The organism is Vibrio nereis NBRC 15637 (assembly GCF_001591105.1).
Taxonomy (GTDB): Bacteria; Pseudomonadota; Gammaproteobacteria; order Enterobacterales; family Vibrionaceae; genus Vibrio; species Vibrio nereis.
The window spans coordinates 57,672-115,342 of sequence record NZ_BCUD01000010.1 but is presented as its reverse complement, the minus strand read 5'-3'; the positions used below and the strand labels follow the sequence as shown (position 1 = coordinate 115,342).

Genomic DNA, 57,671 nt, shown 5'->3' with positions numbered 1-57,671 from the left:
AACTTCTGTAACAAACTATGGAACGCAAGCCGTTACGTACTGATGAACACAGAAGAGCAAGATTGTGGCTTTGGCGCAGGTGAAATTGAATATTCACTAGCAGACAAGTGGATCGAATCTCAGTTTGAACTGGCAGCGAAAGAGTTCAATAGTCACCTAGATAACTTCCGTCTGGATATGGCTGCGAACACGATTTACGAGTTCATCTGGAACCAATTCTGTGACTGGTACCTAGAGCTAACGAAACCTGTTCTTTGGAAAGGTAACGAAGCTCAGCAACGTGGTACACGTCGCACGCTAATCACAGTACTTGAGAAAACACTTCGTCTGGCTCACCCAGTGATTCCTTACATCACAGAAACTATCTGGCAAAGCATCAAGCCATTAGTTGACGGCGTTGAAGGTGACACTATTATGCTTCAAGCACTGCCTCAGTTTGATGAAGCAAACTTCCACCAAGAAGCACTGGATGACATCGAGTGGGTGAAAGCGTTCATTTCTAGCATCCGTAACCTGCGCGCTGAATACGACATCAACCCAGGTAAACCACTGGAAGTGATGCTAAAAGCCGCAAGTGAGCAAGACGCAGCGCGTCTAGAAGCCAACAAGCAAGTACTGGTTTCTCTAGCCAAGCTTGAGTCAGTACGCATTCTTGCTGCGGGTGAAGAAACACCAGCGTGTGCAACGGCACTTGTGGCTAAGTCTGAGCTGATGATCCCAATGGCAGGTCTGATCGATAAAGATGCAGAGCTTGCTCGTTTGGATGGCGAAATCAAGAAAACTCACGGCGAAATCAAACGCATCGAAGGCAAGCTGGGTAACGAAGGTTTCGTTGCAAAAGCACCTGAAGCGGTTGTGGCGAAAGAACGTGAAAAGCTAGAAGGTTACAAAGAAACTCTAGCGAAACTTGAAGAGCAAAAGACAACTATCGCCGCTCTTTAATGCAGTGATACAGTCAAAAGAAAAGGCAGCGAATTCGCTGCCTTTTTTATTGAAAGTGAGATTACCCTAAGGCTCTCTTGCTTCTTGTATGCGTTGCTCAAAGTCCGGATGTGAGCTCAACCATTCCGGTATTTCTACCATTTCTTGGTCTTGGAATAGCTCAAACATTTCAGCCATCGGCTCACTACTCCCGTATACCGTGATCATCGCATGCTTAGCGTAGCTATCGGCTTCACTTTCTGCGTCTCTTGAGTGTCCATTCGACAAAAAGAACACACCAAGACCAGCAAGGTTATCCACGATCCCGGAGCTCTCTCCCGTTATCAACGCGACACCCACAGAAAGTAAACTTGAGTGAACCAGCTTCTCCATCATATGGCGGTGGTGAATATGACCGATCTCATGCAAGATGATACTGTCGAGCTGCTGGTCATTATCAGCTAACTCAACCAGTTGATCGAGCAAGACAATTTTTCCACCCGGCAATGCAAACGCATTCGCTCCCATCTCTGATGAGCGGAATACAATCTCCAACGGATAGGGCAGCGCCTCTAAAGACTCAAGGTGAGACTCAACACGCTGACGAATTGCCTCTTGTTGCAAATCTGACAACTGGCTTTCCCCCCACTGATCATCGAAGGCATCGAGAATTTCGTCTCCCAGTGCGACAGCCACAGAATCCGGCACCACTAACGCCACTTTTTCACTCACCCAAGGTAAACCATAGTAGTAACCACCTAGGATTACCCCTAGGCAAGCCACAGCAGAAAGCAGCCATGCGAAGACATTCGATTCAATCTTATCAACCACCCCCACTTTACGATGCCGTTGTAGCCACTGAGTCATCTGTGTGGTGCGCTCAGCGATAAACACCCATCCATCGGGAAACTTAAATCGAATCGGTAAGTGGCCCACTGGAACGCTAACCTCCACATACTTCATGTCACAACTCACAATGAGATCATCAACATGCAAGCACAGACTGTCTGGCTGAGTGACATCAAGCTCGGCTTCGTAGCGCACCGAGCTTTTAGGGGGAAAAGCGGTACCTGAAATTAGCATTAACCGATACCAATGCCTAAATCAAACGCTTCAGCGATTTCATCCGTCACAGCAGACTTCATATCATTGGTTTGATCGTTCGCGTTTAGGTAGCTCATGTCGCCGATCACTGCGGTGTGATTCGCAAGGTAGCGACTGGTACGTACCATAACCCAAGGACGCGCAATACCCAGCGTCACCACTTGCAGCAAGAAGTTAGACACAACTAACCAGATGTAGCCTTTAACAGTCAAATCAGAATCTAACTGATACTCGTTGTCCTGCGACTCTTCATGGTTGATGCGAATTTGAGTGAACACATAGTTACGGATGCACACCGCGGTGTACGCCGTGAGTGCAATCGACATCACGATCATGCCGATGTAAGCAAAGGCAATAAATGTCGCTTGGCCGTCACTCGACAGCGAATTGAAGTCACCATTTTGAATCGCGTTAAAGTCTAAGCCACCAAACACCGTCACCAGCATCAGAGCCAAAATAGCCATCGCGGCAAGCAAGCCGATACCCATTGCTTTCAAGTACAACTTGATGAAGAAGCCTGTCTTAATGTCGGCACTGAATGCCCAGTCACCGTATTTGTAACCGTTGGCAAAAAACTTATGCACTCCTGCGATAACCCACGCATAAAGAAACGCCATTAACAGCAAAGAGCCAAGCGCCAAAATGATTGAAATCGTAGTAGAGACACCGAACGCCGAGAAGATTAGAGAGAAATAAATCATCATAACGATGAGTGCGCCTAAACCGCGTCCCATCAACGAGATATAGGCATCTTTAAGCGAAGAAGTGAAAGAGAAATGAACATTACGATAGCTGGTCATCACTGCATCGAAACGTGCATTACTCCAAAGTAACCAAGGAAGCGCTGCGTAGAAAATCAGCAACAAAAGTGCGCTGATCATAGGCCATAAGCTATTGGATACTGACCAAAGAAGGACGATAGCAAAAGCCACCAATCGTCCTTTTAGGATCTGCATCGGTGTCGCGTGATACTCAAAGTTATCACCTGCGATCAGCGTGTTGCCGTAAAAGTAACGCTTGGTTCTGACTTTTGCCCAAGCAGAGTAAATACCTAGCGTGATAATGGAGAGTAAAACGTTGACAATCCAAATGCCAAAGAACTCTCCCCCCTTCCCGTTAAACTGCACCGGGTTGGAGATGTGTTTCTGTTCCATATGTTATTTCCTGACGTTTAAATGAACTTGTATTTTTTAGCCGATTAATGTCTTATATTTCATTCAACCAGTCCATAAAAGCGTACAGAAAAAGCACAAGCTATGGATATGCATCACATAACCTATAGCAAGAAAAACAGGGTCACTGAATCTTCATCACTTTTTCGCAATTCACACCACCCTATTTTGTTCTCTCCCCTCGATAAATGCCGCGACATTATCCATAAGAATATTCGCTAATTTCTGAATAGAAGAGTCACTTCCCCACGCGACATGAGGTGTGAGCAGCAGATTCGGTAAATGAATATTGTCGAGCAGAGGGTTAGTGATATCTGCTGGCTCTTGAGTGAAAACATCCACCCCAGCGCCCGCAATCGAGCCGTGTTTTAACGCATCAACCAACGCCACCTCATCAACGAGCCCACCACGACCTGCGTTAATTAAAATGGCGTTAGATTTCATTGCGGCCAGCTCAGGCTTTCCGATTAAATGGTGGGTATTATCATCCAGCGGGCAGTGTAATGTGACGACATCGGCGAGCTGCAACATTTGCTCAAACGGAGTGAAGCCCTCTCGGCACTGCTGGGCTCCTTTTCTCTCGGCAAAGATCACCTGCATACCAATGGCTTTGGCTAATGTCGCCGTTGCCTGGCCCAATGCCCCTGAGCCGACAATCCCCAAGGTGGATCCCGCTACGTCACCTATCGGATGGGTGAAGAAACAAAACTGCTTATGGCGTTGCCACTCTCCCTTAGCAATGTCGTTGTGGTAAGCCATCAAGTTGCGTCTGAGTGCAAAGATCATGGCAATGACATGTTCTGGTACAGACTGAGTGGAATATCCTTGCACATTGGTGACGGCAATGCCGTGCTGTTCACAGTAGTCCACATCGATATTGTTAAACCCGGTTGCCGACACGGCGATCAATTGGAGATCGGGTAACTGAGACAGCACATCGCGATCCAATACGACTTTATTGGTAATCACAACATGTGCGTCTTTAAGACGATCCAGTATCTGATCTGGCGAGGTAAAATCGTATTCGATCCATTGGTGATCAAACGGTAAGTGCGGAAGTTCAATTTGGCTTGGAATCGTGGCACGATCCAAAAAAACAATGTTAGGCAGCGACATACTATCTCCTTGTGCTGCCTAATTAATATTATGGTCTTGGCAGCGTTTTGTAGTCTGGTAATTGTCGCACAGGATCAAAATAGTGAAAGATCCTCGCTTCCGCTTCAAGATAGAAGTCACAAGGAACAAAGATACTGCGCAAATCATGGCTGTCAGGGTGATAAAAACTCAGCTCTGCCGCATGCAGCTCTAAACGATCAGAAAAGAGAAACGCTTCACCTTGCGAGTAAAACTCATCACCCACAATCGGGTGGCCAAGGGCCTGCATATGGACCCGAAGTTGATGCGATCGACCTGTAATCGGCAGCAACCTGACCATCGTGGTTTTTTCTTCACGTTGCACGACCTGAAACAGGGTTTTCGATGGCTTACCATCTTCAAAACAAACCTTTTGTCGTGGTCGGTTGGGCCAATCAGCGATCAACGGCAACTCGACAACCCCTTCGTCTTCTTCGACTCGTCCCCACACACGCGCATAGTAAACTTTGTGGGTTAAACGATACTGAAATTGCTTCTTTAGCGCGCTTTCCGCCGGTTTGTTTTTTGCCAGCAGCATCAAACCCGACGTACACATATCTAGGCGATGAACCACTTGAATCTCTGGATACGTTTCCAGAAGCCTAGACCACATGCTGTCGTAATGCTCCGGTGCGCGGCCAGGCACAGACAAAAGCCCCGACGGCTTATTCACCGCGAGGAGATGTTCATCTTCATAAACGATATCAACCCAAGGGTCGCGCGGTGGGTTGTATTCCAACATGGGCATAAAAAATCTCGATAATAACAAGCGCAAAGAGTATATACCGAACCAGCATTTGAGGGCAGTTTTCTCTCTTTTCGCACTATTTTCCTAGCTCAAAAAGCGGAAAAATAGTTAAGTGTAAAAAATCTATGACAGCATGATTATTTATGTTATTGATTTAGTGTCTTGACAGATAATAAATACAAAAAAACACAACATTTCATAATTAGGCAGTAAACATGGAAAGTATCACTATTTCTGCGCCACAGTCTCGCTTCTCGCTGGCGCACCTTGTACGTTCATTAGGCCCAGGAATCATGATGGCAGCCGCAGCCGTCGGAGGTTCTCACCTTGTCGCATCAACAAAAGCAGGCGCAAACTATGGCTGGCAATTGGCTGCACTCATTTTGCTAGTCAACCTATTCAAATACCCATTCTTTCGCGCAGGCGTACAATACACGATGGGCACAGGCAATAGCCTAGTGGAAGGCTACTCGAAAATGGGCAAACCATATTTATGGTTGTTCTTTGCCCTTAGTTCGATTTCAGCCGTCGTCAATACCGCTGCGCTGCTGATGTTCAGTGCGAGTTTGTTGGCCTATTTTGTCCCATTCAATTTATCTATGCCCGTATTGAGCGCCATTGTCCTAACAACCTGTTTAGCCATTTTATTTGCTGGTCACTACAAAGCGCTCGACCTATTGTCCAAAACCATTATGGCGGTACTCACCATTGCCACATTGGCGGCTGTATTCATTGCGTTAGGAAGCCCAGTCCAGCCAATGGAGGGCTTTGAGTCCCCTTCCCCTTGGACACTGGCCGCCATCGGCTTTATCGTCGTCACGATGGGCTGGATGCCAGCACCGATTGAAATATCCAGCATCACTTCAATGTGGCTGAAAAGTCAGTGCGCGCAGCAAAATGTGACACCTCGCTCTGCACTGTTCGACTTCAACGTAGGCTACATCGGTACAGCATTACTGGCGATTATTTTTCTTTCCCTAGGGGCATTGGTGCTTCATGGTTCTGGCATCGAACTTTCGGGGTCAGGCGTCAAATTCACCCACCAGTTGGTTGGGCTTTATGCCTCCACGATTGGTGAATGGTCACGCTACTTAATTGCGGTTATCGCATTCTTTTGCATCTTTGGCAGTACCATTACAGTGATCGATGGCTACGCGCGCGTGTTATCTGAATCTCAGCGACTTATAAAAAAGCAGTCTGAAATGAAACCAGCGGTCACTTTAAGCTGGATGGTGGTTGTCTCAGCGATCGCGTTAGCCATCGTGCTATTCTGGGCGAAAGCGTTATTGCCTATGCTCAACTTTGCCATGATCCTCGCATTTGTGACGACACCGTTTTTTGCACTGCTTAACTACATCTTGGTCACTAGAACTCAACTGCCAGCCCCGCTTGCCGTCAGTAAACAGCTACGATGGCTTTCTATTGCCGGTTTAATTTATCTATTTGGCTTTCTTGCGGTCTTTGTCTGGTGGAAGTGGCTGCTATAACCACAAAAAAGGCCTTCGAATTCGAAGGCCTTTTTCATTCAGTCAATGTCGACAAGTCTAGTTGTGAGAAACCACAATCAAACGCAGAGAATCAAGCTGGTACTGAGCTTGGCTAATGTAGCCTGTCAGCTCTTTGATTTGTTCATCAATGGCGTCGATCTCTTCGTCACGAATGTTCGGGTTTACCGCTTTCAGAGCTTGTAAACGCTCCAGTTCCGCATTCAGGCTGGCTTGCATCTCTTTTTGCGCCTGTTCACGAATTGCAGCCACTTTCTCAACGATCAGTTCGTCGCCCACAGAGATCAACTGGTGAACCTGAGCTTGTACCGATGCCACCAGCTTAGTCGCAATGTGGCGGCCAACAGGGCTTAACTGGCGGTTAAAGCTATCGAACTCAACTTGAGTAGACAGATCATTCCCTTTGCCATCGAGCATCATGCGGATCGGTGTCGTCGGCAAGAAGCGGCTAATACCACTGCGCTTCGGTGCCTGAGCATCCACTTTATAAACCAGCTCAAGCAACATGGTGCCCACTGGCAGAGCTTTATTTTTCAGTAGCGATACAGCGGTCGTACCGACGCCCTCACTCATCAGAAGATCAATACCACCTTGGATCATTGGGTGCTCCCAACTGATAAAGTTCATATCTTCACGTGAAAGTGCGGTATCGCGATCAAACGTAATGGTGGCCCCTTCGTAAGGCAGACCAGGATAACTTGGCACCATCATGTGTTCTGACGGTGTCACTACTAGCGCATTTTCGCCTTTATCGTCTTGGTTCAAGCCAATCGTGTCGAACAAGCTGAGTGCAAAGGTTACTAGGTTAGTGTCACCATCCGTTGCCGCGATCTTATCGACAATCGCCTGAGCTTTATCGCCTCCGTTGGAGTGCATTTCTAATAGACGGTCACGGCCTTGCTCAAGCTGTGCTTTCAGCTCTTTGTTCATCGCCGCCGACTCTGCGATAACCTCTTCCAGCTCAGTAATGTCACCCGAAGCCAGCATGCCAATCAATTGATCCGAGTACTTATCATACACCGCACGACCTGTTGGGCAGGTTTCCGCAAACGCATTTAAGCCTTCATCAAACCAGCGTGCTAGGATCGCTTGTGAGGTGTCTTGCAAGTATGGAACGTGCACATCGATATCTCGATTTTGACCAATACGGTCCAAACGGCCGATACGCTGCTCAAGCAAATCAGGGTTGAATGGTAAGTCAAACATCACCAACTGGTTGGCGAACTGGAAGTTACGACCTTCTGAGCCGATTTCGCTACAAATGAGCACCTGAGCGCCGCCCTCTTCTTGGGCAAAGTACGCCGCGGCTTTATCACGCTCAATAATCGACATGCCCTCGTGGAATACCGTGGCACGGATACCTTCGCGCTCACGCAGAGCTTGCTCCAATTGCAGCGCAGTGCTCGCGCGAGAAGCGATCACCAAAATCTTTTCGCTGCGCTTGTCTTTGATTTTTTCCAGTAGCCAGTTAACGCGGCTATCAAACTGCCACCAGCTTGAATCTTCGCCTTCGAATTCTTGGAAGATTTCCTCAGGATACAGGTTCTTCATCGCTCGCGCTTCTGGCGTCATTTTACCGCCAATCATGCCAGCCACACGCATCGCGGTGGTGTACTGCTGCGGGATAGGCATTGGGATCAGATTAACGTTACGCTTTGGGAAACCTTTGATCGCCGCACGGGTGTTACGGAATAGCACTCGCCCTGTACCATGACGGTCCATGAGATTATCAATCAACTCTTGGCGCGCGGCAGCTTTCTCTTCTTCGCCGCTGTCGCTTTCAATAATGCGGAACAGAGGTTCCACATCCTGTTCGGACAGCAGTTCGGTGATTTGATTCTTCGCTTCGTTTTCCAATTTGTGACCCGAGAACAACGCACTCACAGAGTCCGCAACGGGAGCGTATTGTTCTTCTTCTTTGACGAACTCTTCGTAGTCAAAGAAACGATCCGAGTCGAGTAGACGCAGACGCGCAAAGTGGCTTTCACGGCCCAGCTGCTCTGGCGTTGCTGTTAGCAGTAAAACACCAGGCGTGCTTTCAGCCAGACCTTCAATCACTTGGTATTCACGGCTTGGCTTTTCAGGGCTCCACTCTAGGTGGTGCGCTTCATCGACCACCAGCAGATCCCACTCGCCTTCTAACGCCTGTTCAAAACGTTTACGGCTCTTACGCAAGAAATCCAGAGAACACAACACGTATTGCTGGGTATCAAACGGGTTGTCCGAATCTGCGTAAGCTTCGATGCAACGCTCTTCGTCAAAAATAGAGAAATGCAGATTAAAACGACGCATCATCTCCACCAACCACTGGTGTTGCAGGGTTTCAGGAACGACGATCAAAATGCGTTCAGCGCGACCTGCCAGCACTTGCTGGTGAATGATCATGCCCGCTTCAATGGTTTTGCCCAAGCCCACTTCATCGGCCAAAAGTACGCGAGGAGCATGGCGGCGGCCCACTTCGTGCGCAATGTACAACTGGTGCGGAATCAAACCTGCGCGCATACCACAAAGGCCTCGCATCGGGCTCTTGTGTTGCTCGTATTGATTCATCAACGCGCGGTAACGCAGCACAAAGTTGTCCATACGGTCGATTTGACCGGCAAACAACTTATCTTGCGGCTTATTGAAACGAATCTGATTGCTCAACATGATTTCACGCAGAGCCACGTCTTCTTCACCACTATCTTCACGCGTACCGATATAGGTAAACAGACCTTGGTCTTCTATCACTTGCTCAACTTTCAGTGACCAACCTTGCTGGCAATCAATCACATCACCAGTATTAAACGTCACTCGGGTTACGGGCGCATCGTTACGAGCGTACACTCGGTTTTCTTCAGAAGCTGCAAACATTAAAGTCACAGTACGAGCATCCAATGCTACAACGGTTCCTAAACCTAAATCGCTCTCCGTCTCGCTGATCCAGCGCTGGCCCAAAGCAAATGTCATGAATCGACTACCTCATCTGTTTAAGTCAAAAAATGGGTCTATTTATCTTAGCTGTTCTTGCGCGACTTGAAAGGCATCTAACGGGGAAAACTGTGTTAGAAGCCGCGCATAAAAAGGCCGCTAATGTTACTCGAAGCTGTGATATTGGTCACGTACAAAGGCCTCAAAAAACAACAATTTTTTGTCCATCTTTTGCATGACATCAAAATGTAAGAAAGAGGTGGCACATCTAAAGGGGTGAGTTGTAAATATGATTTATAATCTTAGTGACAACCGCGTTTCTCATGACTAATAAAACCATGTGAAAACGTGCGTTGTTTAGGATGAAGATCAACACGGGTTTGCAGTAATGTAGTCAAACCATTAGACCCCGAATTGGATTATCCGATTACAATGTCGCTGACTACATGCAGCAAACAAGCGCAGTTAGACCCTTCAGATTATGAAGGCGAGCAAGCCGCGTTGCGGCAAGGAGACGCTTATGGGCGACACGGATCGAAAACTATTCGTCCTCGACACCAACATCCTTCTTCATGAACCTTTAGCTATTTACTCCTTTCAAGAGCATGACGTGGTCGTCCCCATGACGGTGCTCGAAGAACTCGACAAAATCAAAGACAGCAAACGCGACGTCGCACGTGATGCCCGCGTGGCTATTCGTGCGTTAGAAGCACTATTTACAGACGCCACCCCGGATGAAATCTCTGAGGGTATTCCGATTAACCGAGACAAAGAAGCAACAGGACATATCGCCATTCTGGCTGATTTTGAGCTGCAAGAAACCGTCAAAGCCTTTGCTGACAAGGCGGGTGACAATCGCATTCTCAATGCTGTGCTTTATCTGCAAAACAAACGTGCGCCGCGAGAAGTGGTACTCGTTACCAAAGACATCAACATGCGTTTGCGTGCCAAAGGCGCTGGCGTACGCTTTGTTGAAGATTATCGCACCGACCAACTTATCGATGATGTTCAGTACCTCACCAAAGGTTTCCAGCAAATAGAAGGCGACTTTTGGAGTAACATTGAGCAAGTGGAAAGCAAAAACCTTGCGGGTAAAACCTACCACACGCTCGATAGAGAGCCATTCGAGCCCACTTACATCAACCAATATGTGCTCGATGAGGAAAGTGATTTTGCTGGCAGAGTGGAAGAGATCACGCCAGAGAAGATCACCATTAAAGATCTCAGCCGCGAGCGTATGATGCACCGCCGTGCATGGGACATCACGCCGAAAAACATTTACCAAGGGATGGCGATGGATGCCCTGCTCGACCCAGATATCGACTTAGTGATCTTAACTGGTGCTGCAGGTAGTGGTAAAACTCTTCTCGCGCTCGCATCCGCGCTGGAACAAACGATTGAACACAAGATGTTCGATAAGATCATTGTTACCCGCAACACCCCTGATATTGGTGAATCTATCGGTTTCCTACCAGGTACCGAAGAAGAGAAAATGCTGCCGTGGCTCGCCGCCGTGACCGACACACTTGAGGCACTGCATAAGAACGATCACTGCACAGAAGGCTCTCTCAAATACATCTGTGATAAAGCCAATATTCAATTTAAATCAATCAACTTCATGCGTGGCCGCTCGATCCAAAACGCGTTTGTATTGTTGGATGAGTGCCAAAACTTAACCGCTTCGCAAATCAAAACCATCATCACCCGCTGTGGTGAAGGCACCAAGATCGTTTGTTCTGGTAACCTCGCGCAAATCGACTCTCACTACCTCACCCCGGTGACGTCCGGTTTAACCTACATGGTAGAGCGATTTAAGAGCTTTGAGGGCAGTGCCAATATCCACCTCAATGGCGTCGTCAGAAGTCGCTTGGCAGAATTTGCCGAAGAGAATTTATAATCACACCTGGCGAGATAAAATTCATATCTCGCCATTTTTATAAAATAATTATTCACAAGTGCAATTCAAATATGTTTAACTATCTCCATTAAATGAATGAACATTCAAGGACTGGAGCATGGCTTTCAATTTACGTAACCGCAACTTTCTTAAGCTACTTGATTTCACCCCTAAAGAGATCCAATTCCTACTCGATCTTTCGGCTGATCTGAAAAAGGCGAAATACGCTGGTACAGAGCAGAAAACCCTGGTCGGGAAAAACATCGCTCTCATCTTTGAAAAGTCATCCACTCGTACTCGCTGTGCGTTTGAAGTGGCCGCCTTTGATCAAGGCGCTCAGGTGTCTTACATCGGCCCTTCGGGGTCGCAAATCGGCCACAAAGAATCGATGAAAGACACCTCACGTGTCCTTGGCAGAATGTACGATGGCATCGAGTACCGCGGTTTTGGTCAAGAGATCGTGGAAGAGCTCGGGGAATACGCAGGTGTGCCAGTATGGAATGGCTTAACCAACGAATTCCACCCGACACAAATTCTGGCTGACTTCCTCACCATGTTAGAGCACGGCCGAGGCAAACAGCTGCATCAGATTAAATTCGCTTACTTAGGTGATGCACGTAACAACATGGGTAACTCACTGATGGTAGGCGCGGCAAAAATGGGCATGGACATTCGCCTGGTCGCACCAAAAGCGTACTGGCCGGAAGACGAGTTGGTTGCACAGTGCCGCGAGATTGCCCAACACACTGGAGCAAAAATCACTCTGACCGAAAACGTTGATGAAGGCGTGCAAGAGTGTGACTTCCTTTACACCGACGTCTGGGTGTCAATGGGAGAAGCACCAGAAGCTTGGGATGAACGCGTGGCAATGATGACGCCTTACCAAATCAACATGGATGTAATTAAGAAAACCGGCAACCCGCAAGTGAAATTCATGCACTGCCTGCCAGCTTTCCATAATGATGAAACCACCGTTGGCAAAGAAGTCGCAGAGAAATATGGCATGAACGGCCTAGAAGTGACTGAAGAGGTCTTTGAGTCCGAGCACTCCATCGTGTTCGATGAAGCGGAAAACCGTATGCATACCATCAAAGCTGTGATGGTCGCCACACTTGGTGCATAGCACCCGCAAAAATTGCAGATCAAAGGCGCGATGTAATCGCTTGCGTTGGCAAAAGTAAGGCGTATAATGCTGCGCAATTTGTCTGGAGATAGTGAAAAATGCCGCGTAATTCGTGCTCTACAATGCGTATTACACTGGGTAAGCCAAAGCGCTTGCCGGCCTTAGTTTTTTCTATTTCTACCGATTTTAAAAGCCTCCCGTAATGGGAGGCTTTTTTATTGCCTAAAATTCGTACTCAGATGGGAAGATGACTATGACAAACACGCTTTACAACAAGCACATTATCTCGATTCCTGAGCTCTCACGTGATGAGCTGGAATTGATTGTCAAAACTGCTGGTGAACTCAAAGCCGAGCCAAACCCAGATCTGATCAAAAATAAAGTGATCGCGAGCTGTTTCTTTGAGCCTTCAACACGTACTCGTTTGTCATTTGAAACTGCGATTCAGCGCATTGGTGGTGACGTGATTGGCTTCGACAACGGTGGCAACACATCGCTGGCGAAAAAGGGCGAAACTCTGGCCGATTCCGTGCAAGTTATCTCTTCTTATGTCGATGCATTCGTGATGCGTCACCCGCAAGAAGGGGCTGCTCGTCTGGCGTCTGAATTTTCTAAAGGTGTACCAGTTATCAATGCAGGCGACGGTGCCAACCAACACCCGACACAAACGCTGCTTGACCTATTTTCTATCGCCGAAACGCAAGAGCGCCTAGACAACCTGAATGTCGCCTTTGTGGGTGATTTGAAATACGGCCGAACGGTGCACTCACTCACTCAAGCCTTGGCTAAGTTCAACAACGTTCGTTTCTTCTTTGTCGCACCGGAAGCGCTGGCCATGCCTGATTACATCTGTGAAGAGCTAGACGAATCAGGCATCGAGTACAGCCTGCATACGGACATGGAAAGTGTTATTCCTGAGCTTGACGTGCTGTACATGACACGCGTACAAAAAGAGCGTTTTGATGAGTCCGAATACGCCCACATCAAATCGGCTTACATTCTGACAGCGGCAATGCTTGAAGGTGCACGCGAAAACCTGAAAGTACTTCACCCGCTGCCACGCGTGGATGAAATCACGGTCGATGTCGACAAAACACCGCACGCTTATTACTTCCAGCAAGCCGAAAATGGCGTTTATGCTCGCGAAGCCCTATTGGCACTCGTACTGAATCAATCACTGTAATCGGGGGGAGAAAAAGATGACTAAAGAAACTCAATTGCAGGTAGAAGCAATCAAAAACGGCACTGTAATCGACCATATCCCAGCACAGATTGGCATTAAGGTGCTGAAACTGTTCTCGATGCACAAATCTCAGCAGCGTGTGACGGTCGGGTTAAACCTGCCATCTTCAGCGCTAGGCCATAAAGACCTACTGAAAATTGAAAATGTGTTCATCAGTGAAGAGCAGGCAAATAAGTTAGCGTTATACGCGCCTCACGCGACGGTGAATCAAATTGAAAATTACCAAGTGGTGAAGAAGCTGGCTCTAGAACTGCCTGAGCAAATCAATAACGTATTTGAGTGCCCGAACAGCAACTGTATTACTCATGATGAGCCAGTGGAAAGCAGCTTTAAGATTTTTGAAAAGAAAGAAGATATCCGCTTGAAATGCAAATATTGTGAAAAAGTTTTCTCCCGAGAAATCGTCACTGAACGATAGTTTATGCTAGATAAGGAGATGTTAAAGTCTAGTTAAACTAAGCTAGGCTTTTCTCTTTACTGGCGGTCTTTTTCAAGGCAAACTGACGACTCTTTACCCCTAATAATATAAATGGAACATTATAATGACTAAAGTACTTCACACAGAATCTGCTCCTGCTGCTATCGGCCCATACATCCAAGGTGTTGACCTAGGTAACATGGTGCTAACTTCAGGCCAAATCCCAGTAAACCCTGCAACTGGTGAAGTATCTGCTGATATCGCAGAGCAAGCTCGTCAATCTCTAGACAACGTAAAAGCAGTTGTTGAAGCATCTGGTCTGACAGTTGCTGACATCGTGAAACTGACTGTATTCGTAAAAGACCTAAACGACTTTGGTACAGTAAACGAAGTGTACGGTAAGTTCTTCGACGAGCACAACGTAGAACACTACCCAGCACGTTCTTGTGTTGAAGTAGCTCGCCTACCAAAAGATGTGGGTATCGAAATCGAAGCTATCGCGGTACGTAAATAATAGCGAGTCTCTAATAGTGTCAAAAGCGAGCTAAGGCTCGCTTTTTTAATACGTGACGCGATCAAAAAAGCCGACTCGAAAGTCGGCTTTTTCATTCAATCCAGATTATTTAGCGAAGTCTACGCCAATTTGGATATCGCCATTTAGCGTTTCTAGCATACCGTCTAGCGCTGATTTCTCGTACTCGCTTAGAGGGCCGTAGCTTAGAATTTCTTCCACACCGTCTTTGCCTAGTTTCACTGGCTGTGCGAAGAATGGGGCGTGCTCGCCGCTACCTTCAACGTATGCGTACTCAACTACTTCTTCACCTTGCAGTGCTTTCACTAGAGAAACACCAAAGCGACATGCTGCTTGGCCCATAGAAAGCGTTGCACTACCGCCGCCAGCTTTCGCTTCAACAACTTCAGTACCAGCATTCTGGATACGTTTAGTCAGAGCTTCTACTTCTTCAGCTGTGAACTCAACGCCTTCTACTTGAGAAAGTAGAGGAAGAATTGTTACACCAGAGTGACCACCGATAACTGGTACACGTACTTCACCTGGATCTTTATCTTTAAGATCAGCAACGAACGTTTCAGAACGGATAACGTCAAGTGTAGTCACACCGAATAGGCGACGCTTATCGTATACGCCCGCTTTCTTTAGAACTTCCGCCGCGATTGGCACAGTTGTGTTCACTGGGTTAGTGATGATACCCACTAGTGCTTTTGGACACACAACAGCAATCTTTTCAGCCAGAGATTTTACAATGCCAGCGTTTACATTGAACAAGTCAGCACGGTCCATACCCGGTTTGCGCGCAACACCTGCTGAAATAAGAACAACGTCCGCACCTTCTAGCGCAGGCGTTGGATCTTCACCAGCGTAACCCTTGATAGAAACTGGCGTTGGGATGTGGCTTAGATCAGCAGCAACACCAGGAGTTACTGGCGCGATATCGTAAAGTGCTAAATCTGAACCAGCAGGAAGGCGATTTTTCAGCAATAGAGCTAGGGCTTGACCGATGCCACCAGCGGCACCAATAACGGCTACTTTCATTGTAGTTCTCCTTGAGATGACTCTCTTATATGATCTTATAGGGTTAGTATACCTGAGCAACCTATCCCTTTGGACTACTTAACGCCGATCGGTCACCAAATTGGAGGTCACTTAGGTATAGAATTTTTGAGCACGATTACGCTATATTAATCACAAGGTGATTACAATCGGTTAACGTCATCTTTGCGACCTTGCGCAATTTGGTAAAACTAAGCTGTATCCCTTGTCACTATTATTGTTGCTTGTCTTGTATGTGCACGCACCAACTGAGACTTTCATCACTATTTGCTGCAAGTTTTCAGTGATTTGTTAGACAGAATTGATCCTAATGCGTGGTAACAAGTGAATAGCTATGCGAGAATATTCACTTGCTTTTTTATTAAACTATTGGTGAAGAGAACCATGCGCCATTCAGAAAAACAAGACAACCTAGTCCGTGCTTTTAAAGCCCTATTGAAAGAAGAACGCTTCGGCTCTCAGGGCGATATTGTTGAAGCTCTAAAGAATGAAGGCTTTGAAAATATCAACCAGTCAAAAGTTTCACGCATGCTGACGAAATTCGGTGCCGTGCGCACACGAAACGCCAAAATGGAAATGGTTTACTGTCTGCCAGCGGAATTGGGTGTCCCTACAGTTTCAAGCTCGCTGCGTGAGCTAGTGTTAGATATCGACCACAACAATGCCGTTGTCGTTATTCATACTGGCCCTGGCGCGGCACAGCTTATTGCTCGCTTGCTAGACTCACTAGGCAAGTCAGAAGGCATCTTAGGTGTGGTTGCAGGAGACGACACGATCTTCATTACTCCAACTCTTTCCGTCACCACAGAGCAATTATTTAACTCAGTGTGCGAACTCTTTGAATACACTGGATAGTTTCGCTACTAAGCTCGACAAATGAATCGCGCCGCAAGTTCTGGGGCGTGATTCAGTTCACATCTTAAAAAACTCATCCGTAACGCCTTCTACCTCATAAACCTTTGATGAAAAACACTTTAATTCGTTATTGTGTTGTTTCAATCCAATCAAGTTGCTGATTTTTATGCCGAAGTGTTTAACAGTCGTGTAAATTTAAAGCAATTTTTTGCTATGATTCAGACACTTTTCCAACATATGGATTGGAAAAGATGCCGTTTCCAATATTAGGAAACTCCCAGAGCAACTACACTTGCAATGGGGATAATAATGAATAAAGGAAGGGAAATTCATGGCATTAAACAAACTTATCAAAGTTGGCGCTATCGCAGCGGCAGTAATGGGCGCTGGCGCCGTTAACGCTCAGGAGTTCATCACTATCGGTACTGGTTCTGTTACTGGTGTTTACTACCCGACAGGTGGTGCAATCTGTAAGTTAGTTAACAAAGGCCGTAAAACTCATAACATTCGTTGTTCTGTAGAGTCTACCGGTGGTTCGATCTACAACGTAAACACCATTCGTGCTGGCGAATTGGATTTTGGTATTGTTCAATCTGACTGGCAGTACCACGGTTACAACGGTACTAGTAAGTTTGAAGAACAAGGTCCATACAAAGACCTAAGAGCGCTATTCTCTTTACATACTGAACCTTTCAACATCATCGCTCGTTCTGACTCTGGTATCGAAAACGTCTCTGACCTAGCTGGCAAGCGTGTAAACATTGGTAACCCTGGCTCTGGTGACCGTGCGACTATGGGTGTCGTAATGGAAGCAATGGGCTGGACAAACGACAGCTTTAAGCTGGCATCTGAGCTAAAAGGTTCTGAGCGTTCACAAGCGTTGTGTGATAACAAGATTGACGCGTTCGTTTATGTTGTGGGTCATCCAAACGGTTCTATCAAAGAAGCAACAACTTCATGCGATGCGAAGCTAGTGTCTGCTTCAGGTGCGAAAGTTGATGAAATCGTCGCTAAAAACCCTTACTACACTACGCATACAGCACAGTACCTGCTGGCATGTATCGTGGTACAGACAAAGACGTAAACAGCTTTGGTGTTGCTGCCACTATGGTGACAACAACTAACGTATCAGACAAAGTCGCGTACAACGTTGCTAAAGCCGTATTTGAAGATTTCGATACCTTCAAACGTCTTCACCCTGCATTCGCAAACCTGAAAAAAGAAGACATGGTGAAAGCGGGTCTTTCTATCCCACTTCACCCAGGTGCAGTGAAGTACTACAAAGAAGTAGGCCTACTTAAGTAAGCATTACTATCTAACAGGGAGGTTTTTACCTCCCTGACTATTTTCGTTGTGGTTTTCTATGGCCACACACTTTTTTAAGTTTCACACTTTCGAAACTTTACTCCGTTTATATCTAAGAAAATCAAACAACTGATCATTTGTTCATCTTTTCACTAAACTAAAAGATGCACAATGAGGGTTCGTAAACAGAACAATATTTGGACCATATATAACAAGGATAATGTACATGTCGCAGACAACATCTCCGTCTCAAGACGTGCAAGATATGGTAGCGCAGGCCGATTCAGGTGCTCGTAATCCAAAAGGGATTCCAGGTCGCATCTTATGGTTTGTGCCACTGTGCTGGTCACTATTTCAACTTTGGTACGCCTCGCCTTTACCTTTTATTTTTAATTTTGGCGTACTCAACGACACAGAAGCGCGTTCCATCCACTTAATGTTTGCGGTGTTTTTGGCATTTACCGCCTACCCAGCGCTGAAACACTCTCCACGGGACCACATACCTGTGGTCGATTGGGTTCTTGCACTGGCAGGAAGTTTCTCCGCCGCTTACATCTACCTGTTCTACACCGAGTTGGCTGAGCGTTCAGGTGCTCCTACCACGCTTGATATTGTGGTCGCGGTGACTGGCATGGTGTTGCTTTTAGAAGCGACTCGACGAGCGTTGGGTCCCCCGCTTATGGTCGTTGCAGCGGTCTTCCTTCTTTACACATTCGGTGGCCCTCACATGCCAGATGTGATCGCACATAAAGGCGCAAGCCTCAACAAAGCGATGTCGCATTTATGGCTAACCACTGAAGGGGTGTTTGGCGTTGCTCTTGGCGTATCGACTTCTTTCGTTTTCCTATTCGTGTTGTTTGGCGCAATGCTGGAAAGAGCCGGAGCTGGCGCTTACTTTATTAAAGTTGCCTTCTCCCTATTGGGGCACATGCGAGGCGGCCCCGCAAAAGCAGCCGTGGTTGCATCAGGGCTTTCGGGCTTGGTTTCTGGCTCTTCGATTGCAAACGTTGTCACAACCGGAACATTCACCATTCCACTCATGAAGCGCGTAGGTTTCCCTGGAACAAAAGCAGGCGCTGTCGAAGTTGCTGCCTCGACCAACGGCCAGTTAACGCCACCGATTATGGGCGCCGCTGCGTTTCTGATGGTGGAGTACGTGGGAATTTCTTACGTTGAAGTGATCAAAGCTGCCCTGTTACCGGCGCTAATTTCGTATATCGCACTGATTTACATCGTCCACCTGGAAGCGTGCAAAGCCGGAATGACTGGCCTACCACGCCGCCACAACCCAACTTTGATCCATAGCCTGCTTTCTTTCACTGGCACCATTTTAGGGCTGTGTGTGATTAGTGCATTGGTTTACTACGGTGTGGGTTGGACCAAAGACGTATTTGGCGAGGCGGCAACACCAATCGTCACTGTTGCTCTGCTGATTGCCTACGTTGCTCTGGTCAAAGTCTCCGCGAGTTACGCCAAAGAGGGCGCAATTGAGATCGATGCGGAGTTAACTGAAGTTCCAGATCCAGGCCCAACCATCAAGTCTGGCCTGCATTACTTACTACCGATCGTGGTGCTGGTGTGGTGCTTGACGGTGGAGCGTTTCTCTCCAGGTCTCTCTGCGTTTTGGGCTACTGTGTTTATGATCTTTATTTTGATCACCCAACGCCCGCTCATGGCTATGATGTCGAAACAAGGCTCACTGGCTGAGCAAACCAAAGCAGGCTTTATCGACCTATTAGAAAGTCTGGTTGCGGGCGCACGTAATATGATTGGTATTGGTGTCGCGACTGCCGCTGCGGGTACCGTAGTGGGTGTCGTCACACTCACGGGTATAGGCTTAGTGATGACCGATTTCGTCGAGTTCATCTCTGGCGGTAACATCTTCCTGATGCTGCTGTTTACCGCTGTAATTAGTCTGATCCTGGGCATGGGTCTGCCAACCACCGCCAACTACATTGTGGTATCAACCTTGATGGCACCCGTGATTGTGACGCTAGGTGCACAAAGTGGATTGATCATTCCACTGATCGCGGTGCACCTATTTGTGTTCTACTTCGGTATTCTGGCAGATGATACGCCACCTGTTGGCCTGGCGGCATTTGCAGCTGCGGCTATCGCCAAGTCTGACCCAATCCGTACGGGTATTCAGGGTTTTACTTACGATATTAGGACGGCCATTTTGCCGTTTATGTTTATCTTCAATACGCAGCTACTGCTAATGGGGATAGATTCTTGGTGGCACTTGTTGCTCACCATCCTCTCATCGGTTATTGCGATGCTGATATTCTCCGCCGCGACACAAGGATGGTGGTTCACCAAGAACAAATGGTGGGAAACAATTTTGCTATTGGTGCTCACATTTACGTTCTTCCGTCCTGGTTTCTGGTGGGATGAGATTTATCCAGCCAAAATTTTGCACCCTGGTACCGAAATTGCGGACATTACTCAAGGGTTGCAAGTAGGTCAGGACATTGAGCTTCTCGTCGCAGGGGAAAACCTCGAAGGCGATTACACCTCCAGAACGGTACGTTTACCGTTTGATGATCGTGCTGTATCCGCCGAAGATCGAATTTCCTCAATGGGCTTAATGCTGAAAGAGGAAAGTGGTCGTATGCTAGTCGATATGGTCGAATTCGGTAGCCCTGCCGAATCCGCTGGTATCGACTTTGATTGGGAAATCCGCTCGGTGATCGTCGATGCAGACAGACCAATGAAAGAGTGGGTATTTGTACCTGCCCTTCTCATTCTGCTGGCCTTAGCGATGAACCAAAGAAAACGCGCGAGAAAAGAGCAAGTGATCGCGTAATGTAAGTCAGCTCCATCGTCATGATGGAGCTACACTTAGTTTAGGTAAAATTCACCCTATTTCGTTTAGTCGAAATACGCATAAAGAGAAGAACCAATGTATAAGCAGATCCTTGTCCCCGTAGACCTGAATGATCAAGGCTTTTCAGATAAAGCCGTCGAAGCCGCTGTTTGGTATGCCAAAAACTCAAGTGCGCAACTGCATCTACTCAATGTCCTACCGGGTATTCATATGTCGATGGTCGCCACCTACTTTCCCAAAGATGCAGCGGTCAAAATGAAACATGATGTCGAACAGCAGTTAAAGAAATTCGCTATCGACCATATCCCCGACAATGTGCTGTACAGTATCAATGTCGCTGAGGGGAAGCCCTCTTCCACCATTCTTGAGTACGCGGATAAAGTTGGCGCTGATCTGATCGTCATGCCTAGCCACAAACGCACCAAGTTAGACAAAGCGTTGCTCGGCTCTGTGGCGAACAAAGTGGTACAAAAATCACCGGTTAATGTGTTGGTGATCAAGCCGCAAGGCTCTTAACTTATCAGAAAATCGTTTGAGCACAGCGTGCCATAGCGCTGTGCTTAGTGATATTAAAACCTGATTAGAGCGGGAAGTGCGTTACACAGCTATCTTTGCTCAACCCCACGTTAAAGCGCTTTACTTGGCCGTCTAAACTCACTTCGAGTGGATACATATCGGCTGGATCCGGATCATTCACATCGATATAAATTGGCGCATCCACTTGAAACAGCGCACTCGCATGATCATTGCGCACATCGATAGGTAAGTGGTAAGTCATGCCATTAAATTTTACCGAAGCAGAAACCAGCCCCGCAGAGAAAGTTTTGTAATATAAGTCAACCAAGAACTCACACCCGCCACCATGGTGCCAGACCTGCTCTGTCGCGACATGCTCTAGGCGCATGTGGCGAATGAATTGAAGATACGGCGCTTTCCAGATCCCGATTCTGTTATCACAAGGTTGATATGGCTGCTCGCCTAGCTGACATACGTCCGCCAAATCCTCCTCAACGATCAGAGGCTCTTCCTCTTCCAAAAATAGGATTTCAAAACGATTTCTGCCAAGCTGCATATAAGGTCGAACGTCTTTCTTATACTCTGCCTGAGTGCCATCACAATCGAATACAGCGACCCCATTCAGGCGAACTTCGGCATGATAATCAATCCCAGCCATCACCAAATCCACTGCAGGGTAAGCCAACATCTCTTCATCGACTTCGATATCATGCATCAAGTGCCATTCTTGCTGAGCGATCGTCGTCTCGCTCAGTGATGAAGGTAACTTGTCACTTAACGGTGCGGGAAATGAGATGTCATTTTGAGGGATGGAGAGGTCCGTCAGGGGAGAGATTTGCCAGAAACCTGCAAGGGAAAGCTGCATAAGACACCCATTATAATTAATTGAGCTAGATCAAGTTTTTGCAGTATAGAGCAGTGGGCAGGAGAAATATATAAAAATGCCAGTCATCGTGACTGGCATTATTGTAAAAGAATATGCAACGAATTTATTCTTCGTCGTCTTCCTCTTCTGGGTAAAGCGCGTCTTCACCTTCGTAGTACGTACCCCAACCATCGTAGATGATGTCGTACTTTTCAGCTAGGTGTACTAGCTTTTCAACTTGAGCATCGATAGCTTCTGCATCCAGTGCAGATTCCATTGTCGCATCACAACATAGAAGTTTGTTGCCATCTTCATCTTCTGTTTCTTCAGCTTCTAACACTTCGAAACCCATCTTAAATGCTTCGACGACGGCTTTTTCTAGCGTATTGAAGTCTTCCGCAAATAAGTGGTGCTCAATGTCATATAAAGAATCTGGATCACTGCCATCTTCCAGTAGGGCTTGGATAATGTCGCGAGTCTCTTCTTTTTGAATCTCAATTAATTGCTCGACTGATAGATATTCATCTTCATGAGACATAAATAGTGCTCCAGATATTGACAAAATTGATCGTAATTTACCGCAACGGACTATCGCATGTATCTAGGTAAAATACTACCCAGAATCCCCGCAGAACCTCATCTTTATCGCGAGATCCACTCTTAGTTTAAACGGATCTATCTCACAAAACGAAAAAATTAACATTTCATTATCATTTGCCGTATTCAGAATTATCTATCTCCTCAATTTAGACAGCTTGACACAAAGTCATGCGTTTTTATTTTTTGAGTATGCATTTCTCCGATTATGAGAGAAGTGAATAAAAAAGTAGTTTACGCACTCATTTTTTAACCACACTGAATAGCTATGTCGCAAAAGTAGATTGTTCGCCATCTAACCCTAATAGAAAATACGAATAGAGACTCAAATATCTGCACTAGTGCGCAAAAAGAACAAACAATCAAAAATTCCAAAGTAAAACCCAAAAATAAGAATTAATGACCATTAAATTAGATGTGGTTCGAATTTAAAACCAACCACCAAGCTTGCATCCTGATAACATTCTTGTCATAAATACGCTCAGGAATTAATTGTAAGGATACAAAATGAGTAAGCTGTATGTAGGCTCTGAAGTTGGCCAGTTACGACGTGTATTGTTAAACCGTCCAGAACGAGCGCTAACCCACCTAACCCCTTCCAACTGTCATGAACTGCTATTTGATGATGTATTAGCGGTTGAAGCCGCAGGCGAAGAGCATGACAAATTTGCTCAAACACTGACTGAGCAAGGGGTGGAAGTGCTTCTGCTGCATGATCTGCTTGTTGAAACGCTTGCGGTAGCTGAAGCAAGGGAGTGGTTGCTTAATACTCAAATTTCTGACTTCCGCTACGGTCCTATTTTTGCGCGTGACCTAAGACACTACCTGTCCGATATGGATAACGAGCATTTAGCGACAATTTTGCTTGGCGGTTTAGCCTATTCAGAACTGCCAATCCCATCATCGTCGATGCTACCTAAAATGCATCGTCCACTGGACTTCGTCATCGAGCCGCTGCCAAACCATCTATTTACCCGCGACACCTCTTGCTGGGTATACGGCGGTGTGTCATTAAACCCGATGATGAAACCGGCGCGTCAACGCGAAACCAACCACCTGAAAGCGATTTATCGCTGGCATCCAGTTTTTGCGGGTCAGGATTTCATTAAGTACTTTGGTGATGGAGATCTGCATTACGACAACGCGAATATCGAAGGCGGTGATGTACTCGTGATCGGTAATGGCTCTGTATTAATCGGTATGTCTGAGCGCACTAAGCCACAAGGCGTCGAAAACCTAGCGGCAAGCTTGTTTAAACACGGTCAGGCTAAAGAAGTGATCGCGATTGATTTACCTAAACACCGCTCTTGCATGCACCTTGATACCGTTATGACGCATATGGATGTCGACACCTTCTCGGTTTACCCAGAGATCATGCGTAAAGATCTGGACACTTGGCGTTTAAGTGCAAAAGACGATGGCGAAATGAGAGTAGAGAAAGTGCCAAGCTACATCCATGCCATTGAAGATGCGCTAGAACTTGATTACCTCAAGATCATCACCACTGGTGGCGACAGCTACGAAGCAGAACGCGAACAGTGGAACGACGCCAACAACGTACTAACGGTGAAACCAGGCGTTGTGATTGGTTACGAGCGTAACGTCTACACCAATGAAAAATACGACAAAGCGGGCATTGAGGTCCTTACCATTCCAGGTAATGAACTGGGCCGAGGCCGTGGTGGTGCTCGCTGTATGAGCTGCCCTATCGAGCGTGACGGGATTTAATCTCAACCACCTTGAAACCAAAAAAAGCTGCGATGTTCGCAGCTTTTTTCATATTTAATCTAAGCGAGCAAAGCTTATTCTGTGCCGCCCACTGTCAGTGAGTCCAGTTTGAGTGTTGGCTGACCGACGCCAACTGGGACACTTTGACCTGCTTTACCACATACACCGACACCGCGATCAAGGCTCAGATCATTACCAACCATAGAGACTTGCTGCATCGCTTCGATCCCCGAACCAATCAGAGTCGCGCCTTTCACTGGGCGGGTAATTTTACCGTCTTCAATCAAATAAGCTTCAGAGGCTGAGAACACAAATTTACCCGAAGTGATATCAACTTGGCCGCCACCAAAGTTTGGCGCGTATAGGCCCTTCTTAACGGTTGAAATGATCTCTTCTGGGGTATGTTGACCTGGTAGCATGTAAGTGTTGGTCATACGCGGCATTGGCAGGTGCGCGTAAGATTCACGACGACCGTTACCCGTTGGGTTCACACCCATTAGGCGCGCGTTCAGCTTGTCTTGCATGTAGCCTTTTAGTACACCGTTTTCAATCAGAGTATTGTATTGGCCTTTCACACCTTCATCATCGACATTGAGTGAACCACGCAGATCTTTGAGTGTGCCGTCATCGACGATTGTACACAGCTCAGACGTGACTTTCTGGCCGACTTTGCCACTGAATACCGACGACTCTTTTCGATTAAAGTCACCTTCCAGGCCATGTCCTACTGCTTCATGCAGAAGAACCCCCGGCCAACCAGAGCCAAGAACCACAGGCATTGCGCCCGCAGGAGCAGCTTCGGCTTCTAGGTTAACCAACGCCATACGGATCGCTTCGTCCGCAAACTGGTAGGCAACCTGAATGCCATCGTTTTCGCTGAGGAAGAAGTCATAACCAAAACGGCCACCGCCACCAGCACTGCCACGTTCACGACGATCACCACGCTGAGCTAACACACTGATTGACAGTCTGACCAATGGTCGAATATCACCAGCATAAGTACCGTCAGTCGCGGCTACCAGCATCTGTTCGTGTACGCCACTTAAACTGATCGACACTTCTTTGATCAAAGGCTCTTTGGTTCTGATGTAAGCATCCAGCTCTTTAAGCAGCGTGGTTTTTTGTTCTTTTTCCCAACATTCTAGTGGGTTAACCGCGCCATAAATGCTTTGATTGTCGGTGCGTTTAAAGGCTTGCACTGTGCCATTTTTACCTTGCTGGGCAATACCACGCGCAGCAATCGCACTTTGCTTTAGGCCATCGGCTTGAATTTGGTCTGAATACGCGAAGCCCGTTTTTTCGCCAGTCACGGCACGAACGCCGACACCGCAATCAATATTAAAAGAGCCGTCTTTAATAATGCTGTCTTCAAGTACCAGAGATTCATGCCAACTTGACTGAAAATAGATATCCGCATAATCAATCTGGCGTGTTGCTATGCTTGCTAAGGTATCCGCCACATCTTGCTGTGTCAGCCCTGCTGATGTTAGCAACGCATCTTCTACATGGTTTATCGTCATACTTCGCTCTTAAACTATTAATTGATTGTGGAATCGGGTGTGTGACAAAACAGGCATTGCCGTTCTGACCTCGTTAACTTGATTGAGGTCGATGTCTACGACCAAACTCTGTGGTTCGCACTCCAAACTGGCCACCACTTCACCCCAAGGTGAAATTACCATTGAATGCCCCCACGTTTCTCGCCCACCAGGGTGGACACCGCATTGATTGACAGCCAAAACCCAACACTGAGTTTCAATCGCGCGCGCTCTTAACAAGGCTTCCCAATGCGCTTTTCCAGTCACTGCGGTAAACGCAGCAGGTACCAGAAGAACATTGACCCCACGCTTGGCTAATTCGCTATACAGCTGCGGGAAACGAACATCATAACAGATTGTTAACCCCAAATGCGCCATTGGCGTCTCGACAGAAACGATTTTATCTCCGGGAGTAAAGGTTTCTGACTCGCGGTATCGGCTATGCCCATCCGCGACATCGACATCAAACATATGCAGTTTGTCGTAATGAGCAATGCGCTGGCCCTGAGGATCAAACACAACACACGTGGTCGTTACTCCATTTTCGGTTCTGATCGGCATACTTCCGATCACCAACCAAAGTTGACATTCTTTGGCTAGGTTCGCCATTTTTGACTGGATCCAACCGTCACCCAATGGCTCCGCATGATGGTGATAGTCCGCGCGACCACCCAAGACAACGCAGTTTTCTGGTGTGATCACCAGCTTAGCGCCTTCTTTTGCCAATGCGGTTACTTGCTGTTCAATATAGGCCAAATTTTGCGCTACGTCTGGCCCTGAGGTCATTTGCACTAATGCCACTCGTTCCATGAGTATGTGTCCTTATTTCGCTGATTCTTTAAGACTTCGGGGCAGTTTGAACTCACCTTTACTGCGCGATAATTCCTTGACTTCCGGTGAGTCGAGCGGCCCTTTCACTTCGTAGTTCACTTGGGTAAAGACCTCAACAACCGGAGATATGACCGTGGTGATCGCCAACACATAGAGTGCTGTTTGAGGCGTAACAGCAAAGGCCGTAAACACCGGGATACCAGAGGTTATGTCAGGCACAAAGTTCACTTCCGCATCCACCGTTCGACTGTCCAAATTAGCCAAACCACGGATACTCATTTCCCCCGATACGGCATCCATGTATATATCATTGGTGACAAACACCCCATCTTTTATCTCACCGCTGCCGGTTATGGAATCAAATGCCATCCCGTCGTCAAACACTCCTGTAAAATCGAGCTGCATTTTCCGAATGATAGAATCTAGACTGAACAAGCCAAGCAACCGCGCCGCACCACTGACATCCGAGATCACTCCATTACCCAATTTTGTGTCGACACTTCCTTGCAGCGACCTCACTTTCATTGACCATGGCGCGCCATCCCATTGTAGTTGTGCATTGAGGTCAAACGGAGCTTGTTGTATCCCTGATGAGATACCAAAACGCTCCATCACGTCACTGTTATTTTCACCAGACATTGCCACATTTAACTGGGTATGACTGCTCTCTTGCGAAAGGTGCCAAGAGCCGCTCATTTCAACCTGATTGGATCCGCTCACAAACGAGAGTTTCTTCCACTCAATCGTGTCGCCCTTACGCTGTAAGTCTAAATTCACTTTGCCCACTTTGTAGCCCTGGAGCCAAAAGTCGTCAATCATCAACACAGTGTTAGGGATTTGCTTGTGGAACGTTCGGTCAAACTCACTGATCAACGATTGCTTTTGTGAGTCTAGCTCAAACAGCGTCTTCTCTTGGTAATCTTCATCCAGGCCAGGAATAAAAACATGAAGGCGACTTAAAGCCACCGAGAGATCATAAGGAGCTAAATAGGTGGCTTTACCTTGCACTTCTTGGCTCGCTACGCTCATATTCCAGCGTGAGCTTTTCTTCTTCGCCGAGAAATCGACATCATTCCACTCGATGCCAGCAAGAGTCAGCTCTTTGGTATTCAGCGATACTCTTTGTGGTAGTGGGATCTCTGGAAAGGCCGATTGGCTCTTGCGAGACGAGGAGTTAACGTTCGCAACCGGGAGCATCTCTAACCAGCGGTCTAAATTAACCTTATCGGTTCTAATTTGGGCATGGTGACCGACAACCGGGCTGACTTTGAAACTTCCTTTGCCTACAACTAAATTCGTAGCTCGCAGCACTGGAACAGCGGGACGTATATCAATTTCAGTTTGATATTTTAAGTTGGGTAATTGTACGCGAGCAGAAATGCTCTCTTGATTCCCAGAAGCCTGCAGCCTAGCTTGTCCAGCTTGCTTTAACGGCTTATTTAATGGATACGGATAATGGCTTTGTAGCGCAGCAAGATCGGCTTTGGTGTCTATCTGATAAGTGAAGCCAACATCGTTAAGTTGCAGATCCACATCCATCTTCCAAGGAGCTCGCCCTTCAAGCGGAGCAACCCAGTGTTCGCCAAGATAAGGCGCAATTGGTTTGATCTTCCAGTTGCCCGCCACATCTATGCCTACGCTATAGCCTTTGCTCGCATTTTCTCCCGAGAAGCCGATCTTCACAGGCTGATCTAACAGCTGGGCTTTCAAGTTTGACGCTTTGACGACATCGTTATCAAATTGGATTCGGCCCTTCACGGACTCCAGAGTCATTTCAGGGGTTTTGATGTTCACGTCATTCTTTTTAAGATCCGCATAACCCCAAGCGCGTACCTCTTTATCCGCATTAAAAGGCACCCGCAGCTGAAACTTAGATGTGATATCCCCTTCGACCTGAACCGCCGTCAACGCGGCGCCCACCGAATCAACCAGAGGTGTCGCGGTCATATAGTCACGTACCGCGTTCCCTTTAGCTTTGGCACGCGCTTCGATTTCTATGTGGCCTCCTTCAGCCAACTCAGGAATTCGCCCAGTAATACGCGTTGCCTTAACCTCTTGCAACGTGGCGCTGCGAGAGTCTAGGTACATGGCGTCGTTTTCGAACAGTAAATCGAGCTGAAGGTCAGTGATCGGTGGCCACGCGGTATCAAAGCTAAATTTCGCCTTTTTGAGCCCAACCGAAGCCTGAAAAACGCCGTCATTTTGTTTATAAGGAAAGGCTCCCAGTTCGCCAAACCACACTAACTTTGCCTTATCGACCTTACCGCCTTGGATCGCGGTGGATAGGTAATCCGTTAGGCTTCTTCCAAGCGCCAAAGTAGGTAAGTAGCGCCAAGTTTCGCCTGCATTGAATAAGTCCGCCTCAGCATAAAAAGATAAAAATGGACTTTGCTGTTTGGGAAAATCTAAGCGGAATGCACCGAGCACCTGAAGATCTGGCGTAGCCGCAGTCACTTTATCCGCCCACAAGCGCCAACCAGATTCATCTTGTTGCCAAACAATGTCGACCTGACCTTGTTTGATCTTTAAAGGTGCCTGGAAGACATCCCCATAAGGTAACGTGTCATCGATCAAAGATAACTGCGCGCTCGCCTGATCCCATTGGCCAGATACCTTGGCAGAAAGCTGGTGGAGCTCAGGCAATAACTCCCACTGCGACATTCGGCCGTTGGTTAACTCGGCAGAATAACGCAAACTTTCTCGCTCTTTCCCCATCGATACACGGATGTCTTCAATTCGTCCTCCAACCGCGAGTTTCTGTAACAGATCCGTAGTTGTTTTTGAGCTAGGAGCGAGTTTGACTAGCGGGCTAATCGCTTCAATGTCCAGCTGAGAAGCATTTAATCGCCAATGCGTTGGCTGCCAGTTAAATACCATGTCTAATTCTGGCCATGGAGTATCATCGGTGCGCAGCTCAAGTGAGTGAGCATTTACTTGCCAACCTTGCTGGCTGGGCTCTAACTCAAAGATGCCTGACTCTATCAGCAATTCGTGACGCTGGCCTTCTTGCCAGATCACTTCCGTAGGTTCTAAAGCTAAGTAAGCACTCACTGGTTGAGAACGGTCTAGGGTGAACCAACTATTGAAACTTAGCCTGCCTTTTTCTATCCCTGTCTCTGTTTTTAGGTATTTAGTTAACCAAGGTGTAATGCGAACATTTTGCGCCGAGAGATAGAACTCACCGGTGACTTCCTTGATTGAACCGAAGTCTACAAAATCCGCTTTAACCTGCGCGGAGTTCACACCGCTGTCCGCCAGGCTCACCTCACCGTCTGCGATGTGGTGATTATCATCGTTTTTCCAACGCAACTTTACGATATCAAGCTGTCTTGGCTTTCCATCTAAACCTTGGAAATGAATCGTCGAATCGAGCAGAGAAAAATCATCAAGCTGCCTTAGCAGCAAATCATCCAGCCGCTGCATCACCCCTTGTTGGGATCCTTTTGGCTTCAGCACCGGCTGATCAGCGTCGTTCTTGGTTAATGTCACCGAGGTGATATCGAGGTCGAGTCGGTAGACACTTAAATCGGCCACCACAGGCTGGAGTTGAAGAAGGGACTGAAGCATATCCAGCTCCAGTTCAATTTTGGCGGCATTGAAGGAAATATCACTGCTCTGAGGAGTATGGACTTCAATGTCATGCAGCAAAATGGAAGGATGGCTATTGCGCCAAAAACCGCGAATATCGCCTATTTCCAGCTCAAAGCCCGTACTGCTGCTTACCCAGCTTTTTATATCATCTTGAAAATGATTGAGTTGAGGTAGAGTAATACGCAAAGCCGTTACAACAATGGCCAAAAGAACCAAAACTGTAACGGCTAACCCTAATACCCACCTTGTTATACGCGTTGTGGTCGAGCTCACATACAACCTTTACATCATCACGACATCAAACTGCTCTTGGATGTAGAGCGGCTCTGCCTGAATCTTAACTTGTTTACCTATAAACACTTCCAACTCGGCAAGTGAATGTGACTCTTCACCTTGCAAAGTATCAGCGACAGCCGGAGAGGCATACACCACGAATTTGTCTGCGTCATAAGCGCGATTGACACGGGTCACTTCACGCAGGATCTCGTAGCAGACGGTTTCTACGGTCTTTACCGTTCCGCGTCCTTCACAAGTTGGACACGTAGAACATAGGATATGTTCAATACTTTCTCGCGTACGCTTGCGTGTCATCTCGACCAATCCCAACTGAGTAAAACCGTTGATGTTGGTTTTAACGCGGTCTTTGTTGAGTGCTGCTTCTAACAAAGTAAGTACACGCTTACGGTGCTCATCCGACAGCATATCGATAAAGTCGATAATGATAATGCCACCTAAGTTACGCAATCGTAGTTGACGAGCAATGGCTTGGGTCGCTTCGATATTGGTGTTGAAGATGGTCTCTTCTAGGTTGCGGCGACCAACAAAAGCACCGGTATTGATATCCACCGTGGTCATGGCTTCAGTTTGATCGATGATCAAGTAACCGCCCGACTTGAGTTCCACTTTACGCTCTAGCGAACGCTGGATCTCGTTTTCGGTGTCGTACATATCAAAGATAGGTTTGTCACCTTCGTGCAGCTCCAGCTTATCGGTCAGCTCGGGAACATACTCAGAAGTGAATTCTTTAAGGTTTTCGAACTCTTGTCTTGAATCGACTAGGATTTTAGTCAGCTCTGTGCCGACAAAATCGCGCAAAATACGTTGTGACAGGCCCAGTTCACCATACAAGGTCGAACGCGTCTTGTACTTGGCACGACGCTCCATCACTTTGGACCACAGGCGTTTCAGGAATGCCGCATCTTGCGAGAGTTCTTTATCCACTGCCCCTTCGGCCGCGGTACGAATAATGAACCCGCCGTCCTCATCACAGTACTGACCGACAACTCTTTTCAGGCGAACACGCTCTTCTTCACTTTCAATACGTTGAGACACGCCAACATGACTTGCCCCTGGCATAAACACCAAGTAACGGGATGGAAGCGTAATATCCGTGGTTAAACGAGCACCTTTGGTACCTAATGGGTCTTTGACTACCTGAACGACGATGTCTTGCCCCTGACGGACAAGCTCAGAAATGTCGCGTACCTGAAATTGCTGCTTTTCATTTTCAGCCACGCATTCTGTGTGGGGAACAATATCGGAAGCATGCAAGAACGCGGCTTTTTCAAGGCCAATATCCACAAAAGCAGCCTGCATACCGGGCAATACTCGGCTAACTTTGCCTTTATAGATATTACCAACAATGCCACGTTTTGCTTCACGTTCTACATGGATTTCTTGTAGGGTCCCCCCTTCAATCATAGCTACCCGAGTCTCACTCGGGGTCACGTTGATCAGCAACTCTGCACTCATGAGCGCACCTCAATGTAAAATTATAAGAATTTTTGCAGAAGCTGGTCAGTTTCAAATAATGGAAGCCCTACCACGGCATGGTAGCTGCCTTCTATTCGCGTTACAAAACGCCCACCGATTCCTTGAATACCATAACTGCCAGCTTTATCGCACGGCTCACCTGTTTGCCAATATTGTTCGATTTCTTTGTCTGACAAGGTTTTAAACCATACGCTGGTCGATACTACGACCGTTTCGTGTCTCTCTTGACTCGCGACTGTTACCGCAGTCATCACTTGATGCTCTCTGCCTGAAAGCATCTGCAACATCTGTCTAGCATGTTCTAAATCGTGAGGTTTTTCCAGAACTTGTTGCTCACAAACCACGACGGTGTCGGAGCCGATCACAATCGCACTAGGCTCTAAGTCCAACGCTGCTTGGGCTTTGTCCTTTGATAATCGTGCAACGTATTCGTCTGCGCTCTCGTGCGGTTCACGGCGCTCTTCAACGTTGGTCGCCTTTACGGTAAAACGATACCCCAATTGCGACAGTAACTCTTTGCGACGGGGTGAAGCCGAAGCCAAAATTATAGGTTTTGTCATCACTATCTCACATGCCAGTGGCGTCTTACACGACGCATCAATAGGAACATCCAAGGCCATAGAATACAGTTAACCAGGCCACTCCAGAGAGAAACTGGATTAAAGGTAATGTCCTGAATCAAGTATTCGCCACAGAAGATCAGCACATCCAGCAGGATCGACATAAGACCGATTAGAATCGCTTGTTGCCACAATGCCATGTTGCGTATAACCAGAAAGTTAAGCGCAATCAGATAAATGACGATGGATAGCATCATGCCGCGGATTCCTAGGGTGGAACCGAGTAACAAATCCCACAGCAAACCAAGCATCAGTGCGCTTCCGACATTAATGCGGTTAGGAAGCGCTAACACCCAGTAACAAGTCACCAATAACAGCCAAGATGGACGCACCAGATCCAACATGCCAGGCCAAGGAATAGTTTGTAAGGTCAACGCCAACAGGAACGAGCACAAAATCACGATGCGCCCTTTAAAAATGCTATTCCCCATTCACGACTTCCTCTTGCATGTTTTCTGGCAACGCTTGCTGGATTTTTTCTTGTCTCGAATCACTTGGCCAAATCAATAGTAGGTAGCGCAATCTTTCAAAATCCACCACTGGATCGGCTTCAATCTGAGCAAACTCACGGGTGGTATCTCTTTCCACTTTAGAGACATGCGCAACCGGATAGCCTTCGGGGTAAAGCCCACCTAATCCAGATGTGATCAGTAGATCTCCTTCTTGGACATCGAGGCTAATTGGGATGTGATCAAGGTTGATATGATCCATATCGCCACTGCCCGATGCGATCACTCGAATATCATTACGAACGATCTGAACGGGGATGGCACTTAAGCTATCGGTTAGCAGTAACACGCGACTGTTGTGCGCAGAAACAAACGTTACTTGCCCAACAATACCCTTTTCATTCGCAACTGGCTGGCCGACATACACACCATCGATGTGGCCTTTGTCGATCACCACTTGATGACGGTATGGAGACGTATCGACCGCCATCACTTCCGTCACGACTTTACGTTCATCACGAACAAAGTCAGAGCCCAGCAATTTACGTAGTCTCTGGTTTTCTTCGCGGTATTGATCCAGCAACAGCAGATCATTTTTTAGGCGTAGGATCTCTCGTTTTAGCGTGTAGTTCTCTTCCATGAAGCTTTGGCGCACATTAAAACGCTCATAAACTCCATCAAACATCACACGAGGTACATCAGCTAAATACTGAATGGGAGCCACCATGCTATTCAGCAGGTAGCGAACTTGTGCAAATGTGCCTAAACGACTATCAGCCAGCATGAGGCTGGCTGATAGTATAACGGCAAAAAACAGACGTAATTGAAGTGAAGGTCCTCGGCCAAAAATCGGATTCATTGAGTATGAGTTCCTTATCTTGACACCCTAGCTGCCGCTAAGGTCATACGATTATTCTTCGCTAAATAGATCGCCACCGTGCATGTCGATCATTTCTAATGCTTTACCACCGCCACGAGCAACACACGTCAGTGGGTCTTCAGCAATCACTACCGGAATGCCCGTTTCTTCCATAAGTAAACGATCCAAGTCTTTAAGTAGCGCACCGCCACCCGTTAGAACCATGCCGTTTTCTGAGATATCTGAAGCCAGCTCTGGCGGACACTGTTCAAGAGCAACCATTACCGCAGAAACGATACCAGTTAGCGGCTCTTGCAGTGCTTCTAGAATTTCGTTTGAGTTCAGACTAAAGCTACGTGGAACACCTTCGGCTAGGTTACGACCGCGAACTTCGATCTCTTCCACTTCATCGCCCGGGTAAGCCGAACCAATTTCGTGTTTGATCTTTTCTGCGGTTGCTTCACCGATCAAGCTGCCGTAGTTACGACGCACGTAGTTGATGATCGCTTCATCAAAGCGGTCACCACCAATACGTACCGAAGATGAATAAACAACGCCGTTCAATGAAATAACTGCAACTTCTGTGGTACCACCACCGATATCAACGACCATAGAACCCGTTGGTTCAGAGACGCGTAGACCCGCACCAATCGCTGCCGCCATTGGCTCGTCGATTAGATACACCTCACGTGCGCCTGCACCCAGTGCTGATTCACGGATCGCGCGACGCTCTACCTGAGTTGAACCACAAGGCACACACACTAATACACGTGGGCTTGGTTTTAGTACGCTGTTATCGTGCACTTGCTTGATGAAGTGCTGTAGCATTTTTTCTGTTACATAGAAATCTGCAATAACACCATCTTTCATCGGACGGATAGCAGAGATATTGCCCGGAGTACGGCCTAGCATTTGTTTCGCTGCATGACCTACAGCAGCCACGCTTTTACCCACACGGTTGCGGTCTTGACGGATAGCGACTACGGAAGGCTCGTCTAGGACAATGCCCTGTCCTTTAACGTAGATAAGAGTGTTGGCAGTACCTAAATCGATAGATAGGTCATTTGAAAATATGCCACGAAGTTTTTTGAACATATTCTTCGCTCGTCCTGAAAGAATTATAAGATAGAAAATTGCACTAAATGTACCAATGCCGTGCCGCTACAGCAAGGCATTGCTACCCAAACATGGACTGAAATCCGCAATTTCTAACACATTCCTTACTTAGCGTGAATAATTAGTAAAATTTAATGTGCAAACAGTCCCGGTTCCCCGCGGAAAATGATCCGATCGTTGCCACGGTAGATACCGAAAGTGATCACGGAAGACGGGTCTTCATCGCCAATATCACGCCAGTTATACCTTAACCATGGGCGATGAGGCATGGCACCATCGGTAAAACACTCAATACTGTTCTCATCGGCCAACTTCACAGGTGGTGCTGAGTCAATGCGCGCCCAAACTCGCACTTGCTCTCGGTTCGTGCTGTTTTGCTCAATCAGCAATTTGGATGATTCACCACTGCTCACCGTCCCCTCTCCTTTAAGCTGGACAGAGGTCGTTGTGCCAGACTCAGACCAGATGACCTGTCGGCAATAATCGTTCGCATCAAAATTACTGCTATTGTCATCGGTATTTGTAACAAAACGATGATGCTGCCAATACTCAACCTTCAGCGGAACGTTTAAGTCACTTGCCTCTGTCACGCTACCGACATCTTGCAGTCGCATTCGGCCATATCGAAACTCTGGCTGAGATGGGAAAGCGGCTTCAAGATCACCATTCGAGAAACGGATACCATCAGGATCATCGGTAATACGTAGGCCAAATACCGCATTCGCCGTGTTAAATGGCCCATCTGGCTGCGTCGTCAGTGGCGTGGTTTTTACGCTTTTTTTCACAAAGCTAAAGTCATTGAATGATAATTCAAGCGCTGAAGTATCATCGGCCCAATATGTGTTTTCTTTCCAGCTTCCGAAGTTTGGTTCACCAACAACTAATACACGGTCAAATAAAGAGTCACCGCTTGGTTGCGACTGAGCAACATATTGCAAATCAGCAATCAACTCATCACTAAACAAACCGTAGTTAGATGTGGGCTCACCTGCTACATTTTGCGCTTCCACTTTAAAACTGTGGCTGATGGGTTGGCCCATATAAGCAAAGCTATCATGACCATCAACGTATTTCCATTGTTCCGCCACTGGCATCATTTTTAAATGAGCTGGATAAAAGCGACCAATGTTTTGAGTGTCCACATCAACATCCATCTCGAGATAACGAGCAGTGGTTTGAATCTGGAGCGTCCCGACTTCATTCCAAACATGGTTAACCGTTTTAGTCGGATGCTTAGGCTCAAAGCCAATCACACTTGATGGGGTCAGTACACCTATTGCTGCGCTCACTGAGGCTGGATAGACAACCGAATGGGAAAGCACCAAAGGCCCATTATCTAACGAGTAGTTATCCGTAAGTGGGTATTCACATTTATTAGTAGTACTGCCTTTTGAATCAGGGTGTAGTATCGGTTTATAGGTCACATTAAACGACTCCCCCGCTGACATAAACCCTGACTCGGCCGAAGTTGTTGCTGGGTTGCTGTTTGCGGGGTTGCTCGTCTGAACTACATCACAAATCGCGATCTTCCAAGGTCGAGATTTAACCACAAAGGTGCCATTTAAATTGTAGTAACCACTTAATGGGCACCCCTTATACTCGGAACACTCAAACCGATCATTTAACGTAACCAGAAACTCACCAGATTCTGAAATCGTCAATTCATCTTTGCTTACACCCTGATCATCCCCTTCAAAAATTGGTGCGTAATTCAAGATACCTTTGTTCGCTGTCGCGACATTCGGGCGCTGTACTTCATGCGAAATATTAGGGGTGCCATTGTAGCTTTGCGCGACCAATTGCTCAGAATCATCACAAGCAAGGACTTTCGCTACAACATTATTTGTCACTTGACCTGCTACCACAGCTTGATCTTTAACATCAAACTTAAACGGCACGAACTTGAATTGACTGTGAGCGTATTGGTTAGTGTCATGTTTTAAAGTGGCAATCAATTGATGCTCCGTGGATAAATCAATTTTGGCAGTATCTTTTGGAATCACTTTCAGTTTGAGTATCCCTGAGCTATTTGATTTAAAATCAGGGTAGTTTCCCATACCAAAATTTGGCAATACTTCAATATTGAAGTTATTCGCATTAGGCGTTATTTCAATACCAACTGATAGGCTTTCAGTCACATTATTATTCGTGGTTTGGACCGTAAAAACAGGCGCATCATCACCGCACATAAGCGCCAAGTCATTTTCGGGGGAAAGTGCTAGTTTATAATCATCCGTTGGCTCAAAGCACTGATTACTCGCTATAATTTCGGAACCATTGTGCAACTTAATCTTTCTAGCGGTCACCGCACCTTCAACTAGAGCGTTGTTGCTCAAAATGACATCTTTTTCGCTATACAGTAGCCCTATAAATTGCGAGTTATTAGCTAAATCAACACGGTCATGTATCACACTATTGTTATAGGTTAAATCGTGCACATACACGACAAGCTGACCTTTTCCTAGCTGGGAAAATGTTGAACCGTTACTTAGTGCAAATCCTTTTGTGTGGATCTCTACTACTTCTCTGTCTGGGATTTGTATGTTCCCATTAACATTAATACTATCAATCCAATAAGTACCAGTTTTAAACTTAGCTACGCCGTGCTTATCAATGGAGAGGCGGCCTATCGATTCATTATTTTGAAAGGTCCTTGATTTACCTTTTCCGACTGTGACCACTTCCAATCCGCTGTCTGGGGTTTGAAAGCTCTCCAGTTGTGGCCTCTCTACTTGCAACCCGGTATCACCAAAACACTCACTGCCGTCACAGCCTCTGCGCTTATTATCTGTAATATCAGATTGAGGAAAACCGAGGTACCTTCTTCCATTCAAAATGGGGGCTCCAGAAATATTCGCCGTATTCCCGATCTCTAATAAAGCATCTTGATTTCCATTCCATGTTTGAGCAGGCGAAGGAAATAACCGACATACACCCTCTGTTTCAGGTTTATCGAACAAAAAGTAAGAAAAGGGTTCCAAAGTATGGCTTCTTTCAGGGTCTTTCTGCATGTCTTCTTCGTTGATGAGAGCAACTCCGGTTTTAGACACAGAGCAGCGCCTTAACCACCCGCCATTTGGCCCATTTCTAGCACTCTTGGAGGCGATTAAAGTCGGTACTTTTTTAAAACCCGTTTCGGTAAAATTAATAACTTGCTGACAGCCTTCTGTGATTGGTTTAATCACCTTATCATCTAGGTTGAGTGTATTTTGGGTTGCCCCTTGACCGAGCCAGAATTTTCTTCCATTGACAAAACCTTCCCCCAAGCCAGCAACAAATGCGACTTCTTCTGGATTTGAAAGGAAAGCGTTATTCGTTACTTCGGAGCGCTCTAACAGTGCTGTAAACCCATTTCTTTTCAAATCTTTCGCAGATGCAGTGAGCCACAAGGGTTGATTATCCGCTTCATTGTTCCTCGATTGCAACTGAACAAGTACTCCGGGAGCTTCATTAAAACTTGATGTCAGCCCATAAGTTCCAAAAGACACAGGCGTACCATCACCGCCGCCTTTTTTGCCTGAAATTGTTGTTTTAGTGGACAATAAACCCGCGACAATTTTTGCTCCATTGTCAAACTCCAAAACACCTTCTTCTATGACCAAGTAGTCTATATTTTCCATCGGAGCATCAATAAAGTTGACTTCAATGCCCTTGCTACTCTTGATGCACTGCCATCGCTCTTCCTCTTCGTTATATTGTAAATAATTACATTTTTTCGCATGAGGCGATAAGCGTTGTTTGATTTGCGCTTTACTCGTCGATACCGACCAAACCCGTAAATCAGAAGGGAGTTCTGTTGTCTTTGTATCAAAGTTGGAACGACTAGGATTAATCGTTGGCATAACAAAAACTAAAGGAGGGGAGCTATACGTATTTTCAAATTTAAGCTCACAACTAACAACGGGACCTGAAGCCTTACATTCACTTGAGGGGATCGTACCAAATTCAAATTGAGGTTTAGTATTGGCCGCAGCCAAAGTAGCTCTAGATACAATTAAAATAAATAGCCAAAGCACAACCCACATTCTTTTCATATTCATTCCCTTACCCACACTTCTTGACTGCGCTGCATGGTGTTAATACCCGTTCCACAGATGGCCTCGGAACGCAGCACATACAGTTGTTTCCCATCCGATAGAACCCCACCACGTGGCTCACATGAGATTTTCACAGATTGGCAGTTTACTGCTGCAGGAATCGTTTTTACCGTTCCGTTTACCGTACGGCAAGTCGTGTCGACATAGAACGCTGCAGAGGCGGACGCTCTTAGCGGATAGAGCTCAATAAGTGCTAACTCATTTGCCGAGTGTGCGGATAACGCGGCTTGAAGGCCCATAATGTCTTTTGTGTGTGCATCATTATTAGACCATTCAATACGGTTTAAACTCATCGCGAGAAAGCCCATCACGACCAACACAAAAATCACTACAATGTATAAACTGCCAGTTTGTTTGCGCTTAAGGGACATTTAACACCTGAATATTTTGTCGGAAGTGAGTACTTTCGTTATTTTTATTGGTAAATTGAAGATGAATGCTGACCACACCATTATGCTGCACTGTTGCGGGGGAGTAGTTTAGCGCACCTGATACGCCTGGATCAGAAATGGGCGTAATACCCACGCCATTAACCAGCCTTTGAACTTGATTACCCATGATGCAGTAACTGACTTCTCCATTCGGATCAAACAAGTAGTGTCGATTTGATACCGAATTCCCTGTTATCTGGACAGCTTTACTTTTAAGTAGGAAGGTGCCTTTGCTACTGCTCACCGCTGAGAGTGTAACGATATTGTTTTGTGCAGCAGCAGACACGGTCGGGTTAATCACCAGCGATAAGTTTTTCATCGTATCTACCGATGCACTTTTGCTCCCAACCACAAACTGTAAATCTGCCCCTGAAACAGCATAGAAGCCAGAGGTCACGATCGGATAAAAAGAGAGGCAGTTGGTAGCACCGGTGACTGACTTATTAGACAGCATATTCGGCACGGCGTGGCGCACTTCTCGGCTGATTTTCTCCAGTACAAATTTGGCTTGAGTTTGCAGCCGTTGCCGCTCAATCGTATCGCTATACCCTCGTGCACCAAACTCAACAAAGCCAGCGATCCCAAGCACCAGAATGCTGCCGATAATTAAGGTGACGACCATTTCGATAAGAGTAAAACCTTTCACTTTCATCAATAATTCCCCTTATACGCATGCAGCTGAATTGGGGGTTGATTTGGGACGGATATCGTTAGCGCGATGTGTTTGATTTTATCAACTTGTTGATAGGTAACCTCGATGTCTAAGCGAAAATTCTTATATGTTGTTGCACTATCACCCACTAACGTATTTAGGTCCTTACACCCATTTGTACCTTTGGGCTCCCAACAACCTTGATAGTCATCCACATCGTTGTAAGCAGAAACAACGGACTCTTCGTCAGTCAGGGCAGTCGAGCAAGCAGCGCCACTTAGCGCGGTTTCACCACAGCGAATATCGCCGCCCTTAAAATCACTGTTGTGATCAAACCCTCTGGCTAAAATGGTCGACATCACACTCTGCCCTAGCGCGGCAGCGCGCGCTTGGTAATGCGGATTCGCAGAACGAACGATTTGTGGTACTAAAAATTGGGACATAGTGATCATCGCCAATGCCATGATCACTATAACAATGATGCTTTCAATCAGTGTAAAGCCGCGTTGCTTTCTCATGAGCACACTCCAGAGTAGACGTAACCCTGAGCGTTAATTTCGACATCACATTTATCATCTGAGGAAGAGATCGTGATCTTCGCGCCGGAAGCTGAAATGTCGATGGGATTTCCCAACAAATCAAAATTGATGGGGGATTTAGTGTTGACCGAAAAAAATACGCCGTTTGCGTTGCCATCAACCCAATCACTTCTAGCATCGCTTTTTAAAGTACAAGCTTGTTCAGAGCCGATACAATCTGAGTTCACCACTAAAATAAAGCTGCTATCACCAGATACGTTACTGAGGTCAACGTTAGACTGCATTCGGTTCACCTGAACTTGGCGAACAACCGATATAACCTGCTGCTGTATCACCATCGCTGCCACACTATCACGGCCGAACAGTCGGCTCGCGGTATACACCGAAACAATCGCGAGCAATAAAATCACGACAATAAGTTCAACCAAAGTAAAGCCTTGTGTGGGTTTGACGTGCATAGATGACCTAAGTAATACCGTTGACTGGCTCGATTATAATTGAGATTTGATCAAGCTTGGGAGTTGAATACAACGTTTGCGAAGGATTGAAAAGTGAATCAGGTAGTTTGAATATTTGCAGGAAGAAAAGGCCAGCGATGCTGGCCTTTTTCAAAGTACTAATTATTACAACCTTTACTATTCACGGTTGTTTTAGCTGCTGCTGATGCTGTTTTTCCCGTTGCTTCTTTATAAGAAACATAGCAATCCGAACCAGAGATATCAGCATAATCAGTCTTACCTTCAAACGTCATGACGAGTTCTTGACCTGTTGAATCCACATCCCAAGACCAATCATCAAAACCGACAAGAGCAGCACCAATGCCAGCGCTTGTTGCGGTTGGGTAGCCATATGCTGTAGCGATACCTTCTACATTTTGACCCGAAGATATCGCTTCTTCACCTTCCATAGCTGACTTACCATAAACAATACCCGCAGCACCATCAATTGCGCCTTTTAGGCCTTGTAGTGATGCCTCACGCGCATCATCTTGAAAGTTTAAGAATCTTGGTGCAGCAGTCACTGCCAAAATACCCAAAATAACAATTACCACCACTAGTTCAATCAGGGTGAAACCGCCTTGTCGTTTCATAGTTTATTTCTCTCTATGTTGTAGTCGCAGCTCTACTGCAATGTTACGGTCACACGACCAGTATTCATTTCGTACACAAACTGATGTTGAGTGCCACCTTGTTGCTGAATATAAGTACACTTTGAGTTATCGCTGTCAGCTTGTGCGGAATATTTGATGTTTGAGTCAGCTTTAGCGTTGTCCACCGTATCGACGCTAGGTGGGTTTTGCAATAAGTTGTCCATTAAATCAATGCACGCTTGTGTGGTTACGCTCGCCGGATAACCAGCGCCATCTTTATACACAGCAACTGGGTAACCATCACGAAAACCTGTGTCGCTACCGTCACTTGCTTTAGAGCGAGTTAACCAGAACTCAATGCCGTCATAATTGACTTTGTTAAACTTCTCGTCACTGATCGTAGCGGAAGGTCGAGCTTCTGCTTCCCACTGAGCGCGAGCAGATAACACACCTGTTGCGAAACCACCTGCGACGCCTTCAATGCTGGCCTTTTTAGCTTCATCCGTTACATCTAAAAACTTCGGCAATGCCGCGACGGCAAGAAGACCGACAACAACAATCACCACCACGAGCTCCACTAGGGTAAAACCAGACTGTCTGTTAAACATATTCACTTAAACTCACTGTTAACTGCACCGTATTATACGAGCATTTATTCACACTTCTATCGACCAAATGTCAAAAAACAACCACTCATCAAAAAAACGTCAGATGAAAAAGCGTCTGTGTTTCATAGTAATAACGAGGTACTAGCTTCATCACAGTCGCAATCACACAAATAATTGATACTAGAAGATTAATTCTTTGTCTCCATAAGGACGTCTGCGATTTTTTCATTTTAGGCAGGCGATACCAGCCACTTACCCTTTAATAGCATCCAGCATTCCCCACATAGGTAAGAAAATACCTAATGCCAGTATCAGCACCATCCCAGCCACCAGCAGCAACAGAATCGGTTCTATCCGTGCAGTTAAGGTCTTGAGATCGTAATCCACTTCTCGATCATAAAAATCCGCCACTTCCACGAGCAATTCATCAATACGGCCCGTTTCTTCTCCGACAGAAATCATCTGAATCACCAGAGGAGTAAATACACCACTGCTGATTGCCGTTGAAGAGATCGCCCCTCCCGCTTCAATAGACGATTTCATCTCCATCAGGCGATTTTCTAAGTACTTATTTCCCAAGGCTTCTGCCGCTAATGATAATGAGCTGTTCAGTGGTACGCCCGCTTTTAGCATTAGTGAAAAAGTCCGAGAGAAGCGCGACATTTGGGCGCGATTAACAATCGGTCCTACAATCGGCAATTTGAGACGAAACTTATCCCATTTTTCTCTACCGGATGCGGTTTTCAGCCAAGCGGCTAAGCCAAATAGCCCACCCACAATCATCGCGAGCATAAAGTGCCAGTAACTAACAAAAAACTCCGAAGTCGCCAGTAGGATTCGCGTCGGCAGCGGTAAATCAACCCCAAATCGATTGAACATACTGGTGAATTGAGGGATCACTTCCACGTTTAAGACGAACATAGCAATGACGATGAAACTGACCACAAAGGTTGGGTAACGCATCGCTGCTTTTATTCGCTTACGTGTCTCTAATTCTTGCTCGTAGTAATTCGATAACTGAAGCAGTGCTGCGTCTAGATTACCGGTGTTTTCACCCACATTAATCATCGAGACAAATAAGGGGCTAAAAACCCGTGAATGCCTCTGCATAGAAGCCGCTAAACTGCGACCATTTGTCAGCTCTAGAATGACCTCTTCCAATGCGTGCCGCAGTTGTTTGTTATGACAATTAGAGACCAGACCTTTAAAGGAACGTAACAAAGGTACGCCTGCTTTCGTCAGGCTATAGAGCTGGCGGCAAAAAATCACCAACACATCTAAAGGCACTGCTGGCTGTATCAGTAGCTTAAGATCGACACTCAGCGCACCCGCCCCTTTGCTTTCACGAAGCTGGGTGGGAATAATACCTTTGCTCATTAGTTGCTCGGCAGCCGCATCTTGGGTTGCCGCTTCTAGTTCACCGGAAACAGACGCCCCATCCAAACCGCGACCTTGATATCGAAATTTTGGCATCTTATCACCTAAATATAGATAGCTTGCTCTACGCCAGAGGTATCGCCTTCACCTAAGCTCATGACTTCATCGAGACTGACCATTCCCTCCAACGCCAGCTCCATTGCAGAGACTAATAACGGTTTGTACGAAGACGACTGACGGGCGACTTGAGCAAAACCAACAGCATCATTCGCACGTAACTTGTCCATCATATCGTTGTCTAGCTCTAGCATTTCGAATACACCTATGCGTCCCCGATATCCGGTTAAATTACAGTTCTGGCAACCTCGCCCACGGTAGAAAGTGGCGGATATTTGATGAGGAAAACGCTGCGCTAACCAGTGTTGGCGAGCATCATCCACGACTTCTTCGCTCTTGCAGTCTGGGCAGATTTTACGCACTAGACGCTGTGCAACAACAGCTCTCACGGCACTGGCCACTAAATAGCCAGGCGCTCCCATATCGATCATCCGAATTGCGCTATCCACGGCGTCATTGGTATGCAATGTACTTAATACTAGGTGGCCCGTTAGCGCCGCGCGTAAGCCAATTTCCACCGTTTCCTGATCTCGCATCTCACCGATCAAAATAATGTCGGGATCCTGACGTAGGAAAGTTCTCAGTACGGTAGAAAAACCAAGATCAATTTTCGAGTTGATCTGAACTTGGTTTACTCGCGGCAAACGGTATTCAACCGGATCTTCTGCTGTGATGATCTTTTTACCTGGCTCATTCAGCTCGTTCAGCGCGCCATACAAGGTGGTGGTTTTACCTGAACCTGTTGGCCCTGTAACCAAGATCATGCCATGAGGCCTTTTTAGTTGGCGCCTTAAACGTTGTAACAAATGCTCGGGAATGCCCGACGCTTCAAGTCTGCGCACACCAGAGGTTTGATTTAATAAACGCATAACAACCGATTCACCATACTGTACGGGCATGGTCGACATACGAATATCAACAGACTGGCCTTTGACCTTGATGTTAAAACGACCATCCTGAGGAAGGCGCTTTTCTGAAATATCGAGGTTGGCCATCAACTTCAAACGTAAGACTAACGCAGGAGCGATGTTCACCTCATTCAGTAAGGTTTCATGTAAAACACCATCTATTCGCTGACGCAATCGCAGAACGTTAGCATCAGGTTCGATATGTATATCCGAGGCGCCAACTTGAATCGCATCTTCAAATAACGAGTTGATAAGTTTGACGACGGTGACCTCATCACTGTCATCCCCTTCCACATTGAAATCAAAGGCATCAGTAACATGATGTTCAGCCTGCAACTGTTCAGCAAACGATGCGATTTCTTTAGTGCGGCGATAATAGCGGTCAAAGCTATCTACTAACTGTTTTTCTGCCGCAATAATAAACTCAAGGTTGTATTGCGATAGCTGTGCAAGCAGCGCTTCTTGGGTAAATAAGTCGGCTGGATCACTCATGGCCACGCGCAACACATCTTGATGCCTACCAATAACGAGCGCACGTAGACGTCGGGCATGCACTTCTGGTAGCAGTTGAACGGCATCCAAATCAATGTGGGCACGGCTTAAATCAATAAATGGAATACCCAACTGCTGCGACAAAAATGTGAGCATTTGATGCTCAGATAAAAAGCCCAGCTCAATCAGGGTCGCACCAAACTTTTGCCCGGTAGACTTTTGTACCGTTAAGGCTTTTTCCACTTGTTGTTGGGTAACAATCCCTTCTTCAACCAGCAAGTCACCAAGGCGTTTTCTGAGTTTAATTTTCACCTTTTTGCTCCTCTAGCTGAGCGATAAGCTTGAGCCTATCTCGAATGAACTGCTGCGACTGCGCTGATACGCCAAGCCCTTGTAACGCTTGAGAATAAGAACGCTTGGCGTTGTCAAACTCCAACATTCTCTCTTGCTGTATCGCTAACCCAAGCCACCAGCGGCCACTTTCCGGTTCCAGCTCGACAAGCTTGGCATAACTGGTACGAGCAATATGATCTTGGTTACTTTTTTGTGCCAGCGCGCCACGCAGTGACAAATACTCAACATTGGCACTCGTTGGAAGTGGCGTGAGCACCGATAAGGCCGTCGCTTGTTGCTGCTCTTTTATTAAGAGCTTCGCTAAGGATAAACGCAAAGAAATGTTGTCGCGGTCACGGCCAATACCTTTCTGCAGCAGTTCAAATGACTTTCTCACCTCTCCTTTCCCGTAATAGAGGGCGGAAATGGTTTGACGCAGCTTGGTATCTTGAGGGGTATACCTCAGCGCTTCATTGTAGAGCTCGAGCGCGTGTTTCAGGTCGTTGTTATCCAGTGCTTTTTGGGCTTTATTTTGCGCTTGAATAGACAGTTCTTCAGCGGTGAGCTGAACGTGTTCGATACTCACTTCCCCTACGGATGTCGGCTCAACTGGAACGACTGGTTCAGGCTGTGTCAGCGTAGGCTTCAGCTCTGTCGTTGCTGGCGAGACCTCTTGGGTAGCGGTCCGAGCGATCGCAACAGGCTCTGGGGCAAGCGGTTCGCGTAAGTGAATCTTACTGCTACTTTGAGCCAGAATTTTATTTGTGGGTGAAGGCAGCTGAGCCTGGATGCCTTGCTCAGGCTGAATATTTTGGTAGGTGCTGGCCACTTCAATAGACTCAAATGGGGTTTGTTGTGATACTGCCCAGCCCCCAACCGTTAAACTCAGGGCAAAGCTTCCTACGACCCAAGGTAGAATCGGTCTCGCTTTGATAGGCTCAACGTGGGCACGTTGGATCGAGCTTAGCGGCGCACCTTGCTTGTGTGCCAGCTCAGACAACGCTTTGTTAATCGCACTCATAAGTTAACTCCACCCCCATAACATTGGAGATTTAAATCTAGGCTTACGGCTGTCGTAAGTATCATGAATCGCATCAAAGAGATGAGTGTTCTCCACTTTTTCTTCGTTATGGCTGTACGCAAGAAGCAATGTTTTGTGACTGATCTGGTTGATAAGCCTCGGTATGCCTTGGCTAGCCTGCCAAATGGCTTTTTTTTGCGCCAAACTAAACAGTGACTTATCGCCGCCCGCTTTCTCTAAGCGACTTTCGATATACGCAGTTGTCTCTGCCAGGCTCAGTGCTCTCAATTGGGCACTAAACGTGATTCTTTGCCGCAATTGTCTCAGTTGATGTTGTTGTAATCGCTCATCCAATTCCGGCTGGCCGATTAAAACAATTTGTATCAGTTTTTGTTGCTCGGTTTCTATATTGCCAAACAGTCTAAGAACTTCTAACGCATCATCAGGTAAGGCTTGTGCTTCATCGACAAACACGACCACTTGCCTGCCGCAATTAGCCAAGTCGATCAGTTGCTGGTGGATTTTTTCAACCAGCGTGCTTGATGAGTCCGCCTCAATGCCCAACTCTGCGGCTACGGCAACTCGGAGTTCATCACCATTTAGCGCAGGATTTGGTAAGTAAACCAGCTGAATATGCTCAGGAAAATGATTCACCATCATCCGGCAAATCATGGTTTTTCCTGTCCCGACTTCACCGGTCAGCTTGATAAATCCTTCCCCCATGTTTATTGCCGTATTTACCGTTTGAATCGCCTCGTAGTGAGGCCCTAAACCTAAAAACAGTTCAGTTGACGGCGTTAAACTAAAGGGAGGCTTCTGAAAACCAAAATGCTCAAAATACATTGAACTATTGCTGCTCTGGGAACCATTCCTGTAATAAATCTCGGGAACGTTCCAGTTCTTTCTGCCAAGTATTCACACCCACAACAGTTGGCTTAAGTAGAATCACCAGCTCGGTTTTTTGAGTTAACTTTTTCGTATTGCGGAACAAGTGCCCCATTGCCGGAAGATCACCGAAAAACGGGACTTTAGATACCTGATCGACGGTATTGGACTTCATTAGACCGCCGATCACCACGACATCTCCATCTTGAGCGCGGATCACTGAGTCCGACTCACGAATGGAACTGCGCGCGAGAGGCAAGCTGATGCGTGTATCCCCATAACCAATATCTTTGACCTGTTCATCGACTTCAATGACCGCAGGGTGTACGTGTAATAAGACATTACCTTGATCGTCAATTTGAGGAGTGACATCCAAAGAGATCCCCGAGAAAAATGGTGTTAGCTCCAGTTCAGGAGAAGGTTCAGAGTTATCGCCTGTCCCCACCACACTCGATAGGTCTGTCACATAGTACTCGTCAGTACCAACTTTGATCACCGCTTTCTGGTTGTTTGAGGCGGTCACTCTTGGGCTAGACAGTACATTCAAATCACCTTGGGTCGACATGAAATTAAGTACGGCATCAAAGCTGCCACTAGAGATCACTAAATTGGACTGCCCTCCAAGCAATGTGCCGATGGCATCCAAACCAGGAAGTACCGAGGAAAGAACATTGCCACTACCGTCTTTTACGATAGAGCCACGGCCAATGGAGTAATCTGCTCCGTTGGAAGTAAAAGCTTTGGACCAATTGATTCCTTGCTGATAACCATCACTTAACGTCACTTCGAGAATTTTTGCTTCCAGAATCACTTGGCGCTGCATTCGTTGTTGAGAGATACCGAGGAATTCGCGCACTTGACGAACTTCATCAGGGTAAGCACGAACAGTGATGACACTCGCTTGTGGCGTAACCACCACACTTTGCCCTGCATTATGACCAATCAGTTTTGCTACGGCTTGCTCTAACTGTGGCCAAAAGTCGCTTTCGCTGAGGGTTTCTATCTGTGTGCCACCTTTGGCCGTTCGGTTTGTGCTGGAGTCATCACTCGAGCTAGATGAGTCGGTATTGGAAATCGTCCCGGTAGAGATTGATGTCAAAGAGCGGCCTGAACGTTTAAATTGCAGGTAGTCAACCGGTATCGTGACGGTTCTCAAACCTGCTGGGTAAACTTGGATCACACGGCCACTTTTCACAATATCAAAGCCATAAATATCGCGAATGACATCCAACACTTCTTCCATCGAAACATCGGTTAAATTCACCGTGATCAAGCCTTGCACATCAGGGTGAATAGCAACACTGAACTCTGTGCCTTTGACTAAGCTGGCAAAAAAGGATTTGGCATCAACATGATTGGCTTGGATTCTGAAACGCTTGACGGTAGCCATTGAGGGCTCGGCATCCTCCCCAAATTGAGGCATCAGGTCGGCTTCCACTGAAGGAGGCAATTGCTCTAAGCTTTGGTTGTTCACTTCATTTATTGCCTGGTTTAGGGCTTGTTTCGCTTCAATAGGGTCTCGGTGCCCCATCGAGCAACCAGCCAATGACGCAATCATGATAGCTACTGTGAATGTACGCATATAGTTTTATGACCTTACTGCTTAATATCCAGAGCAAAAAGTTCCAGATTCCAACGCTTACCACCTCGAGACAGGGTGACACTCTCGGACTCAATATTCTTAACCTGAAAACCGCTAATACGGTCTCCCACCATGACGCTCTTCCCACTGACAACCGCTTTGCACTCATCGCTGTCGCTGCAAATAATGCTTTGTACACGAGGGAGGGGATGCTTTACCACTTTATTCGCTTTGGGCAAAGTAACACTTGGTTTTTGCCAATTTAACGGAGCGGTTGGGTCTTGCGAGGCCCAGCTTACCGTGGAGCCACCCAACAACATCAGCAGTAAAATCGTTCTAACCACCAATAAACCCCTCTCTTGTACCTAACGTATAAACCTCAAGCACCAAGCGTGCATCAGGGTACTCTTCGACTTTGTAGTGGAAACTGCGCCAATAATACTTAACAGGTAGTGACTCTAATGTTTCAAGGTACTTAACAATGGCAAAGTAGCCGCCTACTAGCTCAAGTCGCACAGGATGAACATAGTAAGCCGATGACTCTGCGCTGGTTTGATTTTGTAAAATAGGCTCAGCACCCAGTGATTCCAAAGAGATCAATTGCAGCCCTTTAGTTCCCGCTAACACGCTTTCAAGCAGCGTCGCCATTTCACTAGGCGAGATAAGGTTTTCAATAATTTGTGCTAGTTGGTGTGATAACTGCTGGCTCTCTGTCACTAAGCGTTTATATTTAAGGTTAATTTCCTGATCTGGGTCTTTTTTCAACTTGGCCGTCATCAGTAAAACATCGGCTTCTAGCTTCTGACTCGCGAGCTTAGTGGTAGAAATATTTTTCATCACTTTCTGGTTGGACTGATAAAGAGGCTCAATCACAAATGTCATCAATGCCATTACAATCGCGACAAACCCACACAAAGTAATCAGCCATTTTTCTCTCTGCGACAGTTTGACAAACTTGTCACCCAGTAGTTGCCACAATTGCATTAACTGCGCTCCTCTTTCGTCTTGAGCTCGAAAGTCAGCACTCCCTGCTCATTACGACCAATTTTGAGCTTTTCAAACGTACGCCCAACGAGATTGAGTTCGCTCTTAAACTGACCAATCCAATTGGGAATGGCTTGCGCTTCTCTGGCATAGCCCTTTAAATCTAGGGATTGGCTATCAATTACAATCGAGTGCAGTGAAATATCATTTCGTCCTAGCTTGGCGAGTGATTGCATTACTCCGGAATAACCAACCTGCTGCTCAGTGTCATGTTCACTGACAGCATCCAGCGAACGACGTTTGGCCTCAATTTCTGCTTCCAGCCGATGAACAGCGGCAACCTTAACTGGGCTGGGTTTGTGTTTTGCAAGTTTTTGCGCCAACGTGCTGGATTGCTGTTTAAACTCTGCTTGTTGCGCTTTCACTAAATTCAGTTGCTCAGTGAGGTGATTGTGCTGATAACTCAGCGCACCATAGATAGCCAATGAAACAGCAGCGGTTCCGGCCCACCCCAAGAGTACATTTTTTAGCGTAAAGTACTCTTTTTTCGGCTTGAGGTGAGTAGGAAATAGATTGATTGCTTGTGGTGGTGTTAATTCTGTTTTTTCAATCAGAATAGCGCCTGACTCCAGTTGCTCCTCATTGAGCAAACCCACCTTAACACTGAGTCTTTCCGCTAACTCTTGCACGACTTCGTGCTGTTGCTCCTCATCACAGCAGACTCTCATCTGATGCAATGATACCCCTTTAACCTGAGAAGAGAGGTAGTCGATGGATCGTTGCAGCTCTAATGCCAAACCATCGAGTTGAAGTGAATGACTGGCACTGCCTGTCAGTGGAGACGAAACGCCCCGAATAGTACGCTGAAAAGTACACTGACCTTCGATGAAAGCACAAACACGGAACAGGCCTTGCTTACTTCGTTGTAAAAGGAGAAATTGCGTTAGCCCCTTTGCTGAATAGGCCCACACTTCTTCTTCGACTAAAATGCGCTCTAACTCGATATTAAGCCGATTAAGTTGCTCATAAAGAGAAAGCACCACATCGCGTGAGATCACGAAGACTTGGAGCTTGTTCCCAATAGGCAGCGGAGCAGCATCAGCAACAATATCGGTAATACGCTCAGAAATTAGGTCTTTAATGAGGAATGGCAGCGCCCCTGGCAACTCCTCATCTGGCACCGCAGGCTTATCAATCTGGTAGGTATGATACAAGCTAGTGTGTAGGACAACTTGTACGGAGATATCCGTCACTGCGTTCTCTTGGAGAGTGTTAAACAGGACTTGTTGCCACGCACGCCCATCGAACGCAACGTAGGATGGCAGCTTGCTCTCTGACAATGCAGAAAAAAAGAGCCCACTCGGCTGAACGACAACGGTCAACCGTGAAGCATTGTGCTTACTTTGTTTAAACTTACCTAAAAAAGAGTGTTTGTTCATCGAATTACTAATTTTTCCGCCATCGATTTCTTCGGCCAATTTGTACTTTTTTGTGTGTCATTTCTTTGGGGCGAGAAGACGCGAGAGGAAGAATCTGTTTTTCCTCTTCAAAGTAACGCCCCTGCACACCATTAACACCCAACTGTAAAACCGTGTCGTACTCCTGCTTATTATCGACACCAAGAGCGATGACCTGTGTTTTTAACCCATCACACGCCCCTAACAGACTACGCACAAAGAGCTGATTCTCATGGCGCTGATCGATTTGTTTGATCAAACTGCGATGCAACTTTAGGTAGCTGATTGGTAGCTCTTTCAGATAATGAGTACTGACGATAGAACGCCCGGCCTGACCAACGACAACTTGGCACCCGATACCAGCAATCATTTTCACTACAGGACGCATGTAATCTAAGTGTTTCACTAATCGAGCTTCCACAAAATCAAAGCTTAACTGGCTTCTTTGCTCGGTGGTGAGTTGCAACAGCTCATCTCGAAACCATTTAAAATAGTTTCGGTCAGCAAAAGGAACAACATGGAGGTTGATAGAGTAACACATCGAATTGTCTGAAGCTTTCAAATGACAAAAGATTGACTGGATCGCAGCCCTATCCAATACCATCTCGTAGCCAACGGATTCCACAGCTGAATTAAAACGAGAGGCTTTAATCACCCCCTTTTCTGGATCATGAATTCTGGCAAATAATTCATGGTGTTCCAGATGTGTATCTTGCTGTTTATCAAGCAGATAACATGGCTGTGCAAATATATATAATCGCTCAGGAGTAATAACCTGATCAAACAACGTTCGCCAACGGACACTGCCACGTTCCGACTCCTGAGATACGTGCTTTTTAAATCGGCTCCAAGTGTTGATTCGCTGTAATTGCGCACTTTTCAGTGCTGTTTCTGCTTCGTCAATAATCCGTCCCCGACGCTCACCTTCTCGGTACATACTGACACCAATGTGAACCCAGTTATCTTTATCCAACAAATGGGGCGGCATAACGCGACTCAGCTGCTTTAGGCACTGTACCGCGATGGTGGAGACCTCTTTGCTAGACAAGTTTGGCGCAAAAATCGCGAAGTCAGAGCTGTAGTATCGAGAAAGGGTGACATCTGGGTAGCGCTGAATAACATTACTCAAGGCTTCGCCGACTTCGACGATAAAATCATTCGCATCTTTCTTTCCACACTCATCTTTGATGTGCGTCCAATCATCGATGCGTATCAACAGTACGCCTCCATGAGCGCCGTTCTCTGACAAAGATGTCTCTAACTTACTGTCAAACAGAACTCGATTGGCCGTCCCCGTCAATTGATCCAAAAACGTTTGGGTGCGGATAAACGTATCAAAACGACTGCGCTCCTGGCGGGCATCTTGCAATTCTTCAATCAGACGGTCTAACGCTTCACTGGCCGTAAATGGCCATTCTTGGCTATCCCCTTTGGCGTACTCTTCGACTCTGCCAGCCAAAATCATACGCCCCCTTTCTTCAAGCAATTCTGAACCAATCAGTTGTTTCTTCAGCCACTTAACACCTTGCATCAAACAAAAGATAACCAGCATGATGGCCAAGGTGACTGACCACAAGGCTTGCATTGAATAACCGTAGCCGATGTAAGGCGGCACAGCTTTAAAGCGGATACGATAACCTTGATTTCGCTCCAATGTATATTCGGTCTGGTATAGGAGGGACGGTGAGACTTTGGAGGCGGTATCTTTATAGCGATAGATGGTTCCGTAAGAAGAGACTAACTCCATCTCCACCACACTGGATGCCTGCAACATTTTGGGCATCCAAAACTGTAAAGAGTACGCAGCATCAGGATCTTCCATTTCTTTATCAACAACGGTCACAATCCCCTGCAATGAGTGCTCTAAGTACTCCTGCCCTAGACGCTTGAAGGACAGTGTCCCGCCAAGAAATAAAATAAACATGGCACTGACGACAATGACAGTGACAAAGGCGACGAGTCTGGTACTCAGTTTTAAGGTAGGGGTGTACCTCATAGGTGTGAAATTCCTTTTCTAAAGCGAATAGGTATCAGTGGGAGTTGCTCCCGATATATTATGGACACAAGAAAAATCACCCCCGTACATCCATTTCTTATAGGGTCATTTATTTCTCTAACTATATAAAAAAGCCGCGAAAATCGCGGCTTTTTTTCAGAACTATGAGCTTAGAATGGGATGTCGTCATCAAAATCCATCGGTGGCTCATTATACTGCGGCTGAGACTGTTGCGGCGCCTTCTGCTGTTGCTGCGGTGCATTGTACTGCTGCTGGGCTGGTTGCTGAGGCTGTCCCCAACCACCTTGCTGTTGCTGCTGGCCACCCATCGCTGGTGCGCCACCTTGAGCACGACCACCCAACATTTGCATCACACCATTGAAACCTTGTACAACCACTTCCGTGGTGTAACGGTCTTGGCCACTTTGATCTTGCCATTTACGCGTTTGCAGCTGGCCTTCAATGTAAACCTGTGAACCTTTGCGCAGGTACTCACCCGCCACTTCCGCTAACTTGCCAAACAGAGCCACACGGTGCCACTCTGTTTTCTCGCGCTGTTCGCCCGTTGCTTTATCACGCCATGTTTCAGACGTCGCAACTGTAATATTGGCCACAGCACTGCCGCTCGGCATGTAACGCACTTCCGGATCTGAACCCAGATTACCGACTAAAATAACTTTGTTTACTCCACGGCTAGCCATGTTTCGCTCCGTCTAAAATTTGAGTGTGAATGAAATAGCGCAATAGGATAACACGCTTTGCGTATAGGACAAACGCCCCAGCCTAGATTGTCGCTACTCAATAGGCTCTCATACACCCATCGAACTTTTTTACGAGAAAAATCAAACATTACTCGAGTGATAAAACGATAAATTACTCAAGCACATGAAACCAAACGCAGGGATTCAATCTCAAGTAGCGCTCGCCTGATAATTCAGTAAGCCTTACCTACGCCCTAATGGAATAGGAAGCTTAGGCATGAAAAGTAACTATATGAGAACTATCCACTTCTTATGCGAAGATAAAAACGTTCGCCATTCTCTCGTCGACAATATCGAAAAACGTATAGGTTTAGAGATCCCTTATCTTGAACCTGCAGAACTGATGTTAGCCCTGCAACGGAACAAGCATCGTATATTAATGATAGACCATCGCCATTATTTACAGTTGAACAACCAAATACGCTCCCTGCCGCTAGCCAATAAAGTGTTTGAAACCATCATCATTAATGTCGATAAACGGCTCACCACCGACGAAGTACTTAGTTTGGGGCATCTAAAAGGGCTGTTTTATGCAACAGACTCATTGGAGAACATCAGTAAAGGGTGCAGTGAAATTATTAATGGGGAAAACTGGTTACCAAGAAAAGTTTCGGCTCAATTACTTTATCACTACCGAACGGTCGTAGAGAGTCAATCCGCCCCAGCAACCGTGAACCTAACCACGCGTGAAATACATATATTGCGTAGTTTAATGACCGGAGCCTCAAATAGCCAAATTGCAGAAGACCAATTTATCAGCGAGTTCACCGTCAAATCGCATTTGTACCAGATATTTAAAAAGCTCAGCGTGAAAAACCGCGTGCAAGCTACTGCTTGGGCAAAGCAACATTTAATGTACTAACCACACTAAAAACTCCAAATTAAATATTTTTAGTGAATAGGTTCATGACCTATTCACTAAAAGCATGTTATTGTCGCCCGCAGTTAAATTACCAAACAAAAGTTATAGGGTTTAATTAACATGATTAAAAAGTGTCTTTTCCCTGCCGCTGGCTACGGTACACGTTTTTTACCTGCAACAAAATCCATGCCGAAAGAGATGATGCCCGTCGTCAATAAACCTCTAATTGAATACGGTGTTGAGGAAGCGATTCAAGCGGGTATGAATGGTATGTGTATTGTCACAGGCCGAGGCAAACACTCGATCATGGACCACTTCGACAAAAACTACGAGTTAGAGCACCAAATTAGCGGCACAAACAAAGAAGAGCTATTGGTAGACATTCGTGACATCATCGACAGTGCAAACTTCACTTATATTCGCCAGCGTGAAATGAAAGGCTTAGGTCACGCGATTTTAACTGGCCGCGAGCTGGTTGGTGACGAACCGTTTGCTGTCGTTCTTGCCGATGATTTATGCGTTAACGAAGAAGAAGGCGTACTGGCACAAATGGTCGCGCTGTTTAAACAGTTCCGTTGTTCTATTGTTGCAGTGCAAGAAGTCCCTGAAGACGAAACGCATAAATACGGTGTTATTTCGGGTGAAATGATCAAAGATGACATTTTCCGTGTTGACGACATGGTAGAGAAACCTGAGAAAGGCACCGCACCAAGCAATCTAGCAATCATTGGTCGCTACATTCTGACTCCAGATATTTTCGAGCTGATCGAAAACACCGAGCCAGGTAAAGGTGGTGAGATTCAGATTACCGATGCGCTGCTTAAACAAGCAAAAGCGGGTTGTGTGCTTGCTTACAAATTTAAAGGTCAACGTTTCGACTGTGGTAGCGTAGAAGGTTACATTGAAGCAACTAACTACTGCTTTGAAAACGTATACTTAAAAGACAGCAAGACGTCTGAACTCGGTAAACACGCGACCACGAAAGAGTCTTAAATACCGAAAGGAATTTTCTCTTAAAGGCCGCTATCAAAGCGGCCTTTACTGTTTTTTTATCCAGTATTTATTGAACATTTCTCACACTATGTAATACTTAGCCAACTTGTTTTACATTGAGCGATGATAATGGATAAGATTGAAGTTCGCGGTGCCCGCACACACAACCTCAAAAACATCAACCTTACAATCCCAAGAGATAAGTTGATTGTGATCACCGGATTATCCGGTTCTGGTAAATCTTCTCTGGCGTTTGATACTTTATACGCTGAAGGTCAGCGACGTTATGTTGAGTCTCTTTCTGCCTACGCCCGTCAATTTTTATCCCTGATGGAAAAACCGGATGTTGACCATATTGAAGGTCTATCACCAGCCATTTCTATCGAGCAAAAATCCACATCGCACAACCCCCGCTCTACCGTTGGTACCATCACTGAAGTCTACGATTACCTGAGACTTCTGTATGCCCGAGTAGGCGAGCCTCGCTGCCCTGAACACAAAGTACCACTGGCGGCTCAAACCATCTCTCAGATGGTCGATAAAGTGCTTGAGATGCCTCAAGGCTCTAAAATGATGCTGCTTGCCCCTATCGTCAAAGAGCGCAAAGGGGAACACGTCAAAACATTAGAGAACTTGGCTGCACAAGGTTTTATCCGTGCGCGCATTGATGGTGAAACCTGCGATCTTTCCGATCCTCCGACCTTAGAGCTTCACAAAAAGCATACCATTGAAGTGGTGGTTGACCGCTTTAAAGTCCGAGATGATTTGCAACAGCGCCTTGCAGAGTCGTTTGAAACGACGCTTGAGCTGTCTGGTGGGATCGCGGTCGTCGCACCTATGGACGGCAACGGAGAAGAAGTCGTTTTTTCTGCCAATTTTGCCTGCCCACACTGTGGTTACAGCATGCAAGAGTTGGAACCTCGACTATTCTCGTTCAACAACCCAGCAGGAGCTTGCCATACCTGTGATGGCTTGGGTGTACAACAATACTTCGATCCGGCGCGAGTGATTGTCGATGATTCACTGAGCCTAGCAGAAGGTGCCATCAGAGGCTGGGATCAGAAAAACTATTACTATTTCCAAATGCTGACCTCCTTGTCTGAGTATTATGGTTTTGATCTTCATGCGCCGTTTAAATCCCTGCCCAAGAAAATTCGCGACGTGATTCTTACCGGTTCAGGCCGAACTGAGGTGGAATTTAACTACATTAATGATCGCGGCGATATTCGCGTAAAACGTCATCCGTTTGAAGGCATTCTTAACACCCTGGA

General features: G+C 46.5%; 47 protein-coding genes and 1 pseudogene (2 of these 48 cut by a window edge). 15 read left to right on the top strand and 33 right to left on the bottom strand.

Going from position 1 to position 57,671, the window contains the following annotated elements:
• On the top strand, positions 1-942 hold the end of the coding sequence (locus VNE01S_RS12325; protein WP_053396403.1) for a valine--tRNA ligase. Its footprint begins 1,917 nt before the window's first position; 942 of the gene's 2,859 nt are visible here — the last part of the coding sequence; the start codon falls outside the window, past its left edge; the stop codon is at positions 940-942.
• Between the two features lie 66 nt (positions 943-1,008).
• Here VNE01S_RS12325 and VNE01S_RS12320 read toward each other — a convergent pair whose 3' ends face one another.
• The 4 genes from VNE01S_RS12320 to VNE01S_RS12305 all read right to left on the bottom strand — a co-directional run bounded on the left by VNE01S_RS12320 (position 1,009) and on the right by VNE01S_RS12305 (position 5,079).
• Positions 1,009-2,004: a M48 family metallopeptidase gene (locus tag VNE01S_RS12320; protein WP_053396402.1), complete on the bottom strand. Its 996-nt coding sequence runs from the start codon at positions 2,002-2,004 to the stop codon at positions 1,009-1,011.
• A complete protein-coding gene (locus tag VNE01S_RS12315) occupies positions 2,004-3,179 on the bottom strand; it encodes a YjgN family protein (RefSeq protein ID WP_053396401.1) in 1,176 nt (391 codons plus the stop codon). Before VNE01S_RS12315 ends, VNE01S_RS12320 begins: the two co-directional genes overlap by 1 nt.
• A gap of 171 nt (positions 3,180-3,350) precedes the next feature.
• Positions 3,351-4,313, bottom strand: coding sequence for a D-2-hydroxyacid dehydrogenase (locus VNE01S_RS12310; RefSeq protein WP_053396400.1), 963 nt, complete (start codon positions 4,311-4,313; stop codon positions 3,351-3,353).
• A 28-nt stretch (positions 4,314-4,341) separates the two neighbouring features.
• A complete protein-coding gene (locus tag VNE01S_RS12305) occupies positions 4,342-5,079 on the bottom strand; it encodes an RluA family pseudouridine synthase (RefSeq protein ID WP_053396399.1) in 738 nt (245 codons plus the stop codon).
• A gap of 215 nt (positions 5,080-5,294) precedes the next feature.
• Between VNE01S_RS12305 and VNE01S_RS12300 the strand changes: the two genes are divergently transcribed.
• Positions 5,295-6,566 (top strand): NRAMP family divalent metal transporter, encoded by a 1,272-nt coding sequence (locus tag VNE01S_RS12300; protein WP_053396398.1) that lies wholly within the window; start codon positions 5,295-5,297, stop codon positions 6,564-6,566.
• Positions 6,567-6,623: 57 nt separating this feature from the next.
• Here VNE01S_RS12300 and rapA read toward each other — a convergent pair whose 3' ends face one another.
• Positions 6,624-9,533, bottom strand: a complete 2,910-nt coding sequence (gene rapA, locus VNE01S_RS12295; RefSeq protein WP_053396397.1) for an RNA polymerase-associated protein RapA — start codon at positions 9,531-9,533, stop codon at positions 6,624-6,626.
• Positions 9,534-10,014: 481 nt separating this feature from the next.
• Here rapA and VNE01S_RS12290 point away from each other — a divergent pair, with 481 nt between their 5' ends.
• From VNE01S_RS12290 to VNE01S_RS12270, 5 genes are all read left to right on the top strand, one after another.
• Entirely contained in the window at positions 10,015-11,391 is a 1,377-nt protein-coding gene (locus VNE01S_RS12290) for a PhoH family protein (protein WP_053396396.1), read from the top strand.
• Positions 11,392-11,509: 118 nt separating this feature from the next.
• Positions 11,510-12,514 carry an ornithine carbamoyltransferase gene (locus VNE01S_RS12285; protein ID WP_053396395.1) on the top strand — a complete coding sequence of 335 codons (1,005 nt, stop codon included), beginning with the start codon at positions 11,510-11,512 and terminating at the stop codon, positions 12,512-12,514.
• A 253-nt stretch (positions 12,515-12,767) separates the two neighbouring features.
• Positions 12,768-13,697: an aspartate carbamoyltransferase gene (gene pyrB, locus VNE01S_RS12280; RefSeq protein WP_053396394.1), complete on the top strand. Its 930-nt coding sequence runs from the start codon at positions 12,768-12,770 to the stop codon at positions 13,695-13,697.
• Positions 13,698-13,713: 16 nt separating this feature from the next.
• Positions 13,714-14,175 carry an aspartate carbamoyltransferase regulatory subunit gene (gene pyrI, locus VNE01S_RS12275; protein ID WP_053396393.1) on the top strand — a complete coding sequence of 154 codons (462 nt, stop codon included), beginning with the start codon at positions 13,714-13,716 and terminating at the stop codon, positions 14,173-14,175.
• A 124-nt stretch (positions 14,176-14,299) separates the two neighbouring features.
• A complete protein-coding gene (locus tag VNE01S_RS12270; RefSeq protein WP_053396392.1) occupies positions 14,300-14,689 on the top strand; it encodes a RidA family protein in 390 nt (129 codons plus the stop codon).
• A gap of 105 nt (positions 14,690-14,794) precedes the next feature.
• Here VNE01S_RS12270 and mdh read toward each other — a convergent pair whose 3' ends face one another.
• A complete protein-coding gene (gene mdh, locus VNE01S_RS12265) occupies positions 14,795-15,727 on the bottom strand; it encodes a malate dehydrogenase (RefSeq protein WP_053396391.1) in 933 nt (310 codons plus the stop codon).
• Positions 15,728-16,129: 402 nt separating this feature from the next.
• Here mdh and argR point away from each other — a divergent pair, with 402 nt between their 5' ends.
• The 4 genes and pseudogenes from argR to VNE01S_RS12245 all read left to right on the top strand — a co-directional run bounded on the left by argR (position 16,130) and on the right by VNE01S_RS12245 (position 21,248).
• Complete coding sequence (gene argR, locus VNE01S_RS12260) at positions 16,130-16,600, top strand: transcriptional regulator ArgR (protein ID WP_053396390.1); 471 nt, start codon at positions 16,130-16,132, stop codon at positions 16,598-16,600.
• A 331-nt stretch (positions 16,601-16,931) separates the two neighbouring features.
• A pseudogene (locus tag VNE01S_RS12255) lies at positions 16,932-17,905 on the top strand (TAXI family TRAP transporter solute-binding subunit).
• A 226-nt stretch (positions 17,906-18,131) separates the two neighbouring features.
• Positions 18,132-20,711, top strand: coding sequence for a TRAP transporter permease (locus VNE01S_RS12250; protein WP_053396388.1), 2,580 nt, complete (start codon positions 18,132-18,134; stop codon positions 20,709-20,711).
• 96 nt (positions 20,712-20,807) lie between these two features.
• Positions 20,808-21,248: a universal stress protein gene (locus VNE01S_RS12245; protein ID WP_053396387.1), complete on the top strand. Its 441-nt coding sequence runs from the start codon at positions 20,808-20,810 to the stop codon at positions 21,246-21,248.
• A 64-nt stretch (positions 21,249-21,312) separates the two neighbouring features.
• On the opposite strand, the gene VNE01S_RS12240 is transcribed toward VNE01S_RS12245, so the two are convergent.
• Together VNE01S_RS12240 and rraB are read right to left on the bottom strand one after the other, a co-directional pair.
• On the bottom strand, positions 21,313-22,113 hold the full coding sequence (locus VNE01S_RS12240) for a glycosyl hydrolase 2 galactose-binding domain-containing protein (RefSeq protein WP_053396386.1): 801 nt from the start codon (positions 22,111-22,113) through the stop codon (positions 21,313-21,315).
• A gap of 124 nt (positions 22,114-22,237) precedes the next feature.
• Positions 22,238-22,651: a ribonuclease E inhibitor RraB gene (gene rraB, locus VNE01S_RS12235; RefSeq protein ID WP_053396385.1), complete on the bottom strand. Its 414-nt coding sequence runs from the start codon at positions 22,649-22,651 to the stop codon at positions 22,238-22,240.
• A 566-nt stretch (positions 22,652-23,217) separates the two neighbouring features.
• Here rraB and arcA point away from each other — a divergent pair.
• Positions 23,218-24,438, top strand: coding sequence for an arginine deiminase (arcA, locus tag VNE01S_RS12230; RefSeq protein ID WP_053396384.1), 1,221 nt, complete (start codon positions 23,218-23,220; stop codon positions 24,436-24,438).
• Positions 24,439-24,512: 74 nt separating this feature from the next.
• Here the strand turns inward: arcA and tldD are convergent, their stop codons facing one another.
• The 25 genes from tldD to VNE01S_RS12105 form a co-directional block, all read right to left on the bottom strand.
• On the bottom strand, positions 24,513-25,958 hold the full coding sequence (gene tldD, locus VNE01S_RS12225; protein ID WP_053396383.1) for a metalloprotease TldD: 1,446 nt from the start codon (positions 25,956-25,958) through the stop codon (positions 24,513-24,515).
• Positions 25,959-25,967: 9 nt separating this feature from the next.
• Positions 25,968-26,786 (bottom strand): carbon-nitrogen hydrolase family protein, encoded by an 819-nt coding sequence (locus VNE01S_RS12220; RefSeq protein ID WP_053396382.1) that lies wholly within the window; start codon positions 26,784-26,786, stop codon positions 25,968-25,970.
• Between the two features lie 12 nt (positions 26,787-26,798).
• Complete coding sequence (locus VNE01S_RS12215) at positions 26,799-30,671, bottom strand: YhdP family protein (RefSeq protein WP_053396381.1); 3,873 nt, start codon at positions 30,669-30,671, stop codon at positions 26,799-26,801.
• Between the two features lie 9 nt (positions 30,672-30,680).
• Positions 30,681-32,150, bottom strand: coding sequence for a ribonuclease G (gene rng, locus VNE01S_RS12210; protein ID WP_053396380.1), 1,470 nt, complete (start codon positions 32,148-32,150; stop codon positions 30,681-30,683).
• 20 nt (positions 32,151-32,170) lie between these two features.
• Positions 32,171-32,731, bottom strand: a complete 561-nt coding sequence (locus VNE01S_RS12205) for a Maf family protein (protein ID WP_053396379.1) — start codon at positions 32,729-32,731, stop codon at positions 32,171-32,173.
• A gap of 2 nt (positions 32,732-32,733) precedes the next feature.
• Positions 32,734-33,222 (bottom strand): rod shape-determining protein MreD, encoded by a 489-nt coding sequence (gene mreD, locus VNE01S_RS12200; protein ID WP_053396378.1) that lies wholly within the window; start codon positions 33,220-33,222, stop codon positions 32,734-32,736.
• Positions 33,212-34,099: a rod shape-determining protein MreC gene (gene mreC, locus VNE01S_RS12195; RefSeq protein WP_053396377.1), complete on the bottom strand. Its 888-nt coding sequence runs from the start codon at positions 34,097-34,099 to the stop codon at positions 33,212-33,214. Before mreC ends, mreD begins: the two co-directional genes overlap by 11 nt.
• Positions 34,100-34,150: 51 nt before the next feature.
• Positions 34,151-35,194 (bottom strand): rod shape-determining protein, encoded by a 1,044-nt coding sequence (locus tag VNE01S_RS12190; protein ID WP_053396376.1) that lies wholly within the window; start codon positions 35,192-35,194, stop codon positions 34,151-34,153.
• A 152-nt stretch (positions 35,195-35,346) separates the two neighbouring features.
• Entirely contained in the window at positions 35,347-39,249 is a 3,903-nt protein-coding gene (locus tag VNE01S_RS12185) for a DUF6701 domain-containing protein (protein WP_053396375.1), read from the bottom strand.
• Between the two features lie 2 nt (positions 39,250-39,251).
• Entirely contained in the window at positions 39,252-39,683 is a 432-nt protein-coding gene (locus VNE01S_RS12180) for a hypothetical protein (RefSeq protein WP_053396374.1), read from the bottom strand.
• Positions 39,673-40,395 (bottom strand): PilW family protein, encoded by a 723-nt coding sequence (locus tag VNE01S_RS12175; protein WP_053396373.1) that lies wholly within the window; start codon positions 40,393-40,395, stop codon positions 39,673-39,675. Before VNE01S_RS12175 ends, VNE01S_RS12180 begins: the two co-directional genes overlap by 11 nt.
• Positions 40,395-40,913, bottom strand: a complete 519-nt coding sequence (locus VNE01S_RS12170; RefSeq protein ID WP_053396372.1) for a prepilin-type N-terminal cleavage/methylation domain-containing protein — start codon at positions 40,911-40,913, stop codon at positions 40,395-40,397. Before VNE01S_RS12170 ends, VNE01S_RS12175 begins: the two co-directional genes overlap by 1 nt.
• Positions 40,910-41,392 carry a type II secretion system protein gene (locus VNE01S_RS12165; protein WP_053396371.1) on the bottom strand — a complete coding sequence of 161 codons (483 nt, stop codon included), beginning with the start codon at positions 41,390-41,392 and terminating at the stop codon, positions 40,910-40,912. Before VNE01S_RS12165 ends, VNE01S_RS12170 begins: the two co-directional genes overlap by 4 nt.
• 158 nt (positions 41,393-41,550) lie before the next feature.
• Positions 41,551-42,024 carry a type II secretion system protein gene (locus VNE01S_RS12160; RefSeq protein WP_053396370.1) on the bottom strand — a complete coding sequence of 158 codons (474 nt, stop codon included), beginning with the start codon at positions 42,022-42,024 and terminating at the stop codon, positions 41,551-41,553.
• Between the two features lie 32 nt (positions 42,025-42,056).
• Positions 42,057-42,632, bottom strand: coding sequence for a prepilin-type N-terminal cleavage/methylation domain-containing protein (locus VNE01S_RS12155; protein WP_053396369.1), 576 nt, complete (start codon positions 42,630-42,632; stop codon positions 42,057-42,059).
• A 252-nt stretch (positions 42,633-42,884) separates the two neighbouring features.
• Positions 42,885-44,105, bottom strand: coding sequence for a type II secretion system F family protein (locus tag VNE01S_RS12150; RefSeq protein WP_053396368.1), 1,221 nt, complete (start codon positions 44,103-44,105; stop codon positions 42,885-42,887).
• Positions 44,106-44,113: 8 nt separating this feature from the next.
• Positions 44,114-45,838, bottom strand: coding sequence for a GspE/PulE family protein (locus VNE01S_RS12145; protein WP_053396367.1), 1,725 nt, complete (start codon positions 45,836-45,838; stop codon positions 44,114-44,116).
• Positions 45,828-46,880: a tetratricopeptide repeat protein gene (locus VNE01S_RS12140; RefSeq protein WP_053396366.1), complete on the bottom strand. Its 1,053-nt coding sequence runs from the start codon at positions 46,878-46,880 to the stop codon at positions 45,828-45,830. Before VNE01S_RS12140 ends, VNE01S_RS12145 begins: the two co-directional genes overlap by 11 nt.
• A 3-nt stretch (positions 46,881-46,883) precedes the next feature.
• Complete coding sequence (locus tag VNE01S_RS12135) at positions 46,884-47,723, bottom strand: ExeA family protein (RefSeq protein WP_053396365.1); 840 nt, start codon at positions 47,721-47,723, stop codon at positions 46,884-46,886.
• 4 nt (positions 47,724-47,727) lie between these two features.
• Positions 47,728-49,347 carry a pilus (MSHA type) biogenesis protein MshL gene (gene mshL, locus VNE01S_RS12130; RefSeq protein WP_053396364.1) on the bottom strand — a complete coding sequence of 540 codons (1,620 nt, stop codon included), beginning with the start codon at positions 49,345-49,347 and terminating at the stop codon, positions 47,728-47,730.
• A gap of 14 nt (positions 49,348-49,361) precedes the next feature.
• Positions 49,362-49,691 carry an MSHA biogenesis protein MshK gene (locus VNE01S_RS12125; RefSeq protein WP_053396421.1) on the bottom strand — a complete coding sequence of 110 codons (330 nt, stop codon included), beginning with the start codon at positions 49,689-49,691 and terminating at the stop codon, positions 49,362-49,364.
• On the bottom strand, positions 49,684-50,331 hold the full coding sequence (locus VNE01S_RS12120) for a type 4a pilus biogenesis protein PilO (RefSeq protein WP_053396363.1): 648 nt from the start codon (positions 50,329-50,331) through the stop codon (positions 49,684-49,686). Before VNE01S_RS12120 ends, VNE01S_RS12125 begins: the two co-directional genes overlap by 8 nt.
• A complete protein-coding gene (locus tag VNE01S_RS12115) occupies positions 50,331-51,770 on the bottom strand; it encodes a type IV pilus biogenesis protein PilM (RefSeq protein ID WP_053396362.1) in 1,440 nt (479 codons plus the stop codon). Before VNE01S_RS12115 ends, VNE01S_RS12120 begins: the two co-directional genes overlap by 1 nt.
• A gap of 7 nt (positions 51,771-51,777) precedes the next feature.
• Positions 51,778-53,784 (bottom strand): RNase E specificity factor CsrD, encoded by a 2,007-nt coding sequence (gene csrD / locus VNE01S_RS12110; protein WP_053396361.1) that lies wholly within the window; start codon positions 53,782-53,784, stop codon positions 51,778-51,780.
• Positions 53,785-53,954: 170 nt separating this feature from the next.
• A complete protein-coding gene (locus VNE01S_RS12105; protein WP_053396360.1) occupies positions 53,955-54,485 on the bottom strand; it encodes a single-stranded DNA-binding protein in 531 nt (176 codons plus the stop codon).
• Positions 54,486-54,762: 277 nt separating this feature from the next.
• Between VNE01S_RS12105 and VNE01S_RS12100 the strand changes: the two genes are divergently transcribed.
• From VNE01S_RS12100 to uvrA, 3 genes are all read left to right on the top strand, one after another.
• Positions 54,763-55,407, top strand: coding sequence for a LuxR C-terminal-related transcriptional regulator (locus VNE01S_RS12100; protein ID WP_053396359.1), 645 nt, complete (start codon positions 54,763-54,765; stop codon positions 55,405-55,407).
• 120 nt (positions 55,408-55,527) lie between these two features.
• A complete protein-coding gene (gene galU, locus VNE01S_RS12095) occupies positions 55,528-56,400 on the top strand; it encodes a UTP--glucose-1-phosphate uridylyltransferase GalU (protein ID WP_053396358.1) in 873 nt (290 codons plus the stop codon).
• Between the two features lie 129 nt (positions 56,401-56,529).
• On the top strand, positions 56,530-57,671 hold the beginning of the coding sequence (gene uvrA / locus VNE01S_RS12090) for an excinuclease ABC subunit UvrA (protein ID WP_053396357.1). Its footprint extends 1,681 nt past the window's final position; the window shows 1,142 of its 2,823 coding nt (coding positions 1-1,142); it begins with the start codon at positions 56,530-56,532; its stop codon lies off the right edge, out of view.

Coding starts and splice junctions, on each gene's coding strand:
- VNE01S_RS12220 (WP_053396382.1), bottom strand. CDS start 26,786: ATGGAACGAGTGGCATTAGTGCAAATGACCTCAGGGCCAGACGTAGCG.
- VNE01S_RS12120 (WP_053396363.1), bottom strand. CDS start 50,331: ATGCAATTGTGGCAACTACTGGGTGACAAGTTTGTCAAACTGTCGCAG.
- VNE01S_RS12290 (WP_053396396.1), top strand. CDS start 10,015: ATGGGCGACACGGATCGAAAACTATTCGTCCTCGACACCAACATCCTT.
- VNE01S_RS12205 (WP_053396379.1), bottom strand. CDS start 32,731: ATGACAAAACCTATAATTTTGGCTTCGGCTTCACCCCGTCGCAAAGAG.
- VNE01S_RS12190 (WP_053396376.1), bottom strand. CDS start 35,194: ATGTTCAAAAAACTTCGTGGCATATTTTCAAATGACCTATCTATCGAT.
- pyrB (WP_053396394.1), top strand. CDS start 12,768: ATGACAAACACGCTTTACAACAAGCACATTATCTCGATTCCTGAGCTC.
- VNE01S_RS12100 (WP_053396359.1), top strand. CDS start 54,763: ATGAAAAGTAACTATATGAGAACTATCCACTTCTTATGCGAAGATAAA.
- VNE01S_RS12245 (WP_053396387.1), top strand. CDS start 20,808: ATGTATAAGCAGATCCTTGTCCCCGTAGACCTGAATGATCAAGGCTTT.
- VNE01S_RS12160 (WP_053396370.1), bottom strand. CDS start 42,024: ATGAAACGACAAGGCGGTTTCACCCTGATTGAACTAGTGGTGGTAATT.
- argR (WP_053396390.1), top strand. CDS start 16,130: ATGCGCCATTCAGAAAAACAAGACAACCTAGTCCGTGCTTTTAAAGCC.
- VNE01S_RS12135 (WP_053396365.1), bottom strand. CDS start 47,723: ATGTATTTTGAGCATTTTGGTTTTCAGAAGCCTCCCTTTAGTTTAACG.
- tldD (WP_053396383.1), bottom strand. CDS start 25,958: ATGACGATAAACCATGTAGAAGATGCGTTGCTAACATCAGCAGGGCTG.
- VNE01S_RS12285 (WP_053396395.1), top strand. CDS start 11,510: ATGGCTTTCAATTTACGTAACCGCAACTTTCTTAAGCTACTTGATTTC.
- VNE01S_RS12165 (WP_053396371.1), bottom strand. CDS start 41,392: ATGCACGTCAAACCCACACAAGGCTTTACTTTGGTTGAACTTATTGTC.
- mshL (WP_053396364.1), bottom strand. CDS start 49,347: ATGCGTACATTCACAGTAGCTATCATGATTGCGTCATTGGCTGGTTGC.
- rng (WP_053396380.1), bottom strand. CDS start 32,150: ATGAGTGCAGAGTTGCTGATCAACGTGACCCCGAGTGAGACTCGGGTA.
- VNE01S_RS12175 (WP_053396373.1), bottom strand. CDS start 40,395: ATGAAAGTGAAAGGTTTTACTCTTATCGAAATGGTCGTCACCTTAATT.
- mreC (WP_053396377.1), bottom strand. CDS start 34,099: ATGAATCCGATTTTTGGCCGAGGACCTTCACTTCAATTACGTCTGTTT.
- VNE01S_RS12150 (WP_053396368.1), bottom strand. CDS start 44,105: ATGCCAAAATTTCGATATCAAGGTCGCGGTTTGGATGGGGCGTCTGTT.
- VNE01S_RS12315 (WP_053396401.1), bottom strand. CDS start 3,179: ATGGAACAGAAACACATCTCCAACCCGGTGCAGTTTAACGGGAAGGGG.
- VNE01S_RS12170 (WP_053396372.1), bottom strand. CDS start 40,913: ATGAGAAAGCAACGCGGCTTTACACTGATTGAAAGCATCATTGTTATA.
- VNE01S_RS12140 (WP_053396366.1), bottom strand. CDS start 46,880: ATGAGTGCGATTAACAAAGCGTTGTCTGAGCTGGCACACAAGCAAGGT.
- rapA (WP_053396397.1), bottom strand. CDS start 9,533: ATGACATTTGCTTTGGGCCAGCGCTGGATCAGCGAGACGGAGAGCGAT.
- VNE01S_RS12185 (WP_053396375.1), bottom strand. CDS start 39,249: ATGAAAAGAATGTGGGTTGTGCTTTGGCTATTTATTTTAATTGTATCT.
- VNE01S_RS12180 (WP_053396374.1), bottom strand. CDS start 39,683: ATGTCCCTTAAGCGCAAACAAACTGGCAGTTTATACATTGTAGTGATT.
- VNE01S_RS12270 (WP_053396392.1), top strand. CDS start 14,300: ATGACTAAAGTACTTCACACAGAATCTGCTCCTGCTGCTATCGGCCCA.
- VNE01S_RS12310 (WP_053396400.1), bottom strand. CDS start 4,313: ATGTCGCTGCCTAACATTGTTTTTTTGGATCGTGCCACGATTCCAAGC.
- VNE01S_RS12300 (WP_053396398.1), top strand. CDS start 5,295: ATGGAAAGTATCACTATTTCTGCGCCACAGTCTCGCTTCTCGCTGGCG.
- VNE01S_RS12250 (WP_053396388.1), top strand. CDS start 18,132: ATGTCGCAGACAACATCTCCGTCTCAAGACGTGCAAGATATGGTAGCG.
- galU (WP_053396358.1), top strand. CDS start 55,528: ATGATTAAAAAGTGTCTTTTCCCTGCCGCTGGCTACGGTACACGTTTT.
- VNE01S_RS12155 (WP_053396369.1), bottom strand. CDS start 42,632: ATGTTTAACAGACAGTCTGGTTTTACCCTAGTGGAGCTCGTGGTGGTG.
- pyrI (WP_053396393.1), top strand. CDS start 13,714: ATGACTAAAGAAACTCAATTGCAGGTAGAAGCAATCAAAAACGGCACT.
- rraB (WP_053396385.1), bottom strand. CDS start 22,651: ATGTCTCATGAAGATGAATATCTATCAGTCGAGCAATTAATTGAGATT.
- VNE01S_RS12105 (WP_053396360.1), bottom strand. CDS start 54,485: ATGGCTAGCCGTGGAGTAAACAAAGTTATTTTAGTCGGTAATCTGGGT.
- mreD (WP_053396378.1), bottom strand. CDS start 33,222: ATGGGGAATAGCATTTTTAAAGGGCGCATCGTGATTTTGTGCTCGTTC.
- VNE01S_RS12240 (WP_053396386.1), bottom strand. CDS start 22,113: ATGCAGCTTTCCCTTGCAGGTTTCTGGCAAATCTCTCCCCTGACGGAC.
- csrD (WP_053396361.1), bottom strand. CDS start 53,784: ATGAGGTACACCCCTACCTTAAAACTGAGTACCAGACTCGTCGCCTTT.
- VNE01S_RS12115 (WP_053396362.1), bottom strand. CDS start 51,770: ATGAACAAACACTCTTTTTTAGGTAAGTTTAAACAAAGTAAGCACAAT.
- VNE01S_RS12305 (WP_053396399.1), bottom strand. CDS start 5,079: ATGCCCATGTTGGAATACAACCCACCGCGCGACCCTTGGGTTGATATC.
- arcA (WP_053396384.1), top strand. CDS start 23,218: ATGAGTAAGCTGTATGTAGGCTCTGAAGTTGGCCAGTTACGACGTGTA.
- mdh (WP_053396391.1), bottom strand. CDS start 15,727: ATGAAAGTAGCCGTTATTGGTGCCGCTGGTGGCATCGGTCAAGCCCTA.
- VNE01S_RS12320 (WP_053396402.1), bottom strand. CDS start 2,004: ATGCTAATTTCAGGTACCGCTTTTCCCCCTAAAAGCTCGGTGCGCTAC.